General features: G+C 65.5%; 42 protein-coding genes (1 of these 42 running past the window's edge). 16 read left to right on the top strand and 26 right to left on the bottom strand.

Going from position 1 to position 40803, the window contains the following annotated elements; all coding sequences use genetic code 11:
* Positions 1-261: 261 nt before the first annotated feature.
* A complete protein-coding gene (locus tag JJ918_RS10150) occupies positions 262-1542 on the bottom strand; it encodes an FAD-dependent oxidoreductase (protein ID WP_291886628.1) in 1281 nt (426 codons plus the stop codon).
* 74 nt (positions 1543-1616) lie between these two features.
* Positions 1617-1946: a metalloregulator ArsR/SmtB family transcription factor gene (locus JJ918_RS10145; protein ID WP_291886626.1), complete on the bottom strand. Its 330-nt coding sequence runs from the start codon at positions 1944-1946 to the stop codon at positions 1617-1619.
* A gap of 114 nt (positions 1947-2060) precedes the next feature.
* Here JJ918_RS10145 and JJ918_RS10140 point away from each other — a divergent pair, with 114 nt between their 5' ends.
* From JJ918_RS10140 to JJ918_RS10125, 4 genes are read left to right on the top strand one after another with little or no spacing between them, the layout of a single operon-like run.
* Positions 2061-2417 carry a rhodanese-like domain-containing protein gene (locus JJ918_RS10140; protein WP_291886624.1) on the top strand — a complete coding sequence of 119 codons (357 nt, stop codon included), beginning with the start codon at positions 2061-2063 and terminating at the stop codon, positions 2415-2417.
* Between the two features lie 19 nt (positions 2418-2436).
* The gene (locus JJ918_RS10135) at positions 2437-3420 is read left to right on the top strand and encodes an efflux RND transporter periplasmic adaptor subunit (RefSeq protein ID WP_291886622.1); all 984 of its coding nucleotides are present in this window, start codon (positions 2437-2439) and stop codon (positions 3418-3420) included.
* Positions 3417-6704 carry an efflux RND transporter permease subunit gene (locus JJ918_RS10130; protein ID WP_291886620.1) on the top strand — a complete coding sequence of 1096 codons (3288 nt, stop codon included), beginning with the start codon at positions 3417-3419 and terminating at the stop codon, positions 6702-6704. The genes JJ918_RS10135 and JJ918_RS10130 overlap by 4 nt, the downstream gene beginning before the upstream one ends.
* Positions 6701-6904, top strand: a complete 204-nt coding sequence (locus JJ918_RS10125) for a DUF2892 domain-containing protein (RefSeq protein ID WP_291886618.1) — start codon at positions 6701-6703, stop codon at positions 6902-6904. The genes JJ918_RS10130 and JJ918_RS10125 overlap by 4 nt, the downstream gene beginning before the upstream one ends.
* A gap of 189 nt (positions 6905-7093) precedes the next feature.
* Here JJ918_RS10125 and JJ918_RS10120 read toward each other — a convergent pair whose 3' ends face one another.
* Complete coding sequence (locus JJ918_RS10120; protein WP_291886616.1) at positions 7094-7546, bottom strand: YcgN family cysteine cluster protein; 453 nt, start codon at positions 7544-7546, stop codon at positions 7094-7096.
* A 116-nt stretch (positions 7547-7662) separates the two neighbouring features.
* Between JJ918_RS10120 and JJ918_RS10115 the strand changes: the two genes are divergently transcribed.
* Positions 7663-9603 carry a transglycosylase domain-containing protein gene (locus JJ918_RS10115; protein WP_291886614.1) on the top strand — a complete coding sequence of 647 codons (1941 nt, stop codon included), beginning with the start codon at positions 7663-7665 and terminating at the stop codon, positions 9601-9603.
* On the opposite strand, the gene JJ918_RS10110 is transcribed toward JJ918_RS10115, so the two are convergent.
* Positions 9537-10373: an ion transporter gene (locus JJ918_RS10110; protein WP_291886612.1), complete on the bottom strand. Its 837-nt coding sequence runs from the start codon at positions 10371-10373 to the stop codon at positions 9537-9539. The genes JJ918_RS10115 and JJ918_RS10110 overlap by 67 nt on opposite strands.
* A 270-nt stretch (positions 10374-10643) precedes the next feature.
* On the opposite strand from JJ918_RS10110, the gene JJ918_RS10105 reads away from it, so the two are divergent.
* The 3 genes from JJ918_RS10105 to JJ918_RS10095 all read left to right on the top strand — a co-directional run bounded on the left by JJ918_RS10105 (position 10644) and on the right by JJ918_RS10095 (position 14170).
* Entirely contained in the window at positions 10644-12563 is a 1920-nt protein-coding gene (locus JJ918_RS10105) for an EAL domain-containing protein (protein WP_291886610.1), read from the top strand.
* Positions 12563-12937, top strand: a complete 375-nt coding sequence (locus JJ918_RS10100; RefSeq protein ID WP_291886630.1) for a PAN domain-containing protein — start codon at positions 12563-12565, stop codon at positions 12935-12937. The genes JJ918_RS10105 and JJ918_RS10100 overlap by 1 nt, the downstream gene beginning before the upstream one ends.
* Before the next feature lie 150 nt (positions 12938-13087).
* Positions 13088-14170 carry a DUF2336 domain-containing protein gene (locus JJ918_RS10095; protein WP_291886608.1) on the top strand — a complete coding sequence of 361 codons (1083 nt, stop codon included), beginning with the start codon at positions 13088-13090 and terminating at the stop codon, positions 14168-14170.
* 6 nt (positions 14171-14176) lie between these two features.
* Here JJ918_RS10095 and JJ918_RS10090 read toward each other — a convergent pair whose 3' ends face one another.
* From JJ918_RS10090 to JJ918_RS10075, 4 genes are all read right to left on the bottom strand, one after another.
* Positions 14177-15355 carry a mechanosensitive ion channel family protein gene (locus tag JJ918_RS10090; protein ID WP_291886607.1) on the bottom strand — a complete coding sequence of 393 codons (1179 nt, stop codon included), beginning with the start codon at positions 15353-15355 and terminating at the stop codon, positions 14177-14179.
* Positions 15352-16959 carry a peptide chain release factor 3 gene (locus tag JJ918_RS10085; RefSeq protein ID WP_291886605.1) on the bottom strand — a complete coding sequence of 536 codons (1608 nt, stop codon included), beginning with the start codon at positions 16957-16959 and terminating at the stop codon, positions 15352-15354. Before JJ918_RS10085 ends, JJ918_RS10090 begins: the two co-directional genes overlap by 4 nt.
* Positions 16960-16992: 33 nt before the next feature.
* Positions 16993-17415 carry a hypothetical protein gene (locus JJ918_RS10080; protein ID WP_291886604.1) on the bottom strand — a complete coding sequence of 141 codons (423 nt, stop codon included), beginning with the start codon at positions 17413-17415 and terminating at the stop codon, positions 16993-16995.
* A 67-nt stretch (positions 17416-17482) separates the two neighbouring features.
* The gene (locus JJ918_RS10075) at positions 17483-17824 is read right to left on the bottom strand and encodes a DUF1491 family protein (RefSeq protein WP_291886602.1); all 342 of its coding nucleotides are present in this window, start codon (positions 17822-17824) and stop codon (positions 17483-17485) included.
* Between the two features lie 58 nt (positions 17825-17882).
* Here JJ918_RS10075 and JJ918_RS10070 point away from each other — a divergent pair, with 58 nt between their 5' ends.
* Positions 17883-19556 (top strand): hypothetical protein, encoded by a 1674-nt coding sequence (locus tag JJ918_RS10070; protein WP_291886600.1) that lies wholly within the window; start codon positions 17883-17885, stop codon positions 19554-19556.
* A gap of 109 nt (positions 19557-19665) precedes the next feature.
* Entirely contained in the window at positions 19666-20574 is a 909-nt protein-coding gene (locus JJ918_RS10065) for a hypothetical protein (RefSeq protein WP_291886598.1), read from the top strand.
* A gap of 228 nt (positions 20575-20802) precedes the next feature.
* Here JJ918_RS10065 and JJ918_RS10060 read toward each other — a convergent pair whose 3' ends face one another.
* On the bottom strand, positions 20803-22575 hold the full coding sequence (locus JJ918_RS10060; protein ID WP_291886596.1) for a HAMP domain-containing sensor histidine kinase: 1773 nt from the start codon (positions 22573-22575) through the stop codon (positions 20803-20805).
* A gap of 198 nt (positions 22576-22773) precedes the next feature.
* On the opposite strand from JJ918_RS10060, the gene JJ918_RS10055 reads away from it, so the two are divergent.
* From JJ918_RS10055 to JJ918_RS10045, 3 genes are all read left to right on the top strand, one after another.
* The gene (locus JJ918_RS10055) at positions 22774-23805 is read left to right on the top strand and encodes a hypothetical protein (RefSeq protein WP_291886594.1); all 1032 of its coding nucleotides are present in this window, start codon (positions 22774-22776) and stop codon (positions 23803-23805) included.
* Positions 23806-24028: 223 nt separating this feature from the next.
* Positions 24029-24298, top strand: a complete 270-nt coding sequence (locus JJ918_RS10050; RefSeq protein ID WP_291886592.1) for a hypothetical protein — start codon at positions 24029-24031, stop codon at positions 24296-24298.
* An 83-nt stretch (positions 24299-24381) separates the two neighbouring features.
* Positions 24382-24801: a SufE family protein gene (locus JJ918_RS10045; protein ID WP_291886590.1), complete on the top strand. Its 420-nt coding sequence runs from the start codon at positions 24382-24384 to the stop codon at positions 24799-24801.
* 19 nt (positions 24802-24820) lie between these two features.
* Here JJ918_RS10045 and JJ918_RS10040 read toward each other — a convergent pair whose 3' ends face one another.
* The 12 genes from JJ918_RS10040 to JJ918_RS09985 form a co-directional block, all read right to left on the bottom strand.
* Positions 24821-25513 (bottom strand): DUF6456 domain-containing protein, encoded by a 693-nt coding sequence (locus JJ918_RS10040; protein ID WP_291886589.1) that lies wholly within the window; start codon positions 25511-25513, stop codon positions 24821-24823.
* Complete coding sequence (locus JJ918_RS10035) at positions 25510-25869, bottom strand: helix-turn-helix domain-containing protein (protein ID WP_291886586.1); 360 nt, start codon at positions 25867-25869, stop codon at positions 25510-25512. Before JJ918_RS10035 ends, JJ918_RS10040 begins: the two co-directional genes overlap by 4 nt.
* 162 nt (positions 25870-26031) lie before the next feature.
* Positions 26032-27783 (bottom strand): Na(+)/H(+) antiporter subunit D, encoded by a 1752-nt coding sequence (locus JJ918_RS10030; RefSeq protein ID WP_291886584.1) that lies wholly within the window; start codon positions 27781-27783, stop codon positions 26032-26034.
* Positions 27780-28082 carry a hypothetical protein gene (locus tag JJ918_RS10025; protein ID WP_271185069.1) on the bottom strand — a complete coding sequence of 101 codons (303 nt, stop codon included), beginning with the start codon at positions 28080-28082 and terminating at the stop codon, positions 27780-27782. The genes JJ918_RS10030 and JJ918_RS10025 overlap by 4 nt, the downstream gene beginning before the upstream one ends.
* Complete coding sequence (locus JJ918_RS10020; RefSeq protein ID WP_291886581.1) at positions 28079-29560, bottom strand: proton-conducting transporter membrane subunit; 1482 nt, start codon at positions 29558-29560, stop codon at positions 28079-28081. Before JJ918_RS10020 ends, JJ918_RS10025 begins: the two co-directional genes overlap by 4 nt.
* A 4-nt stretch (positions 29561-29564) precedes the next feature.
* Complete coding sequence (locus tag JJ918_RS10015) at positions 29565-31091, bottom strand: monovalent cation/H+ antiporter subunit D family protein (protein WP_291886579.1); 1527 nt, start codon at positions 31089-31091, stop codon at positions 29565-29567.
* Positions 31092-31577 (bottom strand): sodium:proton antiporter, encoded by a 486-nt coding sequence (locus tag JJ918_RS10010; RefSeq protein WP_291886577.1) that lies wholly within the window; start codon positions 31575-31577, stop codon positions 31092-31094. It abuts the gene before it with no gap.
* A gap of 2 nt (positions 31578-31579) precedes the next feature.
* Positions 31580-32038 (bottom strand): Na(+)/H(+) antiporter subunit B, encoded by a 459-nt coding sequence (locus JJ918_RS10005; RefSeq protein ID WP_291886576.1) that lies wholly within the window; start codon positions 32036-32038, stop codon positions 31580-31582.
* Positions 32035-32658, bottom strand: a complete 624-nt coding sequence (locus JJ918_RS10000; RefSeq protein ID WP_291886574.1) for a DUF4040 domain-containing protein — start codon at positions 32656-32658, stop codon at positions 32035-32037. The genes JJ918_RS10005 and JJ918_RS10000 overlap by 4 nt, the downstream gene beginning before the upstream one ends.
* A complete protein-coding gene (gene mnhG / locus JJ918_RS09995) occupies positions 32659-33033 on the bottom strand; it encodes a monovalent cation/H(+) antiporter subunit G (protein WP_291886572.1) in 375 nt (124 codons plus the stop codon).
* Entirely contained in the window at positions 33030-33347 is a 318-nt protein-coding gene (locus JJ918_RS09990; RefSeq protein ID WP_291886570.1) for a monovalent cation/H+ antiporter complex subunit F, read from the bottom strand. The genes mnhG and JJ918_RS09990 overlap by 4 nt, the downstream gene beginning before the upstream one ends.
* Positions 33347-33853, bottom strand: coding sequence for a Na+/H+ antiporter subunit E (locus tag JJ918_RS09985; RefSeq protein ID WP_291886568.1), 507 nt, complete (start codon positions 33851-33853; stop codon positions 33347-33349). Before JJ918_RS09985 ends, JJ918_RS09990 begins: the two co-directional genes overlap by 1 nt.
* 365 nt (positions 33854-34218) lie before the next feature.
* On the opposite strand from JJ918_RS09985, the gene JJ918_RS09980 reads away from it, so the two are divergent.
* Entirely contained in the window at positions 34219-36651 is a 2433-nt protein-coding gene (locus tag JJ918_RS09980; RefSeq protein WP_291886566.1) for a TonB-dependent receptor, read from the top strand.
* A gap of 63 nt (positions 36652-36714) precedes the next feature.
* Here the strand turns inward: JJ918_RS09980 and JJ918_RS09975 are convergent, their stop codons facing one another.
* The 3 genes from JJ918_RS09975 to JJ918_RS09965 all read right to left on the bottom strand — a co-directional run bounded on the left by JJ918_RS09975 (position 36715) and on the right by JJ918_RS09965 (position 38013).
* Positions 36715-36984: a zf-TFIIB domain-containing protein gene (locus JJ918_RS09975; protein WP_291886564.1), complete on the bottom strand. Its 270-nt coding sequence runs from the start codon at positions 36982-36984 to the stop codon at positions 36715-36717.
* A gap of 116 nt (positions 36985-37100) precedes the next feature.
* Complete coding sequence (locus JJ918_RS09970) at positions 37101-37346, bottom strand: DUF2061 domain-containing protein (protein ID WP_291886562.1); 246 nt, start codon at positions 37344-37346, stop codon at positions 37101-37103.
* A 130-nt stretch (positions 37347-37476) separates the two neighbouring features.
* Positions 37477-38013, bottom strand: a complete 537-nt coding sequence (locus JJ918_RS09965; RefSeq protein ID WP_291886560.1) for a winged helix-turn-helix transcriptional regulator — start codon at positions 38011-38013, stop codon at positions 37477-37479.
* 40 nt (positions 38014-38053) lie between these two features.
* Here JJ918_RS09965 and JJ918_RS09960 point away from each other — a divergent pair, with 40 nt between their 5' ends.
* The gene (locus JJ918_RS09960) at positions 38054-38425 is read left to right on the top strand and encodes a VOC family protein (RefSeq protein WP_291886558.1); all 372 of its coding nucleotides are present in this window, start codon (positions 38054-38056) and stop codon (positions 38423-38425) included.
* A 45-nt stretch (positions 38426-38470) separates the two neighbouring features.
* Here JJ918_RS09960 and JJ918_RS09955 read toward each other — a convergent pair whose 3' ends face one another.
* Positions 38471-39559 (bottom strand): DUF2336 domain-containing protein, encoded by a 1089-nt coding sequence (locus tag JJ918_RS09955; RefSeq protein WP_291886556.1) that lies wholly within the window; start codon positions 39557-39559, stop codon positions 38471-38473.
* Positions 39560-39640: 81 nt separating this feature from the next.
* The gene (locus JJ918_RS09950; RefSeq protein ID WP_291886554.1) at positions 39641-40075 is read right to left on the bottom strand and encodes a DoxX family protein; all 435 of its coding nucleotides are present in this window, start codon (positions 40073-40075) and stop codon (positions 39641-39643) included.
* Between the two features lie 122 nt (positions 40076-40197).
* Between JJ918_RS09950 and JJ918_RS09945 the strand changes: the two genes are divergently transcribed.
* A protein-coding gene (locus tag JJ918_RS09945; protein WP_291886551.1) for an MFS transporter crosses the window boundary here: on the top strand, positions 40198-40803 show its 5' portion. The gene runs 711 nt beyond the window's last position; 606 of the gene's 1317 nt are visible here — the first part of the coding sequence; it begins with the start codon at positions 40198-40200; its stop codon lies off the right edge, out of view.

Here is a 40803-nt window from a genome sequence, read left to right as displayed (position 1 = left end):
GTCGTGCAACTGTTCAGGCTGAACGCAGACACGCGCGAAGGGGCCCGGGCCGGCACACGGCGTCACAAGCGCCAGGGACCTAACGGCCTCCTTCGCGCAACCAGCCTACAACACCTCCAACACACAGGGACCTATACGCTCACTGCGGGGCCGCAAGCAGGCTCGGCGCACGCGACAACTGGACAATCACCGGGATTATGGGTCCCGGACTTCCGCCCCGCCTACGCGGGGCATCCATCCGGGATGACAAAGAGCCTAGCCCTACGCGTCCTTCTTCACCTTGTGGATGCCCAGCAGGTCGAAGACGGCCTTCTCGTAGAAGGGCTCGCCCACTCCGCCGCGGATCTTGCCGAGGAAATAGCTTTCGAAACCGGCCTTGGCGAGGTGGACCCAGCCGCCGTCGGCGGACCAGTTCACATTGCGCGGCGGGATTTGCGGCATGGCGACGAAGGCGACGCCGCCATCGCCGAAATCGGCCAGGCAGACCGCATTCCAGGTAGCGACATTATTGGCCGGCTTGCCGTCCAGATCGGCGCGCAGATTGCGGGCGGTGGCAACCACCATGCTCTCGATCATGAAACCGGTCTTGGGCACGCCCACCGGCACGGGATAGGCCTCGACCGGCGGAATGGCGACGCAGACGCCGACCGAGAAGACATTGTGGTATTTCGGATTGCGCTGGTGCTCGTCGATGATGATGAAGCCGCGCGGATTGACCAGGCCCTCGACATCGCGCACCGCGGCGATACCGCGGAAGGCCGGCAGCATCATCGAGTATTTGAAGGGCAGTTCATGGGTCTTCTTCACCGACCCGTCCTCGGCCACTTCCTCGACATGCATCAGCCCGTCCTCGACCTTCTTCACGCGGGCCGAGGTGATCCACTTGATGTGCCGGTTGCGCATCTCGCTTTCCAGCAGACCCTTGGTGTCGCCGACACCGTCCAGGCCGAGATGGCCGATATAGGGTTCCGAGGTAACGAAGGTCATCGGCACCTTGTCGCGGATCTTGCGCTTCCTGAGATCGGTCTCGAGGATCATCGCGAATTCATAGGCCGGCCCGAAACAGGACGCGCCCTGCACCGCCCCGACCACGATCGGGCCGGGATCCTTCACGAAGTCCTGCCAGACATCGTTGGACGCCGCGGCATGGTCGACATGGCAGATCGACTGGGTGAAACCGCCGTGCGGGCCCAGCCCCTCGATCTCGTCGAAGGCCAGTTCCGGGCCGGTGGCGATGACCAGATAGTCGTATTCCAGCGTCTCGCCATTCGCCAGATCGATCGCATTGGCGTCGGGGCGCACCCTGGTGGCCGCGGCATGGATGAAGTCGATGCCCTTCTTCTTCAGCATCGGCGCCAGTTCGACCTTGATCTTCTCCGGCTTGCGCCAGTCGACCGCGACCCAGGGATTGGAGGGGGTGAAGTGGAAGGTGGGATAGTCCGAGACCACCGTGATCCGGTCGCTGGAGCGCAATTCCTTGCGTGCTTCCAGGGCCATGGGAACGCCGCCGAGGCCGGCGCCAAGTACAACGATATGAGCCATGTTTTCCTCCCGACCCGGCTTCAACGGGTCATTCTTGTCCGGATTGTCGCGCTCCGGCTTTGCGTTGGATCAATCTATCCGGCCACCGCATCGGCTACGGTGCAGAATTGCGATTTGAGATGCATGAGGATGCCGAGACAGCGTTCGTCGCGGATCGAATAGTGGACCTGGAGACCGGATTTGCGCCCTTCCACCAGACCGTCGCTGCGCATTTTTGCCAGGTGCTGGGACATGGCCGATTGCGACAGACCGGCGATCTCGGTGAGCTCGCCCACCGTCGCCTCGCCCATCGCCAGACGGCACAGGATCAGAAGGCGCTTCTCATTGGCCAGCAATTTCAGGAAGGCGGCGGCTTCGCCGGCCTGGTCCTGCAATTGTGCGATCTGCGGGTCGATTGTCGTCACGCGGGTCACCTCGAAAACGGCATCTGAAACATCATTGACAGCTAATATAGCTTTCACTAAATTAGTGTCAACTAATGTTTTGACCCCACCACCCGATGCAAGGAAGACCCCGTCATGAGCCTTCGCGAACTCGACCCGAAAGATGTCTACAAGGCCCTGCAGGACAACAAGGCCGTGCTGATCGATGTGCGCGAACCGCGCGAATACGCGGCCGAGCGCCTGCACGGCGCCTCGCTGCATCCGCTCTCGACCTTCGACCCGCAATCCCTGCCGCTCGACGCATCCCGCGAGGTGATCCTGCACTGCGGCTCCGGCAAGCGCTCGATGGACGCCCTGCAGCGCTGCCAGAAAGCCGGCGTGCCGATCACCGCCCATGTGAAGGGCGGCCTCCTGGCCTGGAAGACGTCCGGCCTGCCCACCATCACCATCGATCCGGCCACCGGCGCCGTTGTCGATCCCCAGAGCCGCTGAACCGGAAAGGCCTGACGCCATGCTGAAAGCCGGCCTCCTCGCGACCGCCCTTCTTGCGGTTGCCGCCCCCGCAGCCCTCGCCCAGCCGGGCGAAAGCTTCACCGTCACCCAGACGCGGATTGCCGACCGCAAGGCCGTGTTCGCCACGGTCGAGAGCATCGACACCGTGGCCGCGCGCGCCCGCATCTCCGGCACGATCGGCGAGCTGCGCGTGGACGAGGGCGATGCCGTAGCGGCCGGCGATGTGCTGGCCGTGGTGGTCGACGACCGGCTGGCGCCGCAGATCGGCGCCGTCAACGCCACCGCCTCGGCGCTGCAGGCCCAGCTGGACCAGGCCCGCATCGACCTGACCCGTGCCCAGGACCTGTTCGACCGCGGCATCTTCCCCCAGGCCCGCCTGGATCAGGCCCAGACCCAGGTCGACGTGCTGGAAGGCCAGCTCGCCTCGGCCCGCCAGGAACGCGCCGTCCTCGTGCAGCAATCGCGCGAAGGCGATGTGCTCGCCCCGGCCAGCGGCCGCGTGCTGGAGGTCCCGGTGACCGCCGGTTCGGTCGTGCTGCAGGGTGAACAGGTCGCCACCATTGCCTCCGATCTCTACCTCTTGCGCCTGCGCCTGCCGGAACGCCATGCCCGCACGATTTCCGAAGGCGATCCGGTGACGGTGGATGCCGCCGCCCTGACCGGCGATGTCGCGCCCACCGGCCGCATCCGCCAGGTCTATCCGCGTATCGAGGACGGCCGCGTCGTTGCCGATGCCGTCGTCGAGGGGCTGGGCAATTACTTTGTCGGCGAACGCGTGCGCGTGCATGTCGAAGTCGATGCGCGCGAGGCCGTCATCGTGCCCGAAGCCTTCCTGATCAACCGCTATGGCGTCGACTATGTCCGCCTGCGCGAGGCCGATGGCCATGTCGTGGACATTGTCGTCCAGCGCGGCCGCGAGACCGCAGACGGTGTTGAAATTCTCGGCGGCATCGCCGCCGGCGACGTGCTGGTGCAGCCATGAAGCTGGGCCTCTCCGGACATCTGGCGAAGGGCTTTATCCGCTCGCCGCTGACGCCGCTCATCCTGCTGGCCTCGCTGGCCATGGGCCTGATCGCTCTGATGGTGATCCCGCGCGAGGAAGAGCCGCAGATTTCCGTGCCGATGGTGGACGTGATGGTCGCCGCGCCGGGCCTGCGCGCACCGGACGCGGTGGAACTGGTCACCGAACCGCTCGAGACGATCATCCGCTCGATCGAGAATGTCGAACACGTCTATTCCCAGACCGAAGACGACCAGGTGATGGTCACTGCGCGTTTCGATGTCGGCACCGATGCCGATGACGCGATCCTGCGTGTGCACGAACGCATAAACGCCAATCTCGACCGCATCCCCCACGGCATCAATCCGCCGCTTATCGTCGGCCGCGGCATTGACGATGTCGCCATTGTCGCCCTGACCCTGTCGCCCGCGCCCGCCGTGGCCGGGCACTGGGACGATAACGGTCTTTACAACATCGCCGAGGAATTGCGCGCTGCGTTGATGTCGGTCGAGGATGTCGGCCTGACCTATATCACCGGCGGCCGCGCCGACCAGATCCGCGTCGAACCGGATCCGGAACGCCTGTCGCAATACGGCGTCACCCTGCAACAGCTCGCCGGCCGCATCGCCGAGGCCAACCGCGCCTTCCCCGCCGGCCAGGTCACCACAAACGACGAGACCCGTTTCGTCACCGCCGGCCAGACCCTGCAGGGCATGCCCGATATCGGCCTTCTCCTGCTCACCACGCGCGACGGACGCCCGGTCTATGTGCGCGACGTGGCGGACGTGATTGTCGGCGCCGAACCGGCCTCGGCCCGCGCCTGGATGCTGACCCGCGAAGGCGGCGAGGACAGCCATGGCGAGGCCGATCATGGCTCCACTGCCGGCTGGCAGCGCACGCCCGCCGTCACCCTCGCCGTCGCCAAGCGCGAAGGCGCCAATGCCGTCGTCGTCTCCGAACACATTCTGGAACGCCTGGAGCTGCTGCGCGGCAGCCTGATCCCCGAGGGTGTCGAGGTCACCGTCACCCGCAATTACGGCGAGACCGCCAACGAGAAGGCCAACGAGCTGCTCTTCCACCTGGGGCTCGCCACCGTTTCCATCGTGCTGCTGGTCACCTTCGTGATCGGCTGGCGCGAAGGCCTCGTCGTGCTGGTCGTCATCCCGACCACCATCCTGATGACGCTGTTTGCCTCCAATCTGATGGGCTACACGATCAACCGCGTCTCGCTGTTCGCGCTGATCTTCTCCATCGGCATCCTGGTCGACGACGCCATCGTGGTGATCGAGAATATCGCCCGCCACTGGGCGATGAAGGACGGACGTCCGCGCATCACCGCCGCCGTCGAGGCCGTCGCCGAAGTGGGCAATCCCACCATCGTCGCCACCCTCACCGTGGTCGCAGCCCTCCTGCCGATGCTGTTCGTGTCCGGCCTGATGGGTCCCTATATGGCGCCGATCCCGGTCAACGCCTCCGCCGCGATGATCTTCTCTTTCTTTGTCGCCATGGTGCTCACCCCCTGGCTGATGATGGTCATCGCCGGCCGCCGCAAATCCGACGTTTCCGGGCATGCGGAAGGCCATGAGGGCATTCTCGGCCGGCTCTACCGCCGCGTCGCCACCCCCATCGTGGCGGGCCGCCGTCCGGCCTGGATCCTGCTCCTGACGGTGGGCGTGCTGACCCTGGTTTCCATGTCCGCCTTCTACTTCAAGGGCGTGACCGTCAAACTCCTGCCCTTCGACAACAAGTCGGAATTCCAGGTCATTATCGATCTGCCCGAAGGCGCCACGCTGGAACGCACCGACCGGGTGCTCACCGAGGCCGCCGACCGGCTGGCCGCAATCCCGGAAGCCGTGTCGATCCAGGCCTATGCCGGCACGTCGGCGCCGTTCAATTTCAACGGCCTGGTGCGCCACTATTATCTGCGCAACCGGCCGGAGCAGGGCGATCTGCAGGTCAATCTCCTGCCCAAGCATCATCGCGACCGCGCCTCGCACGAGATCGCGCTTGAAGCCCGCGAACTGCTGGCCGGCATGGATTTGCCCGAAGGCACCTCCGTCCAGGTCGCGGAAATCCCGCCGGGCCCGCCCGTGCTGGCAACCCTGCTGGCGGAGATCTACGGTCCCGACGCGGAAACCCGCCGTGCTGTCGCCCGCGAGGTCCGCGCCGCCTTCGAGAGCGTGCCCTATGTCGTCGACGTCAATGACGGGTTCGGCGAGCCGCGGCCGCGCCTGCGCATCGCCATCGACCAGGACAGCCTGGAATATTTCCGCGTCCAGCAATCGGATGTCTACGACACGATCGGCGCCCTGATCGGCGGCACCACGGTGGGCTATTCCCATCGCGGGGAAGGCCGCAATCCGGTCGAGATCGCCGTGGAACTGCCGCGCAGCGACCGCAGCTGGACCGAGCGTCTCGCCTCCACCCCCGTCCCGGCCAACACCCTGCCCGGCGACCGCACCGTGGTGGAGCTGGGCGATGTGGTCTCGATCACAGAAGAAGCCGGCTCCTACCCGATCTTCCGCCGCGACGGCCGCTATGCCGAAATGGTGATGGCCGAACTGGCCGGCGATTTCGAGGCGCCGATCTACGGCATGTTCGCCGTGCAGGACGCGCTGGACGCGCGATCCTGGAGCGAGGATATCCCCGCCCCCCAGATCCGGATGTATGGTCAGCCGCCGAGCGATGACACGGTCACCCTGCTTTGGGACGGCGAGTGGGAAATCACCTATGTCACCTTCCGCGACATGGGTGCGGCCTTCATGGTGGCGCTATTGGGCATCTATGTGCTGGTTGTGGCGCAGTTCGGATCGTTCCGCGTGCCGCTGATCATCCTCACCCCGATCCCGCTGACCTTCATCGGAATCATCTTCGGGCACTGGATTTTCGGCGCCGCCTTCACCGCCACCTCCATGATCGGTTTCATCGCCCTGGCCGGGATTATCGTGCGAAACTCGATCCTGCTGGTCGATTTCATCCGCCACGGCGCCGAAGACGGTGAGCCCCTGCGGGAGACCCTGCTGCGGGCCGGCGCAATCCGCTTCAAGCCGATCCTCCTGACCGCCATCGCCGCCATGATCGGTGCCTCGGTCATCCTGGGCGACCCGATCTTCCAGGGCCTGGCGATCTCGCTCCTGTTCGGCCTGGCCTCGTCTACCCTTCTTACCGTGCTGGTGATCCCGGCGATCTACATCGTCTTCAAGGACGGCGATGCGCCCTACCGGCCGGCCCTTTCCGAAGCCTCTCTTGAAGGAGAAACCTCATGACTCTCGGACGTGCCGTCATGCTCTTCGCCGGCTGCATGACCCTTCTCTCGGCGATCCTCGCCTGGCAGGTCAGCGAATGGTGGCTGCTGCTCACCGCCTTCGTCGGCCTCAACCAGATCCAGTCCAGCTTCACCGGCTTCTGCCCGGCCGCCATGGTCTTCAAGGCCCTCGGCGCCAAGGACAAGGCGGTGTTCAGCTAGGGACATGGATGGCTTTCTTCCCCACGTAAGTGGGGAAGTGGGCCGATACGCAGCATCGGGTCGAAGGGGCGGCGCAAAGCGCCGGGAAACGGTGGCGCTTGGCCCCGCCATTCCGCCGCATATAGCGGCGGCCCCTCCCCCGCTTCGCGGGTCCCCCTCCCCACGATGTGGGGAGGAAAAGCCTGAGCCTCAGTCCTCTTCCCCCGGCCATTCGACGATGTGTTCTTCCCAGTCGGGGGCGCCGTCGAAATCATCCTCGCTGACCACCTGGCCAGCCACACTCATGCCCGCCTTGGCGGTGGAGTGCGGATCGCCGGTCACCAGCGGATGCCAGTCGAAAAGATCCTTGCCCTCGGCGATCAGCCGGTAGGCGCAGGTTTTCGGGATCCAGGGCAGGGTGCGGATATTGTCCGGCGTCAGCACGACACAGTCCGGCACCTGGGTGTGCCGGTGCGGATAATTGCGGCAGCCGCCATTCTCGCAATCGAAAAGCGTGCAGGCGACATCGGTCTCCAGACGCAGCCCGGTATCCTCGTCCTCCAGCTTCACCAGACAGCACTTTCCGCAATGGTCGCAGAGCGATTCCCACTCGGCGCGGGACATCTCGTCCAGAGATTTCATTTTCCAGAAAGGCTGAGGCATGGTCCCGCCTGAATTCCGCCGCTATTGATAGGCTTTAGACAGGGCAAGCCTAACACGCAGCCAGGCATTCGGGGTTGGCAAAAAGCATGTACCAGGAGCCGTTTCGCGCGGATCACATGATGGAACGCGACCGGCGCGAACAGCGCCGCCGCCTGATCGTGGGCGGATCGCTGGCGCTGATTGCCGTGATTCTCGTTTCCGGGGCCTTTGCCAGCTGGCACTGGGCCTTCCACGATCTGCCGCCCGCGCCGCAAAGCGCAGCCGAGCTGTGGAATGTCCGCCGCGAACCGGCCGTCACCCTGACCGACCGCGAAGGCCGGGTCCTCGCCGTCCGCGGTCCGCTCTATGCCCGCGCCGTCGCGTTGGAGAGCCTGCCCGAGCACGTGCCGCAGGCCTTTCTCGCCATCGAGGACCAGCGTTTCTACCAGCACACCGGCGTGGATTTCCGGGGCGTCGCCCGGGCGCTGTGGCGGAATTTCCGGGCCGGCGCCACGGTCGAGGGCGGTTCGACCATCACCATGCAGCTGGTGAAGAATCTCATGCTCTCGCCCGACCGCGAGCTGCGCCGCAAGATCCAGGAGATGCGGCTGGCCCGCGCGCTCGAACGCCGTCTGTCCAAGACGGACATTCTCGAGCTTTACCTGAACCGCATCTATCTCGGCGCCCGTGCCTATGGGATCGAGGCCGCCGCCGAACGCTATTTCGACAAGTCCGCCACCGAGCTCACCCTGGCCGAAGCCGCCCTCTTGGCCGCCCTGCCCAAGGCGCCTAGCCGGCTCGACCCGACCGTCAATCTCGATGCCGCCCGCGCCCGCGCCGCCCAGGTGCTCGCCGCGATGGAGGAAGCCGGCTACATCACGGCGACCGAACATGCCGAAGCGCTCGCGGAACCGGCCGAACCCGTCGCCGACACCTCCGATCCGAACGCCACGTCCAACTGGGGCCACGCCTTCGACATGGCGCTCACCGAGGCCCAGCGCCTGGTGCCCGGCGATATCCCGGACCTGATCATCCGCACCACGCTGGACCCGGCCCTCGCCCGCGCTGCCAACGAGACCGTGGAACGCGTCCTCTCCGAACAGGGCGACGCTGCCAATGCCGGCGAAGCCGCCATCGTGCTGCTGGCACCGGACGGAGCGATCCGCGCCTTCGCCGGCGGACGGGACTATCGCGACAGCCAGTTCAACCGCGCCGTCCAGGCCCAGCGCCAGCCGGGCTCGGCTTTCAAGCCCATCGTCTTCGCCGCGGCGCTGGAAGCGGGCTACGACCCGTCATCGGCAGTCTGGGACGAGCCGGTCGATCTGGAAGGCTGGACGCCGCAGAACTTCTCCGGCTCCTATCGCGGACTGGTGACCCTGCAGGAAGCGCTCAAGCGCTCGATCAACACGGTTGCTGTACAGGTCGCCGACGAAGTGGGCATTGGCCGCATCGTGGAAATGGGCCACCGGCTGGGCATCCGGTCCGACCTGCCCGAACTGCCGGCCATCGCGCTGGGGGCCGCGGAAGTGAACCTGGTCGAGCTGACGGCGGCCTATTCGGTGTTCGCCAATGACGGTGAGCGCCGCGCGCCCTACTTCATTCTCTCGATCACGAATTCCCGCGGCGATGTGCTGTACGAGCATCGCGATCCCGGCGCCGAACGCGCTCTGGAAACCGAAACGGCCCGGGCCATGTCGACCATGCTGCAGGATGTTGTGATGACCGGCACCGGCCGCCGGGCCGCCCTGCCGGGCCGCGCCTCAGCCGGCAAGACCGGCACCAGCCAGTCTTTCCGCGACGCCTGGTTCATCGGTTATACCGCCGACTACACGGCAGGCGTCTGGGTCGGCAATGACGATGACAGCCCGATGGAGAATGTCACGGGCGGCGGCCTGCCGGCCGAGATCTGGCGCGACTTCATGGTGCGCGTGCATGAGGGCATGCCGGCCCGCGCCCTGAGCGCCCCGGCCCCGCGCACGCGCTCGGAACGCGAGGAACGCCTGGCGGCCTTCTATTCCGACTTGTCGGCCGCGTTTTCCGAACTGCTCGAGGACGGCACCTCGCCCAGCGAGCGCTGAACCATAGCGGTCAGGGCTGCGATCTCGGCGCGCAGTCCGGCGATCTCGGTGTGCAGGATTTCCCGGTCGGCATCGGCCTCGGCATCGCGCGCCTCCTCATCGTCAAAATGCTTGGACTGCAGGCTGTCCACGATGATGGCGATGAACAGGTTCAGCACCGCGAAACTGGTCAGCACGATAAAGACGACAAAGAAGATCCAGGCCCAGGGATGGGTCTCCATCACCGGAATGGCGACATCGGACGCCCAGCCTTCCAGCGTCATCACCTGGAACAGGGCAAAGGCACTGTCGCCCAGCGTGCCGAAGCGCTCCGGCACGGCTTCACCGTAAAGCTTGGTCGCCATCACGGCGGAGACGTAGAACATCAGCCCCAGCACCGCGATCACGGCCCCCATGCCCGGGATGGCATTGAGCAGGGCTTCCACAACCTTGCGCAGATCCGGCATGACCGAGAACAGGCGGAAGGCCCGCACGATCCGCAGCGCCCGCAGGACGGAGAACCCGCCGGCGGCCGGGATGACGGATACCGTGATCACGAACAGGTCGAACCAGTTCCAGCCCGACAGGAAGAAGCGGTGACGGTAGGCGATCAGCTTGAGGATCAGCTCGACGACAAAAACACCGACAATGATGCGGTCCAGCATCGGCAGCCATGTCGTGAACCACTCGCCTTCATAGGGATAGGTTTCCAGCCCGAGTGTGATCGCGTTGATAATGATCAGCGCCATGATGAAGTTGCGGAAATGCGAACTCTCGACGAAAGCCTTCACCCTGTATCCCCTCCGGTGCGCCTCGGGCCGGTCCCCCAACCCCGAGCGCCTGCTCCTAGCTCTACGAGGCTGGAAATTCAATCGGTGTAAGCGAACCGGAAAGCATCGGTGGAAAAAATCCGGACCGTTCAAATTTTAGACGACAACTTATCCGCGATTTAACGACACATGTTGCATAAGGCGGTCGAACGAGGAGCGGACCCGCCCATGAGGCCCGAAGCGTATAGTCAACAAGCGCCGGAGAGCGGTAGCGAGGGATCCGATCCGCCCGTGCGGAACGACGAGATCACCATCGCCTACCAGCCGATCCTGCGCGGTGCCGCCACGGCGGTGTTGTGCTATTTCCTGTTCGATCTCGTCAGCCGTGCCTTCTTTCCCGGCGAGGCCCACTTGGGGATCATGCTGGCGTCGGTCGGCATCGCGACAATCCTCGCGCAACTGGTCCGGCAATATCTGCGGCAGCCCCGCTCGGCCTTTCAGCTGGAGATCTGCGGCGCGATCCTGTGCCTGTCGATGCTGTTCAATTCGAACCTGCAGCAGAACCTGCATTTCGAGGCCGAGAACCTGGCCTATGCCGTGCTGATGATGCCGATCTGCGCCGCCATCCTGCCGCGACGCCGCACCATCGCTCTGGCGGTGCTGATTTCCTTTGCCAATCTGATGTGGCTGGTCTGGCAGAATATCCCGGCCGCACTGACAGACTATGCCTGGGTCGGCGTATCGGGCATTGCCGCGGGTGTTGCGATCGCCGCGATCATCCGCACTGCCGTCCTGCGCTCGGTCAAGGCGCGGCTGGATGCGATCCACGATCGCGAGATCGCCGAAGAGCTGGCGCGCGAGGCGCGTCACCTGGCCGAATGCGACGCCCTGACGGGCCTGCCGAACCGGCGCAGCTTCTTCCTGGCACTCAATGAACGGGTCGAGCGCCTGCGCACGCACGGCGAGCCTTTCCTGCTGGGCCTGGTCGACCTGGACGGTTTCAAGCCGGTCAACGACACCTATGGACATGCGGCCGGCGACGAAATGCTGCAGACCGTGGCCAAGCGGCTGATCGACGTCGCCGGCGATCACGCCTTGCCTGCCCGCCTGGGCGGGGACGAGTTCGCCCTCCTGACGCCGGCCGATCCGAAAACCGCCGAGGCCGCGCTCACGCTGGGCCAACGGATCGAGGCGAAACTGTCCCAGCCCTATCAGCTGGGTCAGTACACCTGCAAAGGGTCGGGTTCCGTCGGCCTCCTGATCTGCGACGATCCGGAGTTGAGCGCGCACGATCTGATGGAGCGCGCCGATCACGCGCTCTATTTCGCCAAGCGGGCCCTGCAGGGCAAGGCGGTGCTGTTCAACGCCGCGCTGGAACAGGAAATGGCGAACTCCAGCCAGGTCGACAAGGCATTGCGCCGCTGTGACTATGACAGCGAATTCCAGCTGCACTTCCAGCCGCAGTTCGACCTTGTAAAAGGGCGTATCGTCGGCTTCGAGGCGCTGGCCCGCTGGAACTCGCCGGAACTGGGCGCCGTCACCCCGGACATCTTCATTCCCGCCGCCGAACGGGCCGGCCTGATCCGGCCGCTGACCCAGGTTTTGCTCGGCAAGGCCCTCACCGCCATGGCCAGCTGGCCGGACGAGATCACGCTCGCCTTCAACCTGTCGACCCACGACCTGATGTCGCCCCATGCGGTCGAGAGTGCGCTCGCCACGGTCCGCAACAGCGGCATCGCGCCATCGCGCATCGAGTTCGAGATCACCGAAACGGCGATGATGAGCGACTTCAACCAGGCGCGCCGGGCGATCGACCAGATCAGCGAGGCCGGACACCGTGTGTCGCTGGACGATTTCGGGATCGGCTATTCCTCGCTGCAATACCTGCAGCTCCTGCCGGTCAGCAAGCTGAAGATCGACCATTCCTTCGTGCGCAACATCCTGGAGGATACAGCCGCCTTCAAGATCGTGCGCACCCTGCTCTCCCTGTCCCGCACGCTGGGCCTGGGTTGCGTTGTGGAAGGCGTGGAGACCGAAGCGCAGATGCACATCCTTCGGACGATGGGTGCCCGCCATATCCAGGGCTATCTGATCGACGCCCCCATGCCGGCCGCCGCCATCCCGTCGGCCCTCGGCAAGACGTATGACTTCACGCCCGCCCGTGGCCGGCCCGGGCCGGCCGAAGCCATTCGCCAGGCCAGCGTCCAGTGATGCGCGCCGCAATCCTGCTCGCGCTTGTCCTCGCGTCCGGCCCGGCGAGCGCCGACGACGTCATGGACGGCTGGGCGCGCCGCGGCGCGGTCTATGCCTCCATTGCGATGGATGACGGCACGCCCGCCGGCTGTGCGGCGCTGTGCAGTCGCGATGGAAACTGTCAGTCCTGGGTCTGGACGATCGCCGGGCTGGACGGCCCGGACACCCAATGCGCCCTGCTCTCTGCCGCGCCGACCCCGTTCCGCGCGCCTGGCCGGGTGACCGGCCTGTCAGCCGATCTGGTCCAACGGATCGAGGCCGCAGCCGAACGGCCGCCGAGCCCGCGCGAAATGAATGCCCTGCAATCGATGCTGCACGGTGAGCATGACTAGACGTGACCGCGCGGCGCTCGCCTGCGGACCGGCGGATCCTGTGCTCACGCAAATAAAAAACACACTATACCTGACAATTTGCACGCCCCGGCTGACGCTTTGTTTACCCGCGTGGGGGAAGCTGCAATCCCTGATCGGTGGGAGTGGGCAATGGCCGTCGTCAGCAAGCTGAACAATCTGGTCGAACTGGCCAAGGAAAAGTCCTCGGAGCGCCGGCGGACCCTGTTGCGCGAAGTCACGGATCTCTTTTTCGAGGAGACGCCGGAAAGCGGCAGCGCCACCTCGCACAAGTTCGACGAACTCCTCTCCTCTCTGGCCGAGCAGACCGCCCGGGATGCGCGTGAAGAACTGTCGCAGCGCTTCGCCGATGCGCCGCAGGCGCCACGCGGGCTGGTGCTGCAACTGGCGCAGGATGCGATCGAGGTCGCCGCCCCGATGCTGGCCCGCTCCAGGGTGCTCACCGACGACGACCTGCTCTCCATCGCCGAAACAGCCGAACAGGGCCACCTCAAGGCCATGTCGCGCCGTGAAGAGGTTTGCGAGCGTCTGTCAGACACGATCGTGCGCCGCGGCGATGACGAGACCGTCGCCCAGCTGATCCGCAATGACGGCGCCCGCCTGTCGCGTGAGACCTTCGAGACCGTCACCGAACGCGCCGAAAGTTCGCCGGTCCTGCAAGGACCGCTGGTCGAGCGCGGCGACACGCCCAACGATCTCCTGGCGGACCTGATGCTGACCGTCGGCAACAGCCTGCGCGAGCGGATCATGGAACGGTTCGATGCGGTCGATCCGGCCGTGCTCGAGCATGCCATGAACGCTTCAAGGGCCCGGCTGGCCCAGCGCATGGCCGAGGATCGCGACATCGCGGCTGCCGAGAAATTCGTGCAGACCATGGCGCTGCGCAAACAGCTGACCGGCAATCTGCTTGCGCGCCTGCTGCGTGAACGCGAATACTCGAAATTCTATGCTGCTTTCGCCGAAATGACCGGGGTCGATTATGTCGCCGCCCGGCGCGCGATCCGGCAGGAATCGATCGACCCGCTGGCGCTGATCTGCAAGTCCGCCGGCTTCGACAAGGCGCTCTTCGTGACCCTCGCCGTGCTGCGCCACGCCGCGGGCGAGGACGCCTTCCGGGACGCCCGGGAACTGGGCCAGCTCTACGACGCCATCACCGCCGACGACGCCGCCCGTGCCATGCGCTTCTGGCGCATGCGCAAGAACATGGCCGCCTGAGGCCGATCAGGCCTTGCCGGCGGCCATTGCGCCTGCCGCGTCGTCCTGCGGCGGCTCGAACACTTCCGCGCCGCTTTCCAGATAGACCGAGGTCGAGGGGAAGGCGAACTCGGTGCCGGCTTCTTCCACCGTCTGCTTGACGAAGAAGGCCAGTTCTTCCTTCAGTCGCAGCCATTCGCCCCAATTCGTCGTCTTGGTGAAGCAGTAGAGCAGGAAGTCGATCGAGGACGGGCCGAAGGCGTCGACGCGCATGAAGGTCGCGACTTCCGGCGGATCGGCGAATTCCGGATTATCGGAGACATAGGCGAGCACCTTGTCGCGGATCTCGCGCAATTGCTCGGACGTGGTGTCATAGCGCACGCCGATCGCCCATTTGATCCGGCGGTGGGTCATGCGGGAGAAATTGGTCACCGCATTGTCCGACAGTTTGGAGTTCGGCACATAGACCGGCCCCTTGTCGAACCGGCGGACCAGGGTGGAGCGGAAATTAATCTCCTCCACCGTGCCCTCGACCACGCCGTCCACCTTCACCCAGTCGCCCGGCAGGAAGCGCTTTTCGGTGAGGATCAGGATGCCGGCAATCAGGTTCTTGAACAGGTCCTGGGCGCCCAGGCCGATGGCGACACCGAACAGGCCCAGACCGGCAACGATACCGGCGACGGGGATATCCCAGACCTGCAGCACGGCCGCCGCCCCCACCACGATGAAGACGATCCGCAGTGCCTTGGTCAGCCAGTCGATCATGACCGGCGTCAGCGCATTGCGAAGCCCCTGCAGGGCAAAGGCGAACGGTCCGACCGCATTATGCAGCGCCCAGAACAGGGCGATGACGACCAGCGACTGGACGAACTGATGTCCGCGCAGCGCCCCGTCGCCGCCCAGTTGCACGATATTGATGGCGAAGAAGAGCGCGATGATCACCGGGACCAGCTTCATCGGCCCGGCGAGCGCCTCGACGACCGCATCGTCGAACTCGGTTTCCGACCGTTTGGCCAGGCGCTGCAACGCGGCCAGCAGCCATTTCGCGATCAGGCCGCGAATGCCGACCCCCACCAGGACGACCAGGATAGCCAGCAGCCCCTGCCCGACGCTTATGCCCAGAAAGGACGTCTCCCAGACCTCGACGACGATGCCCCAGAACTCCTGGAGCTGTTCGGGAACGCTGTCGGTCGCGGTGGTACTCATGCGGCACGCTCCTTGGCCCGGTGGAAGGACACGTCGGGGAATTTTTCTTCCGAGTAGGAGACTTCCCAGGCGCTCTTGGCCAGGAAGACCGGATCGCCATTGATATCCTCGGCCATCGCCGATTTATGCCGGTCGGCGAAAGCCTCGATCTTGTCGCGATCGCCCTCGATCCAGCGTGCGGTCTCGTAGGGCGCGGCCTCGAACTCGACCTCAAGACCGTATTCCGCCGCCACACGCTCGCGCATCACGTCGATCTGCAGCGCACCGACAGCACCGACGATGAAGTCGCCGCCCAGCGTCGGGCGGAAGAGCTGGGTCACGCCCTCCTCGGCGAGGCTTTCCAGCGCCTTCTTGAGGTGTTTCGCCTTCAGCGGATCGGCCAGACGTGCCCGGCGCAGGATTTCCGGCGCGAAATTGGGAATGCCTGTGAAGCGGATCTTTCCGCTCTCCGACAGGCTGTCGCCCACGCGCAGCGTACCGTGATTGGGCACGCCCATCACATCGCCGGCAAAGGCCTCGTCGGCGATCTCACGATCCTGGGCGAAGAACAGGATGGGCGAGGAAACGGTGAGCTGTTTGCCAGCCTCGGTCTTCAGCTTCATGCCGCGTTTGAACCTGCCCGAGCACAGGCGCACGAAAGCCACCCGGTCGCGGTGATTGGGGTCCATGTTCGCCTGGACCTTGAAGACAAAGCCCGCGACTTCCTTGCCACCCGGTTCGATCTCGACCGGATTGCCATTCGACGACGCCATCACAGGCGCCGGGCCCGGGATGATGTCGGCCAGTCCCTCAAGCAGCTCACGCACGCCGAATCCGCGCAGCGCCGAGCCGAAGAAGACCGGTGTGAGATGGCCTTCCAGGAAGCTCTGCCGGTTGAAGGGCGGGCAGAGTTCCTTGGCGACCTCTGCACCCTCGCGCAGCTCGTCGGCCTCCTCCGCACTCAGCACCTCGCCGATCGCATTGCCATCGAGACTGACGCGTTCGGCCGGCTCGTGCGGATCGCGATCCTCGCCCGGCTTCTGGAAGCGCAGCAGATCATTGGTGGCGATGTCGAGCACGCCCTTGAAACGTTTGCCCGATCCGGACGGCCACTGCATCGGCGTGGCATCCAGCGCCAGCTTGTCCTGGATGTCTTCCAGCAAGTCGACCGGGTCCAGCGCCTCGCGGTCCATCTTGTTGATGAAGGTGACGATCGGAATGTCGCGCAGGCGGCAGACCTCGACCAGTTTCAGCGTACGCGGCTCCACACCCTTGGCGGCGTCGAGCACCATGATGGCGCTGTCGGCGGCGGTGAGCGTGCGATAGGTGTCTTCGGAGAAGTCCTCGTGGCCCGGCGTGTCGAGCAGGTTGAACAGCAGGCCGCGATGCTCGAACGTCATCACCGAGGCGGACACCGAGATGCCCCGCTCCTGCTCGATCTTCATCCAGTCCGACTGGGTGCGCCGGTTCTCGCCGCGAGCCCGCACCTGCCCGGCCAGGCGGATCGCACCGGCCGAAAGCAGCAGGGTCTCGGTCAGCGTGGTCTTACCGGCGTCCGGGTGGGAGATGATGGCGAAGGACCGGCGGCGCGCCCATTCCGGCGCGTCTGTCGAATTGGAAGTCATCTATAGGGCTCGCAAGACAATGCAAGCCGGGGGTTACCCCGTTCCCGTGGCCTGAGGCAAGGGTTCACTGCCTGCCGTCCAGACCGCACTGTTTGCCTTGGCAGCTGTCAGGCGTCCATCCGCCTGCTCGCCCCAGAGATAGGCCAGCGTCGTGATCGGCACATTGGCATAGCGCAGTCCCACGGCGTGCCAGCTCGTTGCCCCGTCGGGACGCACCGCCAGCAGGGCGTTCGCCCCGGGCTCGACATAGCAGATCAGCGCGCAAAGATGCCGGATATGCTCGGGCTTGCGGCGCGCGACATCCGGATCGGCGAATACGGCTTCGCGGACCAGCACATTGAGCTGGCCGGCGGTAAGTGTCTCGATCTGGGCGGGTGTGAGCGGCATCTTGCCGTCATTCAGCACCGACTTCAAATCACCCAGGTCGAACACGACATCGTTGAAGAGGAACAACATCGTCCGTCTCGTTACGAAATGAGCGTTTTGGCGTCACCCAGCATCGCGGAATGACGTTAAGGTTTTTCTACCGCTGCGCGGTTTCCACCGGTTCGGTCAGGAAATGGCGCCCGTCCCGGTCCTCGATCTCGACCAGCCAAATGTCCGGATCATTGTCGATACGCCGCCGGCAATAGGCATCGATATCGGCTTCGCCCGCCGGAACCGGGCCGAACAGCGTCCAGACCCGTTTCCCCTCACCGTCCCGTGCCGGGACATAGAGCTGTGCCAGGTCGCGCGCGAGCACCACTTTTACGAGCACGGCGCCTGCGTCCTCGTCTCCCCGGCGAATCACATAGGCGGACGCCAGACCCGTATCAGCCCGCCTGACAAGGGCATCGACCCAGAATTTCGTCTTCAGTTCGCTCATTTCCGTTGATGGCCGCTCAATTGCTTAATAATCTGTTAAACGGGTGAGGGAGCATTCCATGTTTGTTCGTGTTGTGTCGGCGACCATTCTCGCATGGTCCGTGTGCGTGTCCGGTGTCCAGGCGTCTTCGATACAGGAGGCTGCGCCGGCCGAACAGCTTGATGCCGAACGGGTGAACACCGAGGAGCGTGCGCTGGCCGACCTCGACGGACGCGGCGACGCTTTCGTTCTCTCCACCTCCCAGCCGGCGGCCGACATCCGTTTCACCCTGCCGCCGCATGTCGTCAGCTCGGAAGCCTGGCTGCGTCTGGCGGCACGCCCGGCCAGCGACGGCACGGATGGCCGCATCCAGGTCAGCGTCAATGGCGGCGACCCGATCGTCATCCGTCCGCAGGCCCGTGCGATGGAAGCCCGTTTCGCGCTCTTCTCCGCCGATTTCCGCCCGGGCGAAAATACACTGACCATCCACTATGCCACCGAGAACGCCGCCACCGGCTGGATCGTCGATGCACGCCGCTCGCGCCTGCGCCTGACACTGGAGCCCGTCGCACCGCTCTCGACACTGGGCGAGCTCGAACAGGCGCTGGGATCCGATTTCGCGGCGCCACGCCGCATCGCGCTGGACACCGAAGCCGGCCGCGAGCGGATCACGCTGGAAAGCCTTGTTGCCCAGGGCCTCGCCCTGCGTGCCGGGGAAGTGCCGCTGTTCTCCGGCGACACGGCCAATGCCGATCTGGTTGTGCGCATCGCCGAGATTGCCCGCCTGGACGAGACCGACCGGGCCGCCCTGCGTTCGGAAACCAGCCAGGGCCCGGAAATCGCCTTCCATAATGACGGCCAGCCGCGCCTCGTCGTGACCGGACGCAATATCGACGAAGCGACCGCTGCAGCGCGGCTGATGGGCGCGCGCTCCTTTGCCGGTCACGGCGCGACCTTCCTTGCCGCCGACGCTATCCGGGCAGACCGTCTTGGCCGCCCCTCCATCGAGGTCGACCCGTCCCTCGCCGGGACTGCGGACCTGCGGACATTTGCGGCCTCGGGCCTGCCCTTCAGCGCCGATCAGGGCGCCCGCACTGCCGTGCAATTCTCCACCCGCTTCGACAGCGACCGCTATGGCGCCCTGTCCGTGCTCGCCCGCGCCGCCCTGATCGGTGGCGAAGCCTGGCTCTACGCCTGGTATGGCGATGCCGAGGAAGACGCCCCGGCCAATCACAATCTTCTGGTGGTCGGCCCCAACTCGACCCAGTTCGAGATCATCGACCGCAATGCACCGGACGAGCTGCGGGCCGCCCTGCGCGCCGCCGAACGTTCGCGCGGACAGCGTGGCCTGATGCGCCTGGCTGCAGCCGCCTATGCGGATGAGGGTGACAGCGAAGGCGCCACGACCCGTGAAGGGGCGGAACTGGGCGTCGGCGTTGCCTCGCTCTTCCCGGACCGCCGCAATGCCGGCCGCTGGATCGGTACGCTGACGGCACCCGATATCGCCTCCTTTGAAAGCGCCGGCCGCCAGCTGGCCCGTTCCAATCTCTGGTCGGCGCTGGAAGGCCGGGCCGCGGTGTGGAGCGCGCGCGGTGTGACCCCGCTCGACTTCACCGTCCAGCCGCCGACCCTGTTCGAGCGGGTGCAGGAACTCGCCGTGGATCACACCCGCGATGCCGCCTTCCTGCTGTTCGGTGCGGCGCTTCTTCTGCTGCTGCGCGGCGCCATGCGCCGCCGCAAGGCCAGTGCGTGAGACGAGGATTTCATTTTACTCAATGCCTTAGCCAGGCATTAACCCTTCTTCTTCACGCGGCATAAAAGCGTCTCTGCTACACCCGGACCTGTAGGGAACGGGACGAAACATGCGCTTTTCAACCAGAAGCCGGATCGCAGCCGCCGGATTGGCCGCCGCACTGACGGTCGCCAGTGGACCGGCCATCGCCAATGACGCGACCGGCCTGATCTTCGGCGAGCGCCAGCTGGCGCTGGATCTCGACACACGCTGCGGCCTGTTTACGGCCGAACAACGCGATGCGCTGAATGCCGCCCGGCTGCAGGCCCGCGGCACGTTGCTGCGCGACGGCGTCTCGGCCCATGCCCTGGACGATTATGCCGACGAAATCGAAGCCCAGGCCGGCGCGACAGACTGTAGCTGGCCGGAAGTCGCCGAGCTGCGCCACCGCGTGGCCGACGCTTTCATCGGCTGGCAGCGGCTGCGCGACATGCAGTTCGACGGCCAGGATTTCGGCTGGAGCGCGACCCGCTCATTCATTGCCGGACAACCCGGCTGGGCGGCCTTGCAGGACACCGGCACGCTGCGGGTCGGTCTCAGCCGCCTCGATGACCGTATCCGCTTCTCCGCCGCCATGCCCGCAACCCCGGGCGCGGTGTCTGCTGTTCTCGTCCTGCGCGACATGCGCCGGGAGCCCGACCTCTACGATCCCACGCTGGACGGCCACTTCCCCGCTCCGGCCGGCGCGGAATGGGCCGACTGGACGCCGCCGGACTATGCCCGCGCGCTGGTCTGGGCCAGCGGCCGGGGCAATGCCGCCGAACAGGCTTCGCTGAGCGCCGGCGGGACCGGCCTGGTCTTCCACTTCCCCGAGAGCGCCGTGGAGGCCATCATCGCCCGCGATCCGCGCGAGACAGCCCGTATCGAGCTGATCGACGGACATGGCGACACGGTCGGCCACTATTATTTCGAGATCGGGGATTTCGGCGCTGCCCGCGCCTTCGTGCGATCGGGCAATCTGTCGGTTCCGCGGAGCTAGAGCATTTTCAGCAAAAAGTGGGCACCGGTTTTGCGGTTCGAAAATGCGTCCACTCAGGACCCGGCATTTTCAGCAAAAGTGGGAACCGGTTTTACGGTTCGAAAATGCGACCACCAGGGACTTGGCATTTTCAGCAGAAGTGGGCAGCGGTTCTGCGGTTCGAAAATGCGTCCGCTAAAAAAGCCGGACCCGTTCCATCGACCACAATGACGATGGGGGCTCCAACCGTCAGGCTTCCGTACCGGTACGCCCGGTCGTCGGCGCGGTCGTGATATCCTTCGAGGCCGCCTGGGCCCGCTCGATCTGCTGACGCACATCCAGCCCGGCTACCGTGCCGGCCGGCCAGGTTTCCACATCACCGCGCTTGTCGGCGAGGATCGGCAGGGTCACCGTCACAGTCGTACCGACCCCCTTGCGCGACGCGATCGACATGTGACCGCCATGCAGTTCGGCCAGGGCGCGCACAAGCGAGAGCCCCAGGCCCGTGCCGCGCTTTTCAATGTCGCGGGCATTGGCAGCCTGCTGATAGGGCTGGCCCAGACGCTCGGCCTCTTCCGGGTCGATCCCGACGCCGCTATCGCCGACCGCCAGGACGAGCTGGCCGCCGGACGGACGGGCCATCACGACGATCGCCCCGCCTTCCGGCGTGAATTTCACAGCATTCGACAGCAGGTTCAGCAGGATCTGGCGCAGCGCCTTGCGGTCGCCCATGACCGGCACGGCCACATCATTGCGCTTCACCGACAGGGTGATGCCGGCCTCTTCGGCCTGCAGGCGCATCATCTTGGCGACCAGGCCGACAATCTCGTCGATGTCGAACCGCTCGCGCACCAACTCGTAGCGGTCCGCCTCGATCTTCGACATGTCCAGCACATCGCCGATCAGCTCCATCAGGTGCTGGCCGCTTTCATGGATCAGGTCGGCATATTCGGCATAACGCGCCGGCATCGGACCGAAGAGCCGCGCCTTCATGACGTCGGAGAAGCCGATAATGGCGTTCAGCGGCGTGCGCAGTTCATGGCTGACGGACGCCAGGAACTGGGACTTGGCACGGGCTTCCTCTTCCGCCTCTTCGCGGGCACGTTCGGCTTCGCGGAGGCGGGCTTGCAGCGCGGGGCCCTGATCGTCGGCGAACAGCGCAACGGAACCGCCGCCCGGCAGCGGCCGGGTCTGAAAGCGGACATCGGCTTCATGGCCGCTGAGCCCCCGCAGGACCAGATGGCCCGACAACGGTGCCAACGCGGCCTTGCGGGCGCGCGCAGCCAGCTCGGCGCGGCTTTCATCGTCGAAGCCCAGATCGCACAGCGGCAGACCGGCCAGCTCGCGCGGCAGGCCCGGCGACAGTTCGCGCAGCGCATCCGATGCAGCAAGGATGTTTCCGTCGCCATCGCAGGCGATGATGGCGGCCGGAGCATGATCGAAAGCCTTCGAGCGCACGCGGCCCCGTTCGGCTTCGGCCCGCACCGCGTCCGCTTCACGCACCGCGCGCAGGGCGCCAAGGCCGAAGCCGGTCGCCAGCATCAGGGCGCAGCCCAGAACGAAGGGCAGGTGCAGTTCGACGGCCATGGGGGCCGGAGCAATGAATCCCGTGATCTGAAGACCGGCAACAACCAGGGCTGCCAGCCCGGACAGGGAGGCCGCCTTGACGACGCCGTCACGCAGGCCGCTGGCCGCGGCGACAGCCGGAGCCAGCAGGAAGGCGAGCGCACCGATGCCGGTGACCCCGCCACCGGTAACGGCAATCCCGGCGGCAAAGCCGGTCCAGATCATGGCCAGCACAAAGCGTTCGAACGGGTGAACGAGACGCGGCAACAGGATGAGACCGGCAATCGCCGGCAGGGCGAGCGCGGTCAGGCCGAGCGCGCGCATCCATTCGGCACCGCCCAGCAGAGGCCAGACCTGCGGCGCGGCAGCGGCCAGCGTGCCAATCCATACGAGATTGACAATCACGCCACCGCGGCGGGCGATCCAGGCCGTGATATCGTCGCTCTTCGGGTCCATCTCTCAACCGGTGCGGACTGCCACGTGATTCCTACACGCGGGAATCTTCGCCTTTATCGTTAACAAATGCTGAATCTTAAGATCGGTTCATTTACTTTTCTGAACAAACCGGTCTTCGAATAATTCATCACGCATGGACACTTGGCGCTGTTCGCCGGACAAGGCAATATGCTTGCGGGACGTGTCAGGAGTCTTTGAATGTTTGTCAGTTCGCTCACGGCGCTCGTCCTCACGATGTCCGTCGCCCAGGACGCGGCGGAACCGGCGCCGGAAACGGCCGCCAACAGCGCCGCCGCCCCGCAGCTCCAGCTCGACATTGCGCCGCCGCAGACCGAAGGCATGGTTCGCCGCTCCGCCGGCCAGTATGCCGCCTATCACGGCGTGGTCGCCGATCTGCGCGATGCGCCGATCGCGTCCGGCGACGATCTTGATTCGGCAATGGACCGGCTCTCCGCCTTCTATGGCGAGGACCGCCTGGCGCCGGCCTGGATCGCCTACGCCTCGATCATCGCGGCGCATCACCCCGACTATATCGACCAGGTGCGCGAGCTGGCCGACTATTACGGCCCCGATGCCGCCATGTCCGGCCTGATGAACGATCCGGCTTTCGCAACCAGTTTCTCCGCAGCCGGTGACGCCCAGGATTCGGTGATCGATGCGATCGGGCGCGACAATGCCGAGATCCGCGAAGTGTCCGAGCGCTACCGCTCGGCCGCCTACTCGCTGCAGTCCGAACGCTGGGCCAACCGGGTCTATCGCGACCGGGCCGAACGCCTGGCGGCGATCACCGAGATGACCGACAGTCCGCTGATGCTGTCCGACACGCTGCGCCTGTCGCCGGAAAGCGGACTGGGCGATGCGGTCCCCGCCTCGGCCCTGTTCGAGCGCATCGCGCCGCTGGACGTGGCCACGCCGGTGGATGACACGCTGACGCCGCAGCTTTCGCTGACTGTCGGCGAAGCCGTTCCGGATCCCGACCGCTCCCGCGTCGGCCGTATTCTCTCGGTCGCCGCCCTGCAATCGCTGCAGGACACCGGCGCCGACACCGATGCCGCGATCGACAGCCTGCTCAGCGATCCGATGGTCGAGCGTTGCCTCGCCTGGGTCCGTCTGGATCTGCAGCAATGCGTGGCCGCCGGCCATTTCAAGTATGAGGACAGTTTCTGCATCGCCGAGCACGCCCTGCTCGATGTCAGCCGCTGCCTCGATACGGCAGATACGTCGGAATAGACCGCATTTGAGCGGCTCGAACGGCGACGTGTTAACAAAAAGTGTCTCGATCAGGGACAAGATAAAATTGCGGGCAAATTTTACAAAAAAACGCTGATCCATATTTGCACGACTTTTTTGGTTAACGGCGGATTCGCTCGCTATACTTCGCCACTTCGACTAGCCTCGATCCTGCACTGGGAAGGTTCTCGCCTTTCGGGTGCCAATAAGAAGGAGGTCGATCATGATGTTCTTGCTGCGCGCAGCCCTCTGGCTTGCCGTCGTCAGCGTGTTTGTCCCCCGCGATTTCGCGGGCGAGACCTTCGACCTGCCGCAAAACCTGGCTGAAACCCGGATTGATGCCGGCGAACCCGTCAGCGCCTGGTGTGAGGACAATTCCGCCCTGTGCGATGCCGGCCGCGAAGCCGCCCGTCTTGGCGGTTTCCTGACCGACATGGCCGCCACCCGGATCGAAGCCGCGCTTGTCGAGCACGAGGCCGAACGCAATTCCTGACGCTTCCCCCACCACGGGAATGCTGTCGGATACCGCACCGGATGCTTGCCTTGCCGCCACCGCCGCACTACGTCGGCCCTGACATGACGGCACACAGCGACATCCATTCCGAGATCGAAGACATCGTCGACGAGTTCGACCTCCTGGGCGACTGGGAGGAGCGGTACAAATATCTCATCGACATGGGCAAGGCCCTGCCCGACATGCCCGAGAGCGACCGCACCGACGCCAACAAGGTGAAAGGGTGTGTCAGCCAGGTCTGGCTTGTCACCGAACCGGGCAAGGATACCCTCACCTTCCGCGCCGACAGCGACGCGCATATCGTGCGCGGTCTGGCCGCGCTGCTGCTGCGCGTCTATTCCGGCCGCTCGCCGGCGGACATCCTTTCGGTCGATGCGCGCGAAGTGCTCAAGCGGATCGGCCTGTCCGAACACCTTTCCCCGCAACGCTCCAACGGGCTGACCTCGATGATCGGCCGCATCCGCGCAGCGGCGGGCGCCTGACGTACGCTCCCGCATATCCTCACCCCGAGCCATAGATTTCCGCCAGCCGCCCCAGGGCGAGCCTGACGGCGGTGCCGCCGGAACGCTGGCCCCAGCCGAAGCGGCGCTCCATGGCGGCCAGGCTCTCCTCGCGGATCAAGGCCGCCTCGACGATCTTCGCCAGTTGCGGGCCCAACGCGTCCAGCGCCTTGAAAACACGATCCTTTGCAGCGATGGCGCTGAGGGTGGCGTCTTCCGGTCCCCGGCGCGGACCCTCACCGCGGCGCGGGGCTGTGGGTGACCAGTTGCGGGTGGTGCGCTGGGTCAGGCTGGAGCGGTGATAATCGGCCAGGAAGCGTTCTGCGGCATTGCGTTCGGCGGGGGCCAGGAGGCCGGTCCACTTGCCCAGCGGGCCCTCCAGGGCATTGGCCATGACCGTCTCGATACGCCCGCTTTCATGCATCACAGGGCGCTCAATCAGGTGAGATTGCTGCACCATGGGCGACCCATTGGTGTCACATAGCGTGACATGTCCGGCCGCAGAGAGGGTGTAGCCGTCGCCGGAGCGGGCGAGCCAGCCCTTTGTCTCGGCCTCGTGCATGTCGGCCGGTGTGAGACGGGCGAGCGGACGGCGGCGGCGATCGGGGCCGGCGAAGACGGCGTGCGACCCGGCATGCGGCAGCAGGACGGCGCCGCGGCGCGACAGCGCCCGCATCCAGCGCGGCGCGCTCATGCTCCCTCCTCCCCGCCGGATTGCACCAGGATGCGGGGCGTGCCGCGCAGGCTTTCCTCCAGCGCATCCATCCAGGCATCGAAATCGCGGTCGTCGCGGCGGTCCTCGATCCGGTGGCAGGCATGGGCGGCGGTGGTGCGGTCGCGGCCGAAGGCCTGGGCGACACGGGTCAGCGGCAGTTCGAAGGCGACATGGGCGAGATACATCGCCACCTGCCGCGCCAGTGCGGCCTCCCTCGAATGCCGCGTCGGCGCCTCGAGATCCTGCTGCGGCACCCCGAAAGCATAGGCCGCGGCGCTCTGCGCCAGGCGGGCCCGGGCCACGTCGTCGGCCAGTCTTTCCATCGCTCGTTCCATCCTGCACTCCCGGTCTCGCGCGGCCTCGAATGGCGGCCGCGGCGTGAGTGAAAGGCTAGGTGGACTACGCCCGGTGGGGATAATATTCCTATTAGCGTTGCAAAGAAAGAGGGCGCCACCCTTGCGTGTGACGCCCTCGTTTCTGCTCTAACCCCTTGTAACCTAAGGGGCGATATAGGCGATGATCAGGACGATGGCCAAAAGCGCGCTGGTCCAGATCGCCAGCATGCCAGAGGGGATATCCCGGCTGATCGCCCCCATAGGACTGAATGCCTGGAACAGCCGGCCACCCATCCGGGTGCGTGCCGCGGCCAGGACATTGCCGATCGACGCCCACAGCCGGCCGAACATGGCGTGACCCCAGCGGGCCGTGCCGTCGAAGGCCCGGCGATAGACCCAGTCGAAGTCGAGATTGATCGAGCGCTTCTCGTCCGGATACCACTTCATCCGCACCAGGAAGGCGAAGGCGAAGAGCGCGGCGAGCAGGAGCTGCATCTGGCCGACGACGTGGTCGAAGGTCCACATGGGATATTCGTTCGCCACCTCCGGGAAGGGGGTGAGATTGTAGAGCGCGCGATAGCCGCCCGGGATGCCGAACATGTCGGGCCAGCCCAGATAGACGCACATCAGCGCAGCAATCCCCATCGCCATCAGCATGTTCACCGGCGCCTCGCGGACGCGGTGGCCCTTGTCATGGGCGAAGAAGGCGAAATACGGGATCTTGATGCCCGAGTGCTCCAGCACGCCGGCCGAGGCGAACAGCAGGATGAACCAGACGATATAGTGCCCCTCGTGCGCCACCGCCGCCAGCGTCATCGCCTTGGCGACAAAGCCGGAGAAGAGCGGGAAGGCCGAGATCGAGGCGGCGCCGATGATGCAGAAGATCGCCGTCGCCGGCATGGTCTTGAACAGGCCGCCCAGTTCGGACGCTTTCACGGTGCCGACGCGGTAGAGCACAGCCCCCATGCTCATGAACAAGAGCGCCTTGTAGATGATGTGCACGAAGGCGTGGGCCGCGGCGCCATTGATGGCGAGCTCGGTGCCGACACCGATGCCGACCACCATGAAGCCCAGCTGGTTGTTCAGCGAGTACGACAGGACCTTGCGCAGGTCGTTCTCGACGACGGCGAAGAAGACCGGGAAAGCGGTCATGATCGCGCCGATCCAGATCAGCATGTCGGTCCCGGCATAGCCGCGCGCCAGGGCGTAGACGGCCAGCTTGGTGGTGAAGGCCGAGAGCACGACGGCGCCCGTGACCGTCGCCTTGGGATAGGCGTCCTGCAGCCAGTTGTGCAGGAAGGGGAAGGCGCACTTGATGCCGAAGGCGAGGAAGATCAGGAAACCGCCCAGCGTGTTCACCGAGAGGCTCTCGTCAAACGCCCAGCTGCCGGTATCGGCGGAGTGGATCACGGCACCGGCCAGCAGCATGACGCCGGACAGGACGTGGATCGCCAGATAGCGCAGGCCCGCCTTGTAGGCTTCGTTGGTCTTGGAACCCCAGATCAGGAAGACCGAGGAAATTGCCGTCAGCTCCCAGAAGAAGAAGAGCGAGAGGAGATCGCCGGCAAAGACGGCACCGAGACCGGCACCGGCATAGATCAGGCCGGAGGCATCGCCGACACGGTCTTTGGAATGCAGGCCGTAGAGCGCATTGATGAAGGCCGCGATGATGAAGATCAGGCCCCAGATGCGGGACAGGCCGTCATAGCGGAAGGTTTCCAGCGTGAACCCGCCCAGTTCGATAATGCCGCCGGTGTGAACGCCGGAGGGCACGTTGAACCAGAGGAAGCCCGCCAGCACCGGTGCGACCAGGGCCAGGCCCTTGCGCACATAATGGTTCGGCACGGCGGCGGCGATCAGGCCGGCGATGATGACCGGCCAGGCCGGGGAGACGTCGTAGAGGGCCTCGATCATTGGTCGCCCTCCCCGTCCCAATAGTCTTCCTCACGGCCCAGGAAGCCACGGATCACGAACCAGCCGACCATCACGGCCAGCACGAAAGAGCCGAAACCCCACAGGGCGTAGAAGCCCGGTGTCTCGGCCACATGCACGTATTCATGGCGATGGTGGAAGAGGTCGATCGCCGCAAAGCCGAGGGCGAGGACCAGCAGGATCCACAGCATCGAGGATTTCAGCCATTTCGCGTCCAGCCACAAAAAGGGCCGGGCCGCGGGATGCACGAGTTCATCGTGTTTGCCGGATTGATCGCTCACAGGGCGGCCTCCGCAGCAAGGGACGAGGACAGGAAGACCGGCGCGAGATAATCGCGCAGCGGCCCGATCAGGAAGAAGAGCACCAGCACGCCTGCTGCCGTGATGACCGGCGGCAGGATGACCAGCATGGGCGGCTTCTTCTTCAGCTTGGCCTCTTCCGGCGCGGAGAAGAAACCGCGCGCCGAGAGCGGCAGCAGATAGGCGACATTGAGGATGGACGAGGCCACCAGCGCCACGATCAGCAGACCGTGCCCGCTCTCCCAGGCGCCCTGCATCAGGAAGAGTTTGGGCCAGGTGCCGCCCAGCGGCGGCAGGCCGATGATCGACAGCGCGCCGACCGTGTAGGCGATGAACAGCCAGGGCATGTAGCGGCCCAGGCCCGCCATCTGCGAGATCTCGGTCTTCTTGGTGGCGGTGTAGATGGCACCCGCGCTCATGAAGAGGGTGATCTTGCCCCAGGCGTGCATGACGATCTGCAGCGCCCCGCCCAGCATGGCCAGCGGCGAGGCCAGCATCACGCCCAGCGTGACATAGGAGAGCTGGGAGACGGTGGAGAAGGCCAGCCGGGCCTTCAGATTATCCTTGGTCATCGCGACGACCGAAGACAGCACGATGGAGATACCGGCGATCCAGGCCAGCGCGTCCGAGGTCGGCGTGGCGGCGATCAGGGCGGGACCGAAGATGTAGGTGCCCACTTTCAGCATGGCGAACACGCCGGCCTTCACAACGGCCACGGCGTGCAGCAGGGCCGAGACCGGTGTCGGTGCGACCATGGCGTTGGGCAGCCAGGGGTGAACCGGCATCAGCGCCGCCTTGCCGATCCCGAAGGCGAACAGCACCAGCAGCACACCGGCAATGGCGGGCGTCACCTCGTTGACGGCCAAGAGGCCGCCGGCGACGAAATCGGTCGAACCGGCAAGGTAGTGCGTGGCGATCACGGCGGGCAGCAAGAGGCCGATCGACGCGCCCAGCAGGATGGACAGATAGATCTTGCCGCCGCGCTTGGCGTTCTCGTCACCCTTGTGCGTGACCAGCGGATAGGTCGACAGGGTGAGCACTTCGTAGAACAGGAACATCGTCAAGAGGTTGCCCGACAGGGCCACGCCCATGGCGGCACCGATGGCGATGCAGAAACAGACATAGAAGCGCGTCTGGTTCTTCTCGCCATTCCCGCGCATATAGCCGATGGAATACAGCGAGTTGACGATCCACAGGCCCGAGGCCACAGCGGCAAACAACGCGCCCAGCGGTTCCAGGCGGAAGACCAGGTGCAGGCCCGGCGCCAGATTGGCCAGTTCCAGGACCGGATGGCTCGGCGCGATCTCGACCAGATAGGCGACATTCAGCGCCAGAAGAACGGCAGAGACCAGCGTCGCGCCTTCGCGCAGATTGGGATACTTGCCCAGCAGCGCCACGGCGACACCGCCGATGGCCGGAATGGCCAGCGCCAGGGCAAGGGAGAGTTCAGGCGTCCACATCGGCTCAGTTTCCTCCCATCACGGCATTGGCGGCCGCGCGGGCCAGGCCGACCAGCGGGTCAGCGTGGAAGAAGAAGTAGATATTGGCGAAGGCCAGAAGGCTCATCGGGGCCAGCACCATCCACGGCGCCAGGCGGCGGGCCGGCGCAAGGCCCGCCTTGCCGGCCGGCGGCGTTTCCATCCAGATCGCCGACAGGAGCCGGGCCACATAGGCCAGCGCCAGCAGCGAAGAGATCATCAGTGCGGCAACCGCCCACCACCAGCCGCGCTCGAGCGCGGCGGTGACCAGATACCATTTCGAGGTGAAGCCCACCGTCAGCGGCACACCGACCAGCGACAGGCTGGCGACGGTGAAGGCGGCCGAGGAGGCCGGCATGGTCTGGCCGAGACCGGCGAGATCCTTGACCCGGCGCACACCGAAATTCAGCGCAAAGGCCCCCAGCGCCATGAACAGCGCACCCTTCATCAGGGCGTGGTTCATCAGGTGCAGCATGCTGGCCGACAGGCCGGCTGCGGTGCCCATGCCCAGACCCAGCATCATGTAGCCGACCTGCGCCACCGAGGAATAGGCCAGAAGGCGCCTTGCATCGGTCTGGAAGACCGCCTGCACCGAAGCCACCATCATGGCGATGACCCCGACCACGGCGAACAGCCAGGTGAAGGACATCGCGACGAAGTTCACCTCCGGGTGGAAGACCGAGAAGACGAAGCGGATCAGCGCGTAGAAGGCGACCTTGGTGGCCGTGGAGGCCAGGAAGGCGGTGACGAAGTTCGGCGCGAAGGCGTAGGCGTTGGGCAGCCAGACATGCAGCGGGAACATTGCGGCTTTGAGGCCCAGCCCCACCACGATGAAGGCGAAGGCGGCCTGGGTGACGCGGTCATGCCCGTTCTGTTCCAGCACGGCGGCCATGTCGGCAATGTTGAGCGTGCCGGTGGCCATGTAGAGGAAGCCGACGCCGATGACGAAGAAGGTCGCGCCGATCGTGCCGAGCACCAGATAGTTATAGCTGGCGGTCAGGGCGCGGCGATCCTTGCCGGCACCCATGGCGATGATCGTGTAGGTGGAGATCGAGGAGATTTCCAGGAAGACGAAGACGTTGAAGGCGTCGCCCGTGATCGTCACGCCCAGCAGGCCGGCAAAGCAGACCAGGAAGGCGGAATAGAAGAGCGATTGCTGCTTCTTCGCGATCTCGTCCGCGACCGACGGCAGGGCGTAGATGACGCACAAGAGGCCGACAATGCCCACCAGGAGCAGCAGCGGCACGTTGAGCATGTCGACGCGCAGCTCGATGCCCACCGGCGGCAGCCAGCCGCCCATGGCGTAGGAAATCACCCCGCCGGTCGAGACCTGGCCGAGAATGTTCAGCGACAGCACCGCCACGGCGATGGCGGTCGCCAGGGTGACACCCCAGGCGAAGATGCCGCGCGGCATCAGGGCCGCCACGGCCGCCATGATCAGCGGAATGACGACGATCAGCGCAGGCGCGTGCACGGCAATGCCTGCCGGCAGGAGAGAGGCCAGCATGTCCATTTATTCGGCGCTCCCGGTCTCAAGGGAATAATCGGCCGCATTGAGCGCATCGTCCTCGATCGTGCCATAGGCCTCGCGGATGCGGACGACGAGCGCCAGGCCGACGGCCAGGGTCGCCACGCCGACAACGATCGCGGTCAGGATCAGAACGTGCGGAAGCGGGTTGGAATAGGCGATTTCGGCGGCGTGCTGCGCGGCTTCGGCGGCATGATCCGCCGCCCCGGCCCCATGCTCGGCCCCATGGCCGGCTGCAGCCTCGGCGCCATGGCCGGCGTCCTCGCCATGATAGTCACCGACAATGATCGGCGGCTGCCCGCCGAACACCTTGCCCATGGTGATGTAGAGCAGGAAGACCGAGGTCTGGAACAGCGACAGGCCGACCAGACGCTTCACCAGATTGCCGGTGGCGATCACCACGTACAGGCCGGTCATCATCAGGATGATGATCGGGATGTAGTTGAAGCGTTCGAGGATGATTTCCAGCATGCTCACCACTCCTCATCCGGAATGTCCGGCACACGGCCGGCGAAGGCGTAAAAGATCGCCAGCATCACCGAGGCGACCGTGGTCAGCACGCCCAGCTCGACCAGCAGGATGCCGTAGTGCTGGCCGGTATGGTGGCCCTGGTCGGGATGCAGCGCGTCATAGTCCAGGAAGTTCAGCGGTTCGCCGGCCCCGTTCATGAACAGGGTGGCGACGCCGACACTGGCATAGATCAGCACGCCCAGCGCGGCACCGTAGCGCACGACGATCGGGGGTACGGCCCGGCGGGCTTCGTCCATGCCGAAGATCAGGGCGTAGAGGATCACCGCGACCGCGATGATGACGCCGGCCTGGAAGCCGCCGCCCGGGCCGAAATCGCCGTGGAACTGAACGTAGAAACCGAACACCACGATCATCGGGATCAGGAGTTTGGAGACGACGCGCAGGATCAGGTGCGGGCTCATGCCTTGTCCTCCTTTTTCCCGGCCTTGCCGGCCTTGACCTTGGCCTTGCCGGGGGCCTCGTCCTCGTCTTCCTCGCGGCGGCCGGTGCCGAAGCCCAGCAGCAGCATCACGCCGAGCGCGGCGGTGAAGATCACGACGGTCTCGCCGAACGTGTCATAGCCCCGGTAGGAGGCGAGCACCGCGGTGACCACATTGGGCACGGCGATCTCGTTCGGGGTCGAGGTCATGTAGTCCATGCCGACATAGGAATTGGCCGGCGAGTTGGGGTCGCCATAGACCGGCATGTCGGGAATGGCGAAGAACAGCGCCGCGCCCGCAGCGACGACGACCGCCAGGGCGGCCCAGTGGCGCTTGGCGCCGGCCGGCTCGCTCTCGCGGGCGGTCAGCAGCATGGCGCCCAGCATCAGCACGGTGGAGATGCCCGCGCCGACGGCCGCTTCGGTGAAGGCCACGTCGACCGCGTCGAGCGAGACGAACCAGGCCGCCGAGAGCAGCGAGTAGACGCCGGTCAGCATCGCCACGGCGAACAGGTTGCGCAGGCGGACAATGGCAAAGCCGACGGCCAGCAGCATGGCGATCAGCGCATAGTCCAGATACTGGGTGAGATCGGTATGGTCCATTTAGCGGCCCTCCCCGCTCGCCTTGCCGGCCTCGCCGGGGTGCGGCGGGTGGAAGCGCGACAGGCGCGGCTTGTGCCCGGCCCGGTGCGCGGCATTGGCGATGGCATGCGATGAGGTCGGGCTGGTCAGGAAGACCAGAAGGCCGACCAGAAGCAGTTTCGCAACGGTTTGCCAGTCCTGCGCCTGCAGGATGAGACCGAGCGTGATCAGCTCGGCGCCCAGCGTGTCGGTCACGCCGGCCGCGTGCATGCGGGTGTAGAAGTCCGGCAGGCGGATCACGCCGATCGCACCGGCGAGCACGAAGACCAGGCCCGTCGTCATCGCGGCGACGGAGCCGGCGAAGAGCGCGTACTGAAGGATCTCGCCCCAGTTCATTTCTCGTACTCCCCGTCGAGCGCCTTGCGCAGGGACATCTGCGCCAGGGCGATTTCCAGCGAGCGGTAGCGGAAGAATTTCAGGATCGCGATGGTCGCGACGAAATTGATCAGCGCGTAGAGAATGGCGATGTCGATCGCGTCCTGGCGGCCCGCAATGGCCGAGAAGACCAGCAGAAAGAGCACGGTCTTGGTGCCGAAGGAGTTCACCGCGAGAACGCGGTCATACAGGGTCGGGCCGGCGAACAGGCGCGCCAGCATGATGGCCATGGCGGCGGCAACGCCGAGCGCGATGGCGAAATTCACCCACTCCATCACTTCACCTCCTTGCGGCGCCCGTCGGAGGCGATATCGGAGCGCGCCCCCATTTCGGCAAAGCCGGCCGGATCGGTGAAGGAGCCGTCCAGCGCGTGCACCAGGAAGCCGTCATCCTCGATATCGACCGTCACCGTACCCGGGGTCAGCGTGATCGAGTTGGCGAAGACGCACAGGCCCAGGCCCGAGCGCTGCTCTGCCGGCACGCGCACCAGGCGCGGCTCGATGTCGATCTCCGGCTTCATCACCAGACGGGTGACAGCGAGATTGGCCTTGACGATCTCGCCGCCCAGCCAGGACCAGTAGCCGAACAGGGCCGGCGCCGGGGCGACCGGCACGGTCTCGCGGTCGACGATCCGCATGCGAAAGGTCAGGGCGACGGCGATCACGATCGAGATCACGCCAAGTCCCATCACGATGGGATAGTCGCCGCTCAGGGTATAGCTCCCCGAAAGGGTGAGCCAGAGCGCCACCAGGATGGCGGTGAGGCTGACGCCGTAGAACATGGATTCTCCCCGCGCGTTAACGCTTCACCCGGTTATTAGCGGCCGGAAACCGGCTTGACCAGAAGAACCGGGCGACCAGTTGCACACACTTTCAGTGCGGTCATCAAGGGGACAGGCACCTGCATAAAACAGGTACACGCGCGCGCGGATATAAACAGGTTGCGACGGCCGCGGGTCCGGCGCGTCATGAATTGCAGTCGCGGCTCGCAGCGCCGGGCCGGAGTGTGACATTCAGCCCACAGGGCAGTGTCAAACTCCCGTCACATTCTTGCATTGGTTGCATGAGGCCCCAAATGGCGGGTCCAACCCCGGCTCCTGGTCGGTCGATTCACACCCAATACCCGTAAAAACAAGAGGGGATTTTCATGAAACACCTGCTTCTCGGCGTCGCCCTGGGCGCCCTGACCGCAGCGTCTGCCGTCGCCCAGTCGGCGGAAGACGTCATCGTCGTCACCGGTACGCGTGCCGAAGGCCGCACCGCCCTGGAAAGCACGGCGCCTGTCGACGTGATCTCGGCCGGCACGCTGGAAAACAACGGCTCGACCGAGCTGAACGTGGCCCTGTCCTACGCCCTGCCCTCCTTCAACTTCCCGCAGCCGGCGATCACCGACGGCACCGACCATGTGCGCCCGGCGACGCTGCGCGGCCTGGGTCCGGACCAGACGCTGGTGCTGGTCAATTCGCGCCGGCGGCACGCCTCGGCCCTGGTCAATCTCAACGGTTCGGTCGGACGCGGCTCCTCGGCGGTCGACCTCAACACCATTCCCGTCTCGGCCATCGGCCGCGTGGAAGTGCTGCGCGACGGCGCTTCGGCCCAGTACGGTTCCGATGCCATCGCCGGCGTGATCAATGTCGGCCTGCGCGAGGCGCGCGAAGGCGGCCAGGTGACGGCCAGCTTCGGCCAGTACGCCACCGATATCCCGCTCGTCGACCAGCCGCGCTCGGCCTCGGACGGCGACACGACCAGTCTGTCCGGCTGGGTCGGCCTGCCGCTCGGCGCGGAAGGCTTCCTCACCCTGTCGGCGGAATACCGCGACCGCGAACCCACCAACCGCGCCGGCCCGGACACCCGCCAGCAATATCCCGACCTGCCCGGCGGCGGTCTCGACCCGCGCGAGCAGAGCTTCGACCGGATCAATCACCGCTTCGGCCTGTCGGCGTCGGAAGCGCTGAGCCTGTTCGCCAATGCCGGCCTGCCGATCAGCGCCGATGCCGAACTCTATGGCTGGGCGAGCTATCAGCAGCGCGACGGCCAGGGCGCCGGCTTCTATCGCCGCGCCTCGGATTCGCGCAATGTTCCGTCGATCTATCCGGACGGTTTCCTGCCCTACATCACCACTGACGTCGAAGACATTTCCGTGCTGGGCGGTGTACGCGGCGACTGGGCCGAATGGGGCTATGATTTCAGCCTGGGCTATGGCCGCAACGAGCTGGGCTATGGCGTGGAGAACTCGCTCAACACCTCGATGGGTGCCTCGAGCCCGACGAGCTTCGATGCCGGCGCGTTGATCTATGACCAGCTGACCGCCAATGCCGACTTCCAGCGCAATTACGCCGTCGATGCCTTCGCCGGCCCGCTGAGCGTCGCCGTCGGCCTGGAATACCGCCTGGAAAGCTATGAGATCGAGGCGGGTGAACCTGCCTCCTACATCAATGGCGGCGTGACCGGCCCCAATGGCGAGATCCTCGCCTCGGGCAGCCAGGTCTTCCCGGGCTTCCAGCCGTCCAATGCGATCGACGAGGACCGCGATTCCATCGCCGCCTATATCGATCTGGAAACCGACGTCACCGACCGTTTCACCGTGTCCGCCGCGGCGCGGGCGGAAAGCTATTCCGACTTCGGCGAGACGGTCACCGGCAAGCTGGCAGCCCGCTACCAGCTGACCGATGCGCTGGCGCTGCGCGGTGCCGTGTCGAACGGTTTCCGGGCCCCCTCGCTGCAACAGGCCTATTTCACCTCCACATCGACCGTGTTCACCGGCACCCCGCCGACGCCGGTCGAGGTCGGCACCTTCCCGGCCACCAGCCCGGTCGCTGCCGCGCTGGGCGGCGAACCGCTGGAGGCCGAGGAATCGCTGAACATCTCCGGCGGTCTCGTCTTCGCCCAGGGCGGGTTCACGCTGACGGTGGACGCCTATGCCATCGACATCGACGACCGCATCGTGCTGTCGGAAAACCTCTCCGGCCCGGATGTGGAAGCCCTGCTGGTCAATGCCGGCATCACCAACATCACCAGCGCCCGCTTCTTCATCAATGGCGTGGAAACGGAAACCCGCGGTGTCGACGTGGTCGCCAGCTATGGCTTCGAGACGGCCGACTGGGGTGATTTCGACCTGACCTTCGGTGCCAATTTCACCGAGACCGAAGTCACCGACGCCCCGACCTCGGAAGTCCTGCCGGGTGTCTCCCTCTTCGCGCGGCGCGAGATCGCCCGCTTCGAGGTCGGCCAGCCGGAGAACAAGCTGATCGGGTCGGTCGACTGGTCGCGCGGTCCGTTCGCCGGCTATGTGCGCGCGACGCGCTTCGGCGAAACGGTCGATCCGGGCACGGCGGCCGACGGTTCGGGCGACGAGGTGCTCTCGCCGAAGACCATTGTCGACGCCGAATTCTCGGCCGACATCACGGACGGGCTGAATGTCGCCTTCGGCGCCAACAACCTGTTCGACGAGTATCCGGATGTGACGGCGGAAACCCCGGCGCTGGACGGCACGTTCAGCCGGATCTTCCCCTTCTCCGGCTTCTCGCCCTTCGGCTTCTCCGGCCGCTATGTCTACGGCCGGATCCGCTACAGCTGGTAAGCTGGCAGCGGTAACCGCACAAGGAAATGCCCGGCTCCGGCCGGGCATTTTTTGTTGCGGGGATCAGAAATCGAAGAGTTCGCTGAGGAAGCTCTCGCGCTTCTTGTAGCGGCGCCGGTCGTCATAGCGGCGATCGTCGTGATAATGCTCCTCGCGGCGCGGCTCGCGCGCTTGCGGGGCAGACTGGGCGGGCGCGGCGGGTGCGGCGCGCTCGATGATCTTGTCCAGCTCCCCGCGATCGAGCCAGACGCCCCGGCATTTCGGGCAATAATCGATCTCGACACCATTGCGGTCGGTCATCACCAGGGTTTCCTCGTCGACGGGGCATTTCATGATGGCGGGTCTCCTTGCCGTGTATTGCGGATTGCAGAGGCAGATATGGACGCCCGTCAGACCGCGGCAAGGTGGACGCGCCGGTCCGGAATCCCGCCTTGCGATCGGCCGCTCCCTCAGACAGCAGACGCCGGCCGCCGGGCCCAGGCGCGCTCATGCATGGAATAGGCAACCGTCTGCACCAGCGGCTCGATCAGACCGATGGCCAGCGCAGCATGCCAGTTTCGCGTCAGGGCAAAGGCGACCGTCATCGCGACGCCCAGATGCATCAGGGCATAGCTGAGGGTTTTCAGCGCACCGCGCGGCATGCGCAAGGCATTGCGGTCAGGCATGCGGCAACAGCGATGGACACGGGACAGCATCAGGCGCTCCAGAGCTTGCGAACAATTCGCAATTGCACTTTGAAGCAAGCGCGTGGCGCGCGCCAATGAATTCTTCCGATTGCTGCGATTGAAACCGCTTATCCCGGCGCGTCCGGCCGGGTGCTGCCGCCTAGACAGCGAGGCTGATGGCGCGGCTGATCTGCCTGCCCTCATTGATCGCGTGGTAGATCGGAAAGGGCGTCCGCTGGGAGACATCGATATCCCGTCTCACCCACGCTTGCTGCTCCAGCGCGCCCAGCGATTGCGACAGTGCACGATCCGTGATGCTGCCCAGTCCTGTCTTGATCGCGGAAAACCGCGCCGGCCTTTCGGTCACCGCCAGAATGGGAACCGCCCAGCTCCGCCTTATGACCGCGAACGCATTGTCATCGGGGACGATCTCCACGATCCGGCGCGCGATCGCAGCAGCAGCGATGCCCTTCTGGGTCAGCCGGAATTCCGGCCGCAGCGGATGCCCATGCCCCGGATTGCGCTCCAGCAGTCCGATCCTGATCAGATGCTCCAGGCTCGCGGCGAACGCTGAACGGCTCGCGCCCGAAGCCGCGATCAGCGGCGCCTGCCGCCCCGGCACGCCGCCGTCCAGAAGCGACAGGATTTTCAGCGACCAGGCCTTGGATGTGAGATTGACAAGGAGATTGATATCCATAAATTATAGCTACTATATTTTTGCTACAAAAGGAAGCGCCATGCCGGTCGCCCAACTGGACAATACCATCACCCTCGCCCTGTCAGTCCGCGACAGGCATGCAAGCGCACAATGGTATGAGGAACATCTTGGTTTCCAGCTGATCCATCACATCGATGAGGCGGGCTGGAGCGAGATGCACACGCTTACCGAAGGTGTCACCCTGGGATTGGGGGAGCAGTCCGAGCCGACGCCCGGCAACACCGTTCCCGTATTCGGCGTGGCGGACATCATGACGGCGCGGACGGCTCTCGAAAGCGCCGGTGTGCCGTTTGACGGAGAGACCGAAACCATCGAGGGAATGGTCAGCACGGCAACCTTTTACGATCCGGACGGCAATGCATTGATGCTGGCTCAGGACCTGACCCGATAGCCGCGACCGGAATCTCCCGCCCTGCCGGAAACCGGCAGAGCCGGGTCAGCCCTTGTCCTCGGCGGAGAGGTTCCAGTAGCGCAGCACCGTTTGGGCCTTTTCCACCGACAGGCTGTCATAGACGCGCCGTGCCTGCTCGACCTGGTCGCTCTGGTCGGACCGTCCCAGACCGCGCCACATATGCAGGAAGAAGGGCCATTTCAGGCCGGTCGCCTTGCACAGTACGGACAAGGGCTCGCCGGCCATGTCGTCGATCATGCGCACCACCAGCCGGCGCTCGACCGCGGCCAGGCGGCTGATCTCGGCGATGATGTCCGAGGTCGCGCCCTCGGTCTCCATCGCCTCGCACACGCCTTCCAGAGATCCGTAGGGACTGGTGTCAGCGGCTTCGCGATTGCGCTGGCGGCGGTCGATATAGCGCAGGATGCGGGCGACCATGGGATCGGACCAGCCTTCCCGGGCGGCGGCCGGGAAAATGTCTTCCGATGCTTCCAGCAGGATGGTGCGGTCGACAGCGAAACGGTCGAGGATCTGGAAACGGTCGATATGCTCGCAGCTCCAGAACAGGCGGAAGGCCTGGGCCGGGCGCATCTCTTCGCGGCGGATCAGCAGTGCGGCGTAGGAGCCCTCCTCGGTCGCGGCCCCGACGAGGTGATCGAGCGTGGGTGCCGCAAGATGCGCCGTCTTGTTGCGCAGGAGACGTTCTACCACGGGTGGTTCGCCATAGGCGGCCAGGGCGGCGGCGACGGTTTCCGACAGCGCCTCACGGCGCGCGATCGTCATGCGGTGCTGCAGCGTGCCGGAATTGATGACTTCCATCATGTCGAAATCGGTCAGCGCCGTACAGCGCTCCAGGATCGGCTGGGCGACCTCGAAATCATCGCTGGCCAGCGTGCGCAGCAGGCGGTGCGGCGCCTCGCTGAGCGCTGCCAGACGTTCCGCGCAACGCCGGCGCAGTTCCAGATCCGAGGCCCGGATGACATCATACAGGAGGTCGCCGACAATCCAGCGCTCGCGCGGCGTGATGCGGCTGGACGGCAGGCCGACAATATCCGCAAGCCGGCGCGCCAGCAGCGCCCGCGTCTTGGGCGTGGCGACCGGTTCGGTCAGATCATAGGGCTTGGCCTCGGCCATGGGGATGCGTCCTGCCAGACTGGAATCAGCGCCCAGAATGCCGTGACGGCGTTAATGAATGGTACGTGCAGCCGCCCGGCGTCAGTCCGCCTGCTTCCGCTCGATCGCTGCACCCCGTTCCAGCCACAGCACCAGAACGGCGATCGCGCCGAAGGGCAACGCCATGGCGAACAGCATGGGCGAGAAGACATAGCCGCCTGCCTCGTCGAAGGCGACCGGGGCCGTCGTGCCCAGCCAGGGCGACAGGTGGAAGAGCAGCGCGCCGCCTGTTACCCCCGCCGCAAGCAGCGCACCCCACTGGCGTAGGCCCGGCCGGACCAGCCCTGCCAGAAGAAGGATCGCCGCGGCAATCTCTGCCACGCCGACCGCAATCCGCACCACGGGTTCGAACAATCCGATGCCCGATTGTTCGGCGATATACTGGAAAACCGGATTGGCAGCGCCGAATTTCTGCACGCCCATGAAGGCCATGAAGACCGCCAGCAACAGGACCAGACCGGTTCGCATCCAGCGCATATACTTACTCCTCATTGGTGTAAGGGCTTGTCTAGCACCGGAAGCTTGCTAGAGATACGCACCTCCGCAACCACACCCGACACATAAGGGCGGCCCGGCCGCCATCTCAATCGCAGGTTCTATTGCCCGTATTTCGACCCCTCGCCGGCAATCGCCGCCTTCGACTGCCGCCCTTTGGCGGCTATCTGGTTCTGGTCGCCGGCTGGTTCTTCGGCTTCGGCCTGCAGACCACCATCTTCCCCGGCGTCATCACCTTCACCCTGGGCGAAAGCGCGGAACGGCTGGGCATCGCCCAGGCCGCGCTGACCGCACCGATGATGCTGCTCCTGCCCTTTGCCGGCGTGCTGGCCGAGCGCAAGGACCGGCGCGGGATCATCTTCTATTTCTACATTTTCGCCGGTCTTGCCGCGACCACGCTGGGCGCGCTGTTGATGACCGATCACCTGTCCTACTGGATCATGGTCGCCTTCGCGCTGATGATCGGCGTGGCGGGCGGTTTCGTGATGCCGGCGCGCGACAGTGCGATCAATCCGGTCGTGCGTATCTCAGGCCGCACCCGCCATGGCGGGATCGACCTGCAGCGGGCCGTGGTGATGGCGTCCGCCGTGCAGTTCGGTGCCCAGATCCTGGGCATGGGGCTGGGCTATATCGCCGCCTATACCGGACCGGGCGCGCTGTTCGTCTGCCAGGGGATCGGCCTCTTCATCGGCGGCCTGTCCGCCGCCTTC

Origin of the sequence: Maricaulis sp., from assembly GCF_017642925.1 — a bacterium.
GTDB lineage: Bacteria > Pseudomonadota > Alphaproteobacteria > Caulobacterales > Maricaulaceae > Maricaulis.
Note: the sequence above shows the minus strand (reverse complement) of the source record. Positions and strands in the feature narration are given on the sequence as shown.

Bases quoted from the DNA above. Each gene is read 5' to 3' on its own strand.
- JJ918_RS10150 (WP_291886628.1), bottom strand. From the start codon at position 1,542: ATGGCTCATATCGTTGTACTTGGCGCCGGCCTCGGCGGCGTTCCCATG.
- JJ918_RS10140 (WP_291886624.1), top strand. From the start codon at position 2,061: ATGAGCCTTCGCGAACTCGACCCGAAAGATGTCTACAAGGCCCTGCAG.
- JJ918_RS10135 (WP_291886622.1), top strand. From the start codon at position 2,437: ATGCTGAAAGCCGGCCTCCTCGCGACCGCCCTTCTTGCGGTTGCCGCC.
- JJ918_RS10130 (WP_291886620.1), top strand. From the start codon at position 3,417: ATGAAGCTGGGCCTCTCCGGACATCTGGCGAAGGGCTTTATCCGCTCG.
- JJ918_RS10125 (WP_291886618.1), top strand. From the start codon at position 6,701: ATGACTCTCGGACGTGCCGTCATGCTCTTCGCCGGCTGCATGACCCTT.
- JJ918_RS10120 (WP_291886616.1), bottom strand. From the start codon at position 7,546: ATGCCTCAGCCTTTCTGGAAAATGAAATCTCTGGACGAGATGTCCCGC.
- JJ918_RS10115 (WP_291886614.1), top strand. From the start codon at position 7,663: ATGATGGAACGCGACCGGCGCGAACAGCGCCGCCGCCTGATCGTGGGC.
- JJ918_RS10100 (WP_291886630.1), top strand. From the start codon at position 12,563: ATGCGCGCCGCAATCCTGCTCGCGCTTGTCCTCGCGTCCGGCCCGGCG.
- JJ918_RS10095 (WP_291886608.1), top strand. From the start codon at position 13,088: ATGGCCGTCGTCAGCAAGCTGAACAATCTGGTCGAACTGGCCAAGGAA.
- JJ918_RS10090 (WP_291886607.1), bottom strand. From the start codon at position 15,355: ATGAGTACCACCGCGACCGACAGCGTTCCCGAACAGCTCCAGGAGTTC.
- JJ918_RS10085 (WP_291886605.1), bottom strand. From the start codon at position 16,959: ATGACTTCCAATTCGACAGACGCGCCGGAATGGGCGCGCCGCCGGTCC.
- JJ918_RS10080 (WP_291886604.1), bottom strand. From the start codon at position 17,415: ATGTTGTTCCTCTTCAACGATGTCGTGTTCGACCTGGGTGATTTGAAG.
- JJ918_RS10075 (WP_291886602.1), bottom strand. From the start codon at position 17,824: ATGAGCGAACTGAAGACGAAATTCTGGGTCGATGCCCTTGTCAGGCGG.
- JJ918_RS10070 (WP_291886600.1), top strand. From the start codon at position 17,883: ATGTTTGTTCGTGTTGTGTCGGCGACCATTCTCGCATGGTCCGTGTGC.
- JJ918_RS10065 (WP_291886598.1), top strand. From the start codon at position 19,666: ATGCGCTTTTCAACCAGAAGCCGGATCGCAGCCGCCGGATTGGCCGCC.
- JJ918_RS10060 (WP_291886596.1), bottom strand. From the start codon at position 22,575: ATGGACCCGAAGAGCGACGATATCACGGCCTGGATCGCCCGCCGCGGT.
- JJ918_RS10055 (WP_291886594.1), top strand. From the start codon at position 22,774: ATGTTTGTCAGTTCGCTCACGGCGCTCGTCCTCACGATGTCCGTCGCC.
- JJ918_RS10050 (WP_291886592.1), top strand. From the start codon at position 24,029: ATGATGTTCTTGCTGCGCGCAGCCCTCTGGCTTGCCGTCGTCAGCGTG.
- JJ918_RS10045 (WP_291886590.1), top strand. From the start codon at position 24,382: ATGACGGCACACAGCGACATCCATTCCGAGATCGAAGACATCGTCGAC.
- JJ918_RS10040 (WP_291886589.1), bottom strand. From the start codon at position 25,513: ATGAGCGCGCCGCGCTGGATGCGGGCGCTGTCGCGCCGCGGCGCCGTC.
- JJ918_RS10035 (WP_291886586.1), bottom strand. From the start codon at position 25,869: ATGGAACGAGCGATGGAAAGACTGGCCGACGACGTGGCCCGGGCCCGC.
- JJ918_RS10030 (WP_291886584.1), bottom strand. From the start codon at position 27,783: ATGATCGAGGCCCTCTACGACGTCTCCCCGGCCTGGCCGGTCATCATC.
- JJ918_RS10020 (WP_291886581.1), bottom strand. From the start codon at position 29,560: ATGTGGACGCCTGAACTCTCCCTTGCCCTGGCGCTGGCCATTCCGGCC.
- JJ918_RS10015 (WP_291886579.1), bottom strand. From the start codon at position 31,091: ATGGACATGCTGGCCTCTCTCCTGCCGGCAGGCATTGCCGTGCACGCG.
- JJ918_RS10010 (WP_291886577.1), bottom strand. From the start codon at position 31,577: ATGCTGGAAATCATCCTCGAACGCTTCAACTACATCCCGATCATCATC.
- JJ918_RS10005 (WP_291886576.1), bottom strand. From the start codon at position 32,038: ATGAGCCCGCACCTGATCCTGCGCGTCGTCTCCAAACTCCTGATCCCG.
- JJ918_RS10000 (WP_291886574.1), bottom strand. From the start codon at position 32,658: ATGGACCATACCGATCTCACCCAGTATCTGGACTATGCGCTGATCGCC.
- mnhG (WP_291886572.1), bottom strand. From the start codon at position 33,033: ATGAACTGGGGCGAGATCCTTCAGTACGCGCTCTTCGCCGGCTCCGTC.
- JJ918_RS09990 (WP_291886570.1), bottom strand. From the start codon at position 33,347: ATGGAGTGGGTGAATTTCGCCATCGCGCTCGGCGTTGCCGCCGCCATG.
- JJ918_RS09985 (WP_291886568.1), bottom strand. From the start codon at position 33,853: ATGTTCTACGGCGTCAGCCTCACCGCCATCCTGGTGGCGCTCTGGCTC.
- JJ918_RS09980 (WP_291886566.1), top strand. From the start codon at position 34,219: ATGAAACACCTGCTTCTCGGCGTCGCCCTGGGCGCCCTGACCGCAGCG.
- JJ918_RS09975 (WP_291886564.1), bottom strand. From the start codon at position 36,984: ATGAAATGCCCCGTCGACGAGGAAACCCTGGTGATGACCGACCGCAAT.
- JJ918_RS09970 (WP_291886562.1), bottom strand. From the start codon at position 37,346: ATGCTGTCCCGTGTCCATCGCTGTTGCCGCATGCCTGACCGCAATGCC.
- JJ918_RS09965 (WP_291886560.1), bottom strand. From the start codon at position 38,013: ATGGATATCAATCTCCTTGTCAATCTCACATCCAAGGCCTGGTCGCTG.
- JJ918_RS09960 (WP_291886558.1), top strand. From the start codon at position 38,054: ATGCCGGTCGCCCAACTGGACAATACCATCACCCTCGCCCTGTCAGTC.
- JJ918_RS09955 (WP_291886556.1), bottom strand. From the start codon at position 39,559: ATGGCCGAGGCCAAGCCCTATGATCTGACCGAACCGGTCGCCACGCCC.
- JJ918_RS09950 (WP_291886554.1), bottom strand. From the start codon at position 40,075: ATGCGCTGGATGCGAACCGGTCTGGTCCTGTTGCTGGCGGTCTTCATG.